We start from the raw sequence: 57,671 nt of genomic DNA on the forward strand, positions 1-57,671 counted from the left end.
ATGTGCCATATCTACCATAAACAATGCACCAACGCTATCGGCAATTTCGCGCATACGTTTGTAGTCCCATTCGCGACTGTAGGCCGATGCACCACCAATAATCAGTTTTGGTTTGTGCTCGTTTGCCAGCGCTTCCATTTCTTCGTAATCAACCATTCCGGTATCTTCCTTCACCTTGTAGGCAACAGGCTTGTATAAAATACCCGACGAGTTTACATGCGAACCATGCGAAAGGTGGCCTCCATGCGACAAATCAAGCCCCAGAAAAGTATCACCCGGTTTTAGTATTACGCTTAACACCGCCGCGTTGGCCTGCGCACCCGAGTGTGGCTGCACATTAGCCCAAACAGCCCCGTATAATTCTTTAATACGGTCGATGGCCAATTGCTCGGTCATGTCAACAAACTGGCAACCACCATAATAACGTTTTCCGGGGTAACCTTCAGCATATTTATTGGTCATTACCGAACCCATTGCTTCCATAACCTGTTCGCTCACAAAGTTTTCCGAAGCAATCAATTCAATTCCGCCCAACTGGCGCTGGTGTTCTTTCTTGATAATATCAAAAACCAAAGTATCTCTCTTCATCGTGTAACTGAATTTATTTTAAATATGAATGCCAAAGTTAATACATTTTAATTCAGCGCCTTGTTCATTAAATATAGTTTTCAGGAGAATTTTAAAAGAATTAAGATAAAACGGTTTGGCTGGCTAACGGGCTTTCCGCTTAAGTTGCCAAACAGTTTGCGGTTCTGCCAACGCCACGCAGGTAGCTCTCCTGGTTCGCTCCTGTCCGTCGGGCATCACGTGCAAACTGTTTTTTGGCAAGCTGTCGCTGCAATCCCTGCCAGTCTGTAGCGAGGTTTTTAATTCTAAAAAAACTTTTACAGCCCATTAAACCTTTAGGGTAAAAAGCAATCCATTGGTAATAAAGTTAACTTGTAACAACAAAAAAATTAATTAGCAGATGAAGAAGTTTATATTTCCATTGATGTTAGCATTAATTACCTTGCTAAGCGCCTGTAAACAAGGCAATAACAATAACTCATCGGCACCACAGGGCCCCGGAAATTTTAACCCGGAAGAAATGGTAAACCGCCAATTAGAGGAGTTAAACAAAATACTTGTATTTATCGACGATCAGGAAGAAAAAATGCGCGAGGTACTTTCGGCAGGCATGAAAAACATGATGGATATGCGCGAAGAGATGCGCAACGGTGATGGCGACCGTGAGAGTATGCGCGAAGCAATGATGCAGGCCCGTGAAGAACAAAATGCAAAAGTGAAGGAAATTTTGTCGGATGAACAGTGGGAGAAATACCAAGCTTTTGAAGCAGAAAGGCGTTCGCGTCGCGGGCAAGGTGGTGGCCCCGGTGGACGACCACAATAAATCAAAAAAAAATGCCATCTGAATTATTTCAGATGGCATTTTTTTGAGGACTTTAAATTCCTAACAAAAGCTCGCCGGCATCTTTTCCGCCGGTAAACATCCGTTCCGGATTTTCAATCAACTCCTTCACTTTAACTAAAAATCCTACCGAATCTTTTCCATCAATAATACGGTGGTCGTATGATAATGCCACATACATCATCGGGCGAATTACCACCTGACCGTTAATCGCCACAGGGCGTTCAACAATATTGTGCATACCCAAAATACCTGATTGCGGAGGATTAATAATCGGCGTTGACAACAAGCTGCCAAATACACCTCCGTTGGTAATGGTAAAAGTACCACCGCTTAATTCTTCAACCGTAATTTTTTTATTTCGTGCTTTTTCGGCCAGTTGTTTGATTTCCAACTCTATTGCGGCAACCGATTTACTTTCGGCATTGCGCACTATTGGCACCATCAAACCTTTTGGTGTTGATACAGCAATACCTACATCAACAAACTTCGGCATTACAATTTCATCACCATCAATTTGCGCATTTACCATTGGGTGATAATCCATGGCAATGGCAACGGCTTTGGTAAAAAACGACATAAAGCCTACTTTAAACCCGTGTGCTTCAACAAATTTATTCTGATATTTTTTACGTAATTCCATTACGTAACTCATATCAATTTCGTTAAAAGTAGTAAGCATTGCTGTCTCGTTTTTCACCGAAACAAGGCGCGCACTTAACTTCCTTCTCAGGCTCGACATACGCTGACGTTCTTCGTCGCGTGTGGCTTCTTTTTGCGGTATAGCAGGCGATATAGCTTGCGGTGCATTAACCACGGCCTCCACTTCTTTTTTCCCGAGGCGCTTCAGACCATTAATCACATCATCAACCGATAAGCCATGCTCTTTCATTACCTCTTTGGCCACCGAGGTAACCTTTACCTTGTCGTGCTCAACCGACACCGACACCGCCGGTTTCTCTTCAGTTTTTGCTGCTGTGCTTTCCGGCTTCGCTTCTTCTTCAGCAGGCGCAGTTTTTGGTGCGGCAGCAGGGGCCTCAACGCTGGTATCTATGATACACACCACGGCACCCACTTCAACGGCTTCGCCTTCGGCCGCTTTAATTTCAATTTTTCCACCTTCGCTGGCAACGATGGTAAGTGTGGCTTTATCCGATTCTACTTCAGCTATTTCCTGATCTTTGGCAACTACAGCTCCATCTTCAACAAGCCAATTGCCAATTTCAACTTCGGTTATCGATTCTCCCGGACTGGGAACTTTGATTTCAATAAACATACTTTGGTTTTTTATGACGCTACAACTTCTTTTTCTTCAAATACTGATTGCAAAATCAGGTCGAGGCCCTTTTTGTGTTTATCCATCAGACCAACTGCAGGGCTGGCACTTTCAGGGCGAGCAACTACCCTAAATCCAACACAATCCAGTTTACGGTTAATAAATGGCCATGCCCCCATGTTTTCAGGTTCGTCTTGCGCCCAAATTAATTCTTTTGCATTCGAATATTTTTTCTGTATCGCTGCAATCTGTTTATTTGGGATCGGATATAACTGTTCCATTCGAACAATGGCTGCATTGTTTATTCCATTTTCGTTTTTGTGTTTTAACAAATCGTAGTACAACCTTCCGGAGGTAAAAACAATTTTCTCAATCAGTTCCGGCTCTGCCACCGGGTCATCAATAACTTCCTGGAAATACCCTTCAGCAAACTCCTCAATTTTTGAGGTAACCATAGGGTGGCGCAATAAACTCTTGGGTGTAAACACCACCAATGGCAGGCGCATTTTCATTTTTACCTGACGACGCAACAAATGGAACATATTAGCCGGCGTTGTTGGCAATACGATTTGAATATTGTTGTTGGCAGCCAATTCGAGGAAACGTTCAAGGCGAGCCGATGAATGTTCGGGCCCCTGCCCCTCGAAACCATGTGGCAAAAATAACACCAGGCCATTCATCAGTCCCCATTTCTCGAATGCAGAAGTTAGGTATTGATCGATAATTACCTGTGCCACATTGTGGAAATCACCGAACTGAGCCTCCCAAATCGTTAAACCATTAGGCTCTGATAACGCATAACCGTATTCAAACCCCATAACGGCATACTCCGATAAAGGAGAATTGTACACCTTAAACCTGGCCTGATTTTCAGCAATATGCTTCAACGGAAAGTATTTGTCTTCAGTTCCTTCAATAATAAAGGCGGCATGGCGGTGAGCAAAAGTTCCGCGCTCGCTGTCTTGCCCGCTTAAACGTACCGGGTGCCCCTCCGCAACCAATGTTCCGTAGGCGAGCAATTCGCCCATTGCCCAGTCCAAACGGTTGTCGTGCAGCATCATTTTCCGGTCGGAAATTATGCGATTTACCTTTTTGAAAAATGGCAGATCGTTAGGCAAAGTGTTTATTTTTTCGGCAATGCTTAAAATGGTTTCTTCACCAACACCTGTTTCAACAGGTTCGTTAAAAATGGCTTTTGACGGCATTTCATAATTTTCGAAATCTTTTACCAGGAACTTCCGAATCTGCAACTTTTCAATTTTCTCCGACTCCTTGTATTTTCCTTCCAAAAACTGATCAAATTCCCGAACTTTCTCCCTCGATTCTTCATGCGACTGAATTCCCATCTCGTTGAGCTTATCGGCATAAATGTCGCGTGGATTTTTATGGCGGGCAATGGCTTTGTATAACATGGGTTGGGTAAAACGCGGTTCGTCTCCTTCGTTGTGTCCGTATTTACGATAGCACAATATATCCACAAATACATCCGATTGAAATTTCTGACGAAACTCCATTGCCAGTTTTATGGTCCAGATCAAAGCCTCCACATCGTCGCCATTTACATGGAATACGGGCGAGCGTGTTACTTTTGCCACATCGGTGCAGTAAGTACTCGACCGTGCCTCAAGGTATGGCGTTGTAAATCCTACCTGGTTGTTAATAACAAGGTGAATGGTACCACCGGTTTTATAGCCCGGCAGCTGCGCCATTTGAACGGTTTCGTATACCACTCCCTGCGTGGCAATTGCAGCGTCGCCATGAATTACAATGGCCGCAGCTTTGCTGTAATCGCGCTGGTATTCGTATTCGATTTGCGAACGTACCATTCCCTGCACAATCGGGGCAACTGTTTCAAGATGCGATGGATTGGGCAATAATTTCAATTTTACTTTTTTGCCAAAATCGGTTACCACCTCATTCTCGTAGCCCAGGTGGTATTTTACATCACCCTGTGCAATATCATCCTCGTATTCGGTAGCATAAAATTCCTTAAAAATATTTTGGTAAGGTTTTTCAAGAATATTGGCAAGGACATTTAATCGGCCACGATGTGCCATTCCCAAAATAAACTCTTCCATTCCCAGTTCGGCACCGCGTTCAATAACCGCATCAAGTGCCGGAATTAGTGCTTCGGCTCCTTCAAGCGAGAAACGTTTCTGCCCCACAAACTTTTTATGGATAAAGTTCTCGAATCCAACCGCAAGTTTCAGGTGGTAATAAAAATGCTTGCGTTTTTCATCAGAGTAGGGTTCCGAATTTTTTGTACTTTCCATTCGCTCGCGCAACCACTTTACCACTTCGGGCTTTCGCATGTACACATACTCAACACCAACCGATCGGCAATAGGTATCTTCTAAATGAGCAACAATATCTTTTAATTTTGCAGGTCCGATGCCAATCTCATTACCTGCCTGAAAAGTCTTTTCCAGATCTGCTTTTTCCAATCCAAAGTTCTCAATATCCAGTGTTGGCGTATAAGTACGTCGAGCCCTAACAGGGTTTGTACGCGTAAACAAGTGTCCGCGCTGACGATAACCGTGAATAAGATTTAAAATGGCAAATTCCTTATCGATATTGTCTAATTTTACCCCTGTTGGTTTTTCGGGGTAATGTTTTCGGGCCAGTTCAAAACCCGAGAAAAACTGTTGCCAGCTCTTGTCTACCGATTCAGGATCATGAAGATAAGACTGGTAAAGGTTTTCGATCGCCTCGAGTTCCTGGTTTCCCACAGACGAAAATTTATCCATAGTTGATTTTTAATTAACTTTTATATGATACAGAAGAAACAATGCATTATTTTTATTGTTTAGCAGTATCACTGTTTTTTACAACCAAATTTAGTCTTTCCTGACGATTTTTAACCATCACTAAAGGATTTGATTTTGAGAAATAGTTGGATTGGCTATTTTTGCTGAAAATTTAAAACAATGATTCAACGAATACAGACTTTGTTTATTCTGGTTGCCGGTATGCTTATCGGCTCGCTATATGTTCAAAAATTTGCCGACATTATCGTTAACGACGAACTGCATATTTTTAATGCATTTGGCATTTTTAAAGACGAAGAATTGCTTCACAGCGGTTTACCTCTAATGATTCTGATTGGAATTATTGCAGTACTTCACCTGGTGGCACTGTTCTTATTCAAAAAGCGTATCCTTCAAATTCGAATTATAGGATTCAGCATGCTGCTAATGTTAGGGCTTTCCGGTCTGTTTTTTTACTTTACTTATGCCAGTTTTGAAGAAGCAAAAGTTGCTTTTAAAGTTGCAGTTGCACTGCCTGTTGTTGCCATAATTTTAGACTGGCTTGCCATTCGCGCCATTGGTAAAGATGAAGCCTTGGTGCGCAGCCTGGATCGAATAAGATAATTTCTATTATACACTGAGCTGGTGACTTCAGACTACCAGCTTAGTATTTTCAATACAAAATCAGTTGAAATGCAAGCAATGATTTTCGCCGCCGGGTTGGGAACACGTTTACAGCAAGAAACGGCTGGAAAACCAAAAGCTCTGGTTAATATTGGTGGAAAAACGTTGTTGCAAAGGGCTATTGAAAAACTTCAACACGAGGGAGTGAGCAAAATTGTTGTTAATGTTCACCATTTTGCCCCACAGGTAATCGCTTTTATTGAAAGTAAAGACTGGGGGATTCCGGTATTAATTTCAGACGAAAGCGAAAAACTACTGGAAACCGGTGGCGGATTAAAAAAGGCAGCGCCATTGTTTTCAAAAAATCAGCCCATATTAATTTATAACGTTGACATACTAAGCAACCTTGATTTAAATATTCTAAAGGCAGAGCATCAAGCATCTGGGGCATTGGCAACATTGGTTGTTCGAAAACGCGAAACACAACGGTATTTCAAATTCGACAAGCAAAAAAACCTGGTTGGCTGGTTTAATAAAAAAACCGGCGAAAGCAAGATATCAAGGTCTGAACATTTTAATGAAGCAACAGAAATGGCTTTCAGCGGCATACATATTGTTCAGCCTGAAATTTTTGATATGATGCCGGCCACTGATCGTTTTTCTATCGTTCAGGTGTACCTTGAAGCAGCAAAAACGCATCAAATAAAAGGTTTTTTTGATAAGTCGGCAATGTGGATGGATGTGGGCAAGCCGGCACAATTGGAGGACGCGAGGAAATTATTCAGCTAAAGCAATGATATCGGCATCTACCCAATTTAAAAAGGGCATAAACACCACCACAATCACCTCAACATCTTATAGTTACGATATTCAAACAAACGCATACCAAAAAGTTTTTCGAACCGATAGAGCAAACGGTATTTTAATTTCATGTTTATTTTGGTGGTATCGATATCGAGCTTCCAGTTTAAACGTTGAATACGCTTACGCATTACCATTGGATGCGTACCTTCAAATTTGGCCAGGGCATCGTATTCAGCATGGTAATTAAATTCATCTGCAGCTGCTTTTTCTTGCGCTTCATCCTCTGAGATGTCATCGTAAAAGGCTTTTACTGCATTTATTTTTTCCTGCATAAACTGGGGGTGGCGTACCCAACCATAGTGATAAATTTCTGCTTCTGCCGGTACAACTGTTAATTTCTGTCCGTTTTTGCGAAAGCCCTGGGCATCTTTATACGAGCGAATAGCTTTGTTATTTCGAATAATCCTGATTTCATTTCGGTACCAGTGCCTGCAATCGCCCACATAATCGTAGGTTCCGTAAAAATGTTGATAACCAAACAAAAAACCGTCAACCGCTTCATTTTTAAGATTGGCCTCCATCGCCTTTTTTACCCCCGACAAATATTTTTCGTGCAGCACCTCATCGCCCTGAATGTAAAAACACCAATCGTAAAAGCTGGGGATAGCATCAAAAGCCTTGTTGGTTTCGTCGGCATAGATAAAGCCTCCCTTTTGCAGTTGTTCGTTCCAAACCGTATCAACAATCGTAATTTTATCGGGCGCTATTTCTTCAATAATTTTTCGGGTATGATCATCCGAGTTACCAACGGCAACAACAAAATGATCGCAAATGGGTAAAACCGACGTAATTGCTTCAACAATTGGGAAGTCGAATTTCTCAGCATTTCTGATAAAGGTAAAACCACAAACTTTCATGCTTTTCTTTTTTCGATATAAAAATACAGCAGCAGTTCAATGGCTGAAATCAGCATTAGTGTATTTCCCATTAATTCAAGACCCTCTTCGGTTGCAGCTTTGGCCAGGCGGTAACTTTCGTCGTGATATAAGAGGCGCCAAAACTTCGAACGCCCCATCAGGCGACTAAAAACAAGGGTAACCGTAAAGCCGGCTAAAAACCAGTGGGCCGGTGGCAAGGAAAAAAAAGCGATGCTTGATTGTTTTATTTTTTTGAAGTCACGGATAACTAACCAAACCAAAAAAGCAAAAACGACCAACACGGGGTAAATCCAGCTTTCCAGCAGAAAATTAAATTCGCGAATAAAAGCCATCAGAAAAAACAAAGCAATAAAGTTAGCTACCGTTCGTATTTGCTTCCATTTAAACGCCATAAACAGGTAAAAAACAAACAGCACAAATAAAATTAGCTCCTGCCCTATTTCGGTAAGAGTAATTTCGCCAAAATAACCATCTTCCATCGGGTGTGCCGCATCAAAAAAAATGGCTTCGGCAATACCAAACATAATCAGTGCGTAAATAATAACACGTAGTATTACAAACAGTGGCGAGTAGATTTTCATCCCGTAATCGTTTTTTAATGGATGGCGCTAATTTAAGATAATAATACCTGTACTGAAAATGCAAAGGCATCATTTTCGTTGCTGGGCACTACCGGGTATTTCCCTTTTATTTCGTTGGGCGAGTTTTCTGTTAAAAACGAATGCATGGTATATTCCAGTAAATCAAAATCGTTATAATCGTTACCCAGCCCCATGGTTTCGTTTTTTAATATACCCAGCTGTTTACAAATTTTATTTACGCCGTTACCTTTTGATACAGAATGATGAAAAACTTCAATCCAAATAAAGCCGGGTGTAATTGGCGACGAAGCCCTAATTACCCTGATTTCAGGACACAAAGCCTCAATTTCCGATTTCATAAAAGCAAACCGTTCCTCGTTTTGCCTTATGATGATTAAAAACTGGCATAATTCGCCCTGAGGGAAAGCAGTTTTCTGCAGTGGTTCTGCATGTGCTGCATTAAAATTAAAGTAACGCTCAAACTCTTCGCAATCATTTGCACCTCGGTAATAAAAGTGTTTATGATTTTCGGGTACCGGATAAAAAGCATGAAAATTTATATCGTTGGATGTAAAATAACGAAGCAGCTTTTGGGCCGACGTCTTTTTTATGTTCTGGCTGGCCATGTGTGTTTTTTCTTGCCAGTTGTAAACACCGGCTCCCGACGAAAAAACCACATAATCAAAAGGTAAATCGGGATATAATACCTCCTTAACTTTCTTTAAATTACGACCTGTTGCTGCAACCCGCACTATGTTTTTTTCACCTAAACGGTGTAAGGCATCAATATTGGCCTGGCTAATGGTGCGGTCGTTTTTTAAAAAAGTTCCGTCTAAATCGGTTGCTACTAATCGTATATTCTTCATCATTACTAATCCGTTTCAAAGCTAAAATTAGATAAAATAAACATCACAGCATATTTGCGCCTTTAAATTTCTATTAATCATGTTTAACCTTAAGTTGACAGAGTTCATCGAAATTATTATATGTTTAAAACTACTATGGCTACATTTGAGTATTGTTTTATATTTGTGCCTTGTTTTAAGAATCTGAGGTCGTGAGCAAAATACTTACGCCCCACAAAAGGAAGATACAAAATGAAGATAGCACTAATTGGCTATGGGAGAATGGGCAGGGAAATTGAAAAAATTGCCTTGTCGCGCGGACACGAGATAGGTTTAACAATCGACCTCGACAACCAGAATGATTTAACTGCAGAAAATCTAAAAAAATGCGACGTTGCCATTGAATTTACCATTCCGGCATCGGCCGTTAATAACTACAAATTATGTTTTGAGGCCGGTATTCCGGTGGTTAGCGGAACAACGGGCTGGCTCGATAAAAAAGAGGAAGTATACCAGGCCTGTGCCGCAAACGATGGAACTTTTTTTTACGGAAGTAATTTTTCGGTTGGGGTAAACCTGTTTTTCGAATTAAACAAAAAGCTGGCAGAACTTATGGCGCCCCGTGCCGAATACGCTGTGGAGATGACTGAAGTGCACCATACCAAAAAACTTGATGCGCCAAGCGGCACTGCCATTAGCCTTGCCGAAGACATTATTGAGAACCTGCCGAAGACAAACAATTGGGTAAACGACCAAACTCCTGCCGAGTCAGAAATGAATATAAAATCGGAACGCGTAGGACAAGTACCGGGAATACATACGGTTAAATACGAATCGGATATAGATTTTATTGAAATTACCCACAGCGCAAAAAGCCGTACAGGTTTTGCATCAGGAGCTGTACTTGCGGCAGAATATTGCCTGGAAAACAAAGGCATTTTAACAATGAAAGACTTATTAAAATTATAAAATACAAATTAATGATACGTTCAATCCTTACCAATAAGTGGTTTAAGTTCATTACTATAGGAACACTGTACTCGTTATGGGTAATCTGGCTCGGAAGCTACCTGTGGTTCCTTGGTCTGGCCATAATTTTCGACATTTATATAACCGAGAAAGTACACTGGGCTTTCTGGAAAAAGAAAAATCCACCCAACGGAAAACAAACCAAAGTGGTGGAGTGGGTTGATGCTATCATTTTTGCCGTTATTGCGGCTACTTTTATTCGTATGTTTTTTATTGAAGCCTACACCATCCCCACCTCTTCAATGGAAAAATCGATGCTGGTTGGCGATTACCTTTTTGTAAGCAAAACAGCCTACGGGCCCAAAACACCAAATACTCCGCTATCGTTTCCTTTTGTACACAACACCATGCCTGTTGTTGGCGGAAAATCGTATTCTGAAGCCATTACCCGGCCTTACAAAAGATTAAAAGGATTTACCACCATTAAAAATAACGACGTAGTAGTATTTCATTTCCCGGAAGGCGATACCGTTGCTTTAGGAATTCCGAACCAAAGCTATTACCAGCTTACACGTACTTACGGGAAAAACAGGGTTTGGAGCGAGAAGCGGAATTTTGGCGAAATTATTGCCCGTCCGGTGGATAAACGAGAAAATTACATTAAACGTTGTGTGGGTATACCCGGCGATAAAATAGAAATAAAAAAAGGGCAGCTTTTTGTAAACGACCAGCCACAAGAGAAATATGATGGCATGCAGTTCGATTACCTGGTAAAAACCAACGGTACTGCTATTAATCCAAAAGCACTCGATAAACTTCATATTGCCGAAGACGACCGCAATACCTACTCAAGCCAGCAATACCTGTTTCCGTTAACACAAGACGCTGCTGAAAAAATTGAAGATTTTGCTAACGTTACTGCCGTTGAAAAACTGCTGGAAGAACCTGGAAACTGGGAACGTAACATTTTTCCAGCAGATAGCCGTTACCCTTGGAATGTAGACAATTTTGGACCTCTTACCATACCTGCCAAAGGAGAAACAGTTAGCCTTACCATCGACAACCTGCCGCTATACCGAAGAATAATTGATATTTATGAGGAAAACGACCTTGAGGTAAGCGGAAATGAAATAAAAATTAATGGCGAAGTGGCTACTTCGTACACCTTTAAAATGGATTATTACTGGATGATGGGTGATAACCGCCACAATTCTGCCGACTCGCGCTACTGGGGATTTGTACCGGAAGACCACGTGGTTGGAAAAGCTAAATTTATATGGCTTTCGCTTGACAAAGACAAAAGCTTTCCGGCAAATATCAGGTTTAAACGATTGTTTACCAGAGTTCGCTAAAAAAACAACTTGTGGGCAACTTTAATAAGAAGCACTAATCTTCTTTTTGTTCCACAATGTAAAAAGAAAATATTCGTTTAAGGATAATAGGTAACTGTTATCCTTTTTTTATAATTTAGGATTACATTTTGTAAATCACATCGTATGCAATTAGTTATTGTAATTCTTCTGATTCTGGCAGTACTCCTGGTAATTTTCACCTTACAAAACTCGATTGAAATAACCTTGAGTATCTTTTTCTGGGAAATAAAAGATGCCCCTTTGGTATTGGTACTCATCAGCTGCCTTTTTTTGGGCTACCTGTTAGCTGCTTTCTACTTTTATCCGAGGTTATGGAAACTGAAGCGCGAAAACAGGCAAATGCTTAAATTTCATACCGAATTGCAGGAACTGAAAAAAATGGAAGAAGACAGAAAAGCAGCTGAAGTAACAGACCCCGAAGGTATTGCCCTGGACGAAGATGATGATTCGGATGACACCTTTTTTAACGATTGACAATGGACAACAGCGCATTACTTTTAAGTACAGCTTATTTTGCACCTGTACATTTCTATTCGCGATACTTAAACCACAACAAGGTTTTTATTGAACAGCACGAAAACTTTTGCAAACAAACCTACCGTAACCGCTGCCAGATTCTTGCGGCAAATGGCCCCATCGCCTTGGTTATTCCGGTAGTAAAAGGCCGCGGCCCAAAAATCGTAATAAAAGACCTGCAAATTTCGTACGACGAGCAATGGCAGCGTAATCATTGGCAAACCATAGTTTCAGCTTACAATTCGTCGCCCTATTTTGAATTTTACCAGGATGAGTTGCTTCCTTTCTTCGAGAAAAAAACGAAGTACCTGTTTGACCATAACCTAAAAATTCATGAAACAATTTGCGATTTTTTTGAACTGGAGAACAAATTAATATGCACCCAGGATTTTGAGCAAATTCCGGCAGCTACACTTAACCTGCGCGATGCCATTTCGCCCAAACTAAAAAACAGTACAGACAAGGCATTTGTCCCACAGGAATACACGCAGGTTTTTACCGAAAAATATGGTTTTATTCCTAATCTCAGCATTCTCGATTTGTTATTTAATGAGGGGCCTAACGCTTATACCATTCTTCACAAGAGCATTAACTACTTATCTTAAAAAATGAGCTCCACCTGCTGCAAATGCAGATAAAAAGCATACAATTTTTTTCAATCATATATCTTCTTATTTTTACCAACTAAACCTAAAACCATTGAGATGAAAAAATTTGGCCTAATTAGTTTAATCGTATTTTTTTTATTTAACCTTTCCTGTGCACAACAAAACGAACAAGAGCAGGATCCTTTGCATATTCTTGTTTTTAGTAAAACTGCCGGTTTCCGACACAGCTCAATTTCATCGGGACTAAAAATGCTGTTTGACCAAAGTAAAAAGCAAAACTGGGTAATTACCGCTACAGAAGATGCCTCAATTCTTCGCAACGATTTGCTTTCGAAAATCGACGTAGCAGTATTTTTGAACCCGACCGGAGATGCAATATGTGACGAAGGTCAGGAAGCTTTTGAGCATTTTATGGCAAACGGAAAAGGTTTTGTTGGAATACACGCGGCTGCCGATTGCGAATATGCCTGGCCATTTTACGGGCAGCTTGTTGGTGCCTACTTCCTCACCCATCCGCCGGCACAAAAGGCAACCGTACTTTTCGAGAATTTCGATCATCCGGCAATGAAACCATTTGAAGGGATGAAAAGCTATACCACAACTGATGAGTGGTACTCGTTTAAAGAAAACCCAAGAGCCAGTGTTAATGTACTGGCAAGGTTAGACGAAACAAGCATTACCAAATCGAAAAACGACAAGTGGAGAATGAATGACCACCCGCTAATCTGGTGGAACGATGATGACGGCATTCGGTCATTTTATACCGTTTTTGGGCACACTCACGAAGCTTTTCAGGATAAACTAATAATAGAACACATTACCAACGCCATAAACTGGGCAGGTAAAAGAATTGATTAACAAAACAATAAGTTGTATGTGTTGTTCTTTTTTTCATGAAAAGAAAGAATGGAAAAATTAAACTTGGAATATTTTTAATGCTATTCTCAGGTGTTTTTTTTGCGGCAACTTTGGTTATTCCTTTTTTTGATTTACCCACAAAAACAAAAGTAGCAGCTTCAACCACAAGCTTTGTTTTAATGGAAGTTGTTTTTTGGGCCGGTGGATTATTGGTTGGAAAAGAATTGTTTACGAAATATAAAAAACAATTAAATCCGCTTAATTGGTTCAAAAAAAGCGAATTAAAATAAAAAAGGCTTTAAACAAAATTCAAAGCCTTTTTAACCTCTTTATTATAAAATTTTAAACCCTAGTGTAAGCATAAAAGTGGTTGACTTACCACTTATTAAATCAGGATCGTCATAAATTTTACTGGTATGTTCCACTCTTGCATCAAGGGTTAGAAATAACACATCAACCCCCAAACCGTATTGCACACCACATAAATGATTATTAAAAAAATCATCTTTCAAAAACTCATTCAGTTCATCCGGGTAATTCGAATCGGTAACAAAATTAAAAACGGGGCCGCCCATAATGTGTAGGTCTAAAACAGAGCTTTTTACAATTTTATAGCCTAAAAGTAGTGGCACATCAATGGTTTTATAATCGAATCCTCCGGTTAAAGTTATTATATCAAAAGGGTCGTCGTACGATAAATCACCACCCTTTTTACTAAAATACACTTCGGGCTGAATGTACAAGCGGTCAAATCCAACACGGCCAAATGCCCCCCAATGTAGTTTTGTAATTGCATCTGAGTTAAGGTCGAATTCCCCATCCAGACTCATATTTGAATAATTCACACCGGCTTTTAGTCCCAGGTCGAAAACAGGTTGGGCAAATCCAACTGTTGAAAATAGAATAAACAGAGACGCAAAAAAAAGACGTTTCATAACTTTAGTGTTTTTGTATTGTGTTTTGTTTAATAACGTTAAAATTCTATTTCAAGTATACGGAGATTTAATGAATGAACACGAACCTTTCCGCTGAAAATTCAGGCATGAAAATTGTTTGGTGTACACAAGAAAACAAAAACGCCATGAGAAAAAATCGAACTTTCCTGCTGATTATTTGCACAACACTTTTAATCACAGCCTGTTCCACTCCTGAATATATTCACGATACCTCAAGCTATGAACGCCAGAAAGAACTGCACAACAGTCGCGGTGGAAATGTTTTTGTTGATGTAATGTCTGGCATAGGATCTGTATTTGTTGCGGCCATGCTCGATTGCGAGGTCGATTATGTACCTTCCGATCAGGAATTTAAAAAGCTAAAACTGATAAATCCGACCAGCGATACTCTTTACGTAAATATGCTTACTGACCTGGTTTGGGACAATGAAAATTATTGCGATTTTATGGATATTCGAATTCCACCCAAATTGCATTGTAAAGTAGTGGTGCCTATGCATGCAGCCTATCATTTATATTTCAGTAATACGCCACAAAGCGATGATGACGAAATGATACAAATTTATACTACCGATGTAAAACGATTCACGCTTTATCCGGGAATGACACAATCTGCCGAGAACTAATTTCTTTTATAAAAAATATCAGGGACATAAATTTAATCATTGACATTGAAATTCCCTTTTTGTAAATTGTTGTATAAAAAAAGGGTAAGATGAAAAGAAGGAAGTATAGTATTTGGGCAGTCACAAGTGTGATTATTGTTTTAACTGCAACTGTTCTGCTCTTCCCCGTGGCATCAAATAATCATAAACTTTATAGCATTGTTCTGTACGCGTCTATAAGCATAGTAGTGTTTATGCTCCTATTTCTAATTTGGTTAAATATTTTCGCAACATCCAATAATAAAAAGCCTGTTCAAAAGTAGAGGGCTATTAATGTAAAGCTTAGCCCAGGTATTTTTTAAACTCACTTACATCTTTAACCACCTTAAAATTGCGCGGTAATTTGGGTTCCAGTTCACGCACCTGCCAACCGGTAATAAAAACTTTTTGCTGTTGATAAACATTTTTCAGTTTGGCCAGGTATTGTTCCAACTCCTCTTTTGGCAAAGGGCTTATAAAAGCTGTAAAAACAAAGTCAATTTTTACGTGCAACTGCATTTTTTCCAAATCGTTAAACGGCACAAACTGACCTAAATAAATAACGTTATAACCGGCTTTTCCGGCCAAATACGAGTAAAACAACAGGCTTAACTCATGCAATTCATTATCGGGCAAATAAAACAACATATTCTTGCCTTTGTGCATGGTAACTTCAAGCGAATCAATTGCTGCAATTAATTTCTGCCGGATCAAATGTGTTACATAATGCTCCTGTGCCGGAAAAATTGATCCAACCTGCCAGTAGGTACCAATGCGTTCAAATAGTCCGAAAAATATTTTTTGCATGGCATCTTCCAATCCATATTTTTCCAGAATTTCCTGAACTAAAGAATAAAAGTTAACATTGTCAAAATTTACCATGTAAAGCAACAGGCGGTCAACGTACGATGCATCGGTATTTTTCGATTGAGCAACATCCAGCACTGTTTCCTTAATAGTATCCTCTTCCCAAACGGCAACTTTCGATATTTTATAACCGTTGCGAACCAAAAGCGATATGTTTAACATTCGTTTTAAATCATTGTCGGTGTAATACCTTATGTTGGTATCCGTTCGTTCGGGTTTTAATAAATCGTATCTTTTCTCCCATATCCGTATGGTATGAGCTTTAATGCCTGATAACGTTTCCAGGTCTTTTATTGAATATCCCTCTGTTTTCATCTTAAAAATATTTTTGTCATTAATGGCGTTAATTATTGTGTTAACAACTGCAGGCTTTATTTTGTTTAACCTTGAAACTACAAATAATAAACAAAAATAAACAAAATGCTTTATTAAAATTAATTTTGAAAGATTATGGTCTCAATTCAGTAAGGTTCTGTTTTTTCTTTCATTTTTGTATTAAAATTTCATTTATGAAAAAACGAATATTGTTTTTTGTGGCACTGTTACTCGTTTTTATTCTGCCGGCGCACGGAAAGGAATATGCCATTGTTATTCATGGCGGTGCAGGAGTAATGGCTAAGGATAAAATGAATGAAGAAAGTAGATTGAGGTATAAAGAAAAACTTAATGAAGCGCTGATGCTAGGCGAAAAATTATTAAAAGAGGGGAAATCGGCTACTGACGTGGTGGTACAGGTGATTAATGTTTTAGAAGATTCGCCCTTGTTTAATGCCGGAAAAGGTGCAGTTTTCACACATGATGGTTTTAACGAACTTGACGCCTCAATTATGGAAGGAAAAACATTAAATGCCGGAGCCATTGCCGGTGTTCGCGATGTTAAAAATCCGATAAATGCAGCACGCGAAGTAATGCAAAACTCAGAACATGTGATGTTAAGCGGCGAGGGAGCTTCAGCATTTGCCCGGCAACAAGGGCTGGAGCTGGTTCCCAATAGCTATTTTTACACCGAACGGCGCTATAAATCGTTACAACAGATACTTAAACACGAGCGCCAGAATACACCAAATGATAAAACCGGCACGGTTGGCTGCGTTATTCTCGACAGCTATGGGAATTTATGTGCCGGAACTTCAACAGGTGGAATGACCAACAAAAAATATGGCCGAATTGGCGACTCTCCCATTATCGGAGCCGGTACCTATGCCAATAATAAAACATGTGCTGTATCCTGCACCGGACATGGCGAATACTACATTCGGCTGGGTTTTGCACGCGACATATCGGCCATGATGGAATACCAAAACCTTAGCGTTGGCGAAGCCTGTAAAAAGGAAATTGAAAAATTAAGCGAACTGAATGGTACCGGAGGTGTTATTGCTGTTGACGCTTACGGCAACGTGGCCATGGAGTTTAACACCAGCGGAATGTTTCGTGGATTTATTAAATCATCAGGCGAAAAAGAAATTGCTATTTTTAACGACGAAAATTAATAAAGCCCGTTAACCATTAGAAGGGGCAGACAGAACTGACATGAAATTTTTATACCCTACATTTTTATTCGCCTTACTGGCCATTGCCATTCCGGTAATCATTCATCTGTTTAGCTTTAAACGCTACAAAACGGTGTACTTTAGTAATGTTAGTTTTTTAAAAGACATTAAAAAAGAATCGAAAAAAAAATCGAGACTGAAACAATTGCTCATACTGGCCGCACGTATTCTTACCATTATTTTTTTAGTGTTTGCCTTTGCCCAGCCCTTTATTCCGGCTAATCGCGATTCGCAAAAAAGCAATCAGCAACTGGTAGCCGTTTATATTGACAATTCATTTTCGATGAATGCCCTGTCGGAGCATGGGCAATTGCTTGAGGTCGCGCGTAACAAGGCCCTGGAGATTTGTATGGCCTACCCTCCCGGCACCAAATTTCGGTTATTTACCAACGACTTGAATCCTAAGCACCAGCATATTTTTAACAAAGAGCAGTTTATCCAACAGGTTTCAGGCATTCAGTCCAGTCCAACGGTTGTTCCCTTATCGTTAATTTACAATCGTTTTGCCAACGAAATAGAAAACGGTGCAGATAAAAACCTATACCTGATTTCCGATTTTCAGCGCAGTATTTCCGACATTCATAATTTTTCCACTGCCGATATTTTTAGTTACTACCTGCCACTTGTGCCAAACGAGGTCGCGAACCTTTACATCGATTCATGCTGGGTTGAAATTCCATCGCACCGCCTGGGACAGGAAGAAAATATGTTTGTACGGATTAAAAATGTATCGAAGCAAAATTACCAGAATTTACCGCTTAAATTATTTCTAAACGACTCGATAAAATCGATTACCAACTTTTCGGTTGAAGCACAAAACGAAGTGGTTACAAACCTGAAATACAACAACACCAGCAGCGGCATTCAGTTAGGAAAAATTGAAATTACAGATTACCCTTTTACCCACGACAACAATTGGTACATTAGCTACTTTGTTGAACCCCGTTTAAAAGCACTTGCACTATACGATAACAATACGGAATCGAAAGAAGGATTAAGCTACCTAAAGGCACTTTTTGCTAACGACGAATATGTTCAGCTTGATGAAATGAACCGTCAAAACCTTCAGGTTAATAAACTTGGCGAGTACAATACTATTTTTCTGCTAAACATCGATAACTTTTCGAGCGGACTGTTAAACCAGCTCGAAACTGTTGTTTCCAACGGTACCTCAGTTACACTTTTCCCGGTTATGTTGAGGAACCCGGAGCCAATCAATAATTTTCTGTCCATTTTTAAAGCCAACCAAATCGTAAGTATCGATTCAACAAAACAGGATATCGCATCCATTGATTTTGAGAATAAATTTTACGCTGAAGTATTTAAAAAACGGGAGAAGAATCCTGTGCTTCCAAAAATTAACGGGCACTATAGGTTTGCCGGAAGCACACAATCTGATGAACAAACTTTACTGGCATTTCAGAATGGAGACAAAGCCCTGTCGCAAATTAATTATGGCGATGGAAAGGTTTGGGTTTTTGCCTTCCCCTTAGCTAAAACAAACGAATTGTTTGCGCGCGACATACTTTTTGTTCCTACCCTTTACAATATTGTTTTAAACAGTTTGGCAAAACAGGAAATTGCATTTACTGTAGGTAAAAACACTTTTTACACTATCCCAAGAAACCGGCAAATTGATTTAAATGCCACACTTGAAATTGCCCATTCTTCTTCTGAAGAAAACTTTATACCTGCTAAAAGTAACTTCGGCAGAACTGTTCGTTTAGAGTTCGACGATAAAATAAAAACCGATGGCCATTACCTGGTAAAAAATGGCATGCAAACCATTGCCTCTTTAGCGTTCAACTTTAACCGTTTAGAGTCGGATTTACGCTATTTTAACGCCACCGAACTTGAAAACCGTTTACAAGACGCGCAATTAACCAATGCCACACTTATTCGGGAGGTTCAGCGAAATTTTACCGAAATATTTGACGATTTGCAAAATGGAAAACAGTTGTGGAAATGGTGTATTTTGCTGGCCCTGCTGTTTATTGTTGCCGAAGTACTACTTTCGCGGTTTTGGAAATAAAGTAACTGTCATAAAATTATTGGGTTTTACCCATAAACCGGAAAATTAGATTCCGGCAGCCGGCTTCCCCTGTTCTTCAAAAAACTGACATTTCTCACTGCTATTTAACACCAGTATTTGAGTTGCTTTTTCAATTCAAAAGTCGTATTTCTGCATTAAAATTAAACAAGAGAACATGACTAAAATGACAACGGCAGATTACATGGCCAAAGAAGATAAATTTGGCGCACACAACTACCATCCGCTTCCGGTTGTACTTTCAAAAGGAGAAGGAGTATTTGTTTGGGATGTTGAAGGAAAAAAATATTTCGACTTTTTAGCTGCTTACTCAGCTGTAAACCAGGGACATTGTCACCCAAAAATTATTGATGCACTTACGCAGCAGGCCAAAACACTGGCATTAACATCGCGGGCATTTTACAACGATGTATTGGGCGAATGGGAAGAGTACATGACCAGGTTGTTTGGCTACGACAAAATGCTTCCGATGAACTCGGGTGCCGAAGCCGATGAAACAGCGCTGAAACTGGTAAGAAAATGGGCCTATAAGGTAAAAGGCATACCTGCTAACGAGGCAAAAATTGTGGTTTGCGATGGTAATTTCCACGGACGTACCATCACCATCATTTCCATGTCAAGCGATCCGGATGCTTACACCCATTACGGACCTTACACGCCAGGCTTTGTGAACATACCTTATAACGACATTGAACGACTGGAGAAAGAATTGCAAGACCCAAATGTAGCCGGATTTTTAGTGGAACCCATACAAGCTGAGGCCGGAGTTTATGTTCCGGAAGATGGCTACCTGAAAAAAGCCAGGGAGCTTTGTAAAAAATACAATGTTTTATTTGTTGCAGACGAAGTACAAACCGGACTGGCACGTACCGGTAAAATGTTGGCATGCGACCACGAAAATGTACGCCCGGATATCCTGGTACTTGGAAAAGCAGTTTCAGGTGGAATTTATCCGGTGTCGTGCGTACTTGCCGACGATGAAATTATGCTGACCATAAAACCGGGCGAGCACGGCAGCACCTACGGGGGCAACCCTATTGCCGGAAAAGTGGCCATGGCCGCTATTGATGTTATAAAAGATGAAGGCCTGGTAGAAAACGCTGAACGTCTTGGCGAAATTTTCAGAAAAGAAATGAAGTCAATCGACTCGCCACTTATTGAAGTGGTTCGCGGAAAAGGCTTACTAAATGCGGTTGCAATTAAACCAACCAACGGCAAAACGGCCTGGGATGTGTGCCTGGCATTAAAAGAAAACGGCTTAATAGCCAAACCAACGCACGAACACATTATCCGTTTTACGCCACCACTGGTTATTACCGAAGAACAAATGATGGAAGCCATTGCCATCATTAAAAAAACGATAAAACAATTTGAGGTTTAAAACACCTGCTAAATATTAAAAATGCCGCATGAAACAATTCATGCGGCATTTTTTTAAAAGTTGTTTTGTTTACAAACGTATGGTAAACTTTTTTAAACGTTCGTTTAGCATCCCCTCCGGAATAATTGTTTTAAATGCTTCCCCCACAATATTTAACAGTCGCTCTTTTACAAAGTTTTTATGAATAACAATTGAAACCTCGCGAATGGCCGGCGGATTATTAATCTCTCTAACATTTTGCCGTTGCCCTTCAGTTAGCAGGGGCAAGTGTAACTCCGGAATCAGTGTGTAACCGCCATTGATGTCAACAATGCGCACCAGTGTTTCAATACTGCCTGCTTCAAAAACATGAGTGTACGGAATACTAGCCGAACAGAAATTAAATACCTGGTCGCGTAAACAATGGCCTTCTTCCAATACCCACAATTTTTCCTGAGGCATATTTTCGGGGTGTAAAGGAACATCTTTAAGCGGATGATCTGCAGAAAAATAAGCATAGAAGCGCTCGTAAAAAAGCGGAATCTCCAAAAAATCGGGTTGATCGAGTGGAGTTGCCGCAATAAACATATCAACCGAATCTTTTTTTAATGCTTCAATCAACGTGGCTGTATTCATTTCCGACATGGTAAGCTTTACGGAGTCACACTTCTCTGAAAAAACCTGAATAAACCGGGGTACCAAATATGTCGCTAATGTTGGTATAACGCCAATATGCAACGAACCACTTAAGGTATCGGTCTCATTCAAAACAATTTCTCCTATTTTTCGAATCTCTGTCAGTGCGCGCTCAGCCTGTTCAATAATTTTTTCACCAATTGAGGTAGGAGCAACGGGATGTTTCGACCGATCGAAAATCTCAATATTCAATTCCGATTCCAGTTTCTGAATCATGGTACTAAGTGTTGGTTGCGTAACCCCGCATTTTTTTGAGGCTGTTACAAAATGCCGGTATTTATTAAGGGCCAGTATGTACTCTAATTGCTGCAGTGTCATAATATTGATTCTATCAATACAAATATACATTTTATCTGTTTGATTAATACGAAAACACACATTATGTTTGCAACAGAAATTATTGAAAAAGACAAATAATCAATTAAAAATTAAAATTAGAAACTATGTCACAAATTGGAAAACAAGTAGTAGATTTTGAGGTACAAGCGTTTGTAAATAACGATTTTAAAACCGTAAAAAAAGAAGACGTTCTGGGAAAATGGTCGGTATTTTTCTTTTATCCGGCGGATTTCACCTTCGTTTGCCCCACCGAATTAGAAGACCTGGCAAACAAATACGACGAATTTAAAGCTACCGGCGCTGAAATTTATTCGGTTTCAACCGATACTCATTTTGTTCATAAAGCATGGCACGACACTTCAGAAACCATCAAAAAAATCAACTACCCCATGTTGGCCGACCCAACGGGTGTTTTAACACGCGGATTTGATGTAATGATTGAAGAAGCAGGTTTGGCTGAGCGTGGAACCTTTATTGTAAATCCACAAGGCGAAATTGTTGCGTATGAAGTGGTTGCAGGCAACGTAGGAAGAAATGCCGACGAACTGCTTCGCCGCTTAAAAGCACTGCAGTTTGTTGCCGAACATCCGTCGGAAGTTTGTCCGGCAAAATGGGAAGAAGGCCAAAAAACATTAGAACCCAGCATTGATCTTGTTGGAGTGATTTAATCATACGCCATTTAAAGAAATCGAAAAAACCAGGAGCAGCATTTTCGGCTGCTCCTTCAAAAAACCAAAGTCATGTTACAACAAGCCATAAAAGATAAATTACAAGAAGTTTTCAGCCCGCTAAAAAACAATTACACCTTTCAGGTTGCAGTTGCTAACACTCATCCTGACAAAGCCCAGTTAACAGGTTTGTTGGAAGATGTAGCTGCTACCTCCGAAAAATTAACTGTAACTGTTGAAGACAAAGCAGGACTGGAATTCACCATTTTAAAAAATGGGCAAGCCACCAATATTGTATTTCGTGCGGTGCCCAACGGACACGAATTTCCATCCTTACTAACCGCAATTTTAAACCTCGATGGTATTGGCAAGAACCTGCCGGACGAAGCAGTTGCCAACCAAATAAAAGGGCTAAAAGGCGAGATTGTACTTAAAAGCTACATTTCGCTTACCTGTACCAATTGTCCGGAAGTGGTTCAGGCACTGAATGTTTTAACAATCATAAACCCAAATGTTCGTCATGAAATTATTGACGGGCAAATTAACAAGCAGGAAGTTGAAGCAATGGGAATACAGGCCGTTCCGACTGTTTATGCCAATGGCGAGCAGTTGCACGTTGGCCGATCTTCAATTGGAGAATTGCTGACAAAACTGGAAAAGCAAGTTGGCTCCGAGCCTGTTGAAAGTACTCCCGTTGAAAAAGAATATGATGTTGTAGTTGTTGGTGGAGGGCCTGCGGGTGTTTCTGCAGCTGTTTACTCCGCTCGAAAAGGTTTTTCGGTGGCTTTGGTGGCCGAGAAAGTTGGTGGCCAATTAAACGAAACCGTTTCAATTGAAAACATGATTTCGATTCCACAAACAACCGGAACAAAACTTTCGGCCGATTTAATGAATCACCTGCAAGACTACCCAATAGATGTGCTTGAAAACCGACGGGTGGAAAATGTGTCGTTAAAAAATGGATGGAAAGAAGTTAAAACTTCGCTGAACGAAACATTTACAACACCTGCCCTAATAATTGCAACGGGTGCCAGCTGGAGACGTTTGGGTGTTCCGGGCGAAAATGAATACATCGGTTCGGGGGTTGCGTTCTGTACCCATTGCGACGGACCATTTTACAAAGGGAAAAAAGTAGTTGTAGTTGGGGGTGGAAACTCTGGCCTGGAAGCCGCTATCGACCTTTCATCAATTGCATCGGAAGTTACCGTGCTTGAGTTTATGGACGAGCTTAAAGGCGACCAGGTTTTACAAGACAAATTAAAAACATTAACGAATGTAAAAATTTATACCAGTGCACAAACAACAGCAGTTATTGGCAATGGCAGCAAAGTTACCGCGCTGGAATATAAAAACAGAGAATCAGAAAAAACGGAAACGATAGCTACTGATGGCGTTTTTGTTCAGATTGGCTTACAAGCCAACAGCAAAGTATTTTCGGAAATGGTGGAAACCAATCGCATGGGCGAAATTGAAATTGATGCCCATTGCCGTACTAAACAAGCCGGTGTTTATGCTGCCGGAGATGTTTCGGTGGTTCCATACAAACAAATTGTAATTGCAATGGGCGAAGGATCAAAAGCTGCGCTCTCCGCCTTTGAAGACAAGATTAAAAACAAGTTGGTTCAGAATTAATAATCATACATTTTTCGTCTTTAATTTATCCCGGCCTTTTGGTCGGGATTTGTTTTTTATTTTGGTTCCAACAGCTTTAATCTTCTGTTAATTATCGCGTCTGAACGATTTTAAATTCAAAAAACATTTAGTTTTGCAGCATGTTGATTTTAGACTTTCTGAAGGGTATTTTAATTGGATTCTTAGCCTCAGCACCGCTGGGAGCAGTGGGGATTTTTATCATCCAGCGTACGATAAACCGGGGACGTAGTGTTGGTTTTTTGTCGGGGCTTGGAGCTGCACTTTCCGACAGCATTTATGCCGGTATTTCAGGCTTAAGTGTGGCTCTGGTTTTACCAGTGGTGCGCGAATACGAATTGGCTTTACGTATTTTTGGCTCCGTTTTATTGATAGCACTCGGCCTTTTTGTTTTTTTATCGCACCCTGAACGTTACGCCGGAGGAAACCCGGAACTAACAAATGCGCCTGCCAAAAATATCTTGCATACTTTTTTAATTGCCGCCAGTAATCCGCTTATTATGTTTCTGCACCTTGGATTATTCTCTGCATTTGGCGTTGTGCTTCAATTTGGCAAACTAACCGAAGCCATGCTTTTTTTACTTGGTTTTTTTGGCGGAGCCGCTACCTGGTGGTTTGTATTAACCTGGTTGATAAATTTATTTAGACACCGCTTTTCGTTAAAAATTTGTTTGGTTTTTAACCGGCTTGCCGGAACAGCAATAATAGCTTTTGTGTTGATTTTACTGGCTGGCTGGATGTTTTAATTCACCCACATAAGTAAATTATTTCAGCGGCGAATCGGGTTCGTTTTTAAAAACCACGTAAAGGATTTGGTCAACCAGCCATGCCCATAATTTAGCCACTAAAACAATTACTTTACCATCCCAAAAAGAAACGATCATTTTTCTTCGGCGGTTTTTTATGGCCCGATACATTATTGATGCACATCGCTCGGCCGACATCATTTTATTTTCGTTGCGTGGTGTTTTTCCCTGGTGACTACCATCGGCAACAAGTGCTGTTTCCCGAATTTCTGAGGCTGTAAAACCGGGAGCAACCACCAGCACATGCAGTCCGGAGCGTAAATTCTCTACCCTTAATGTATCAAGAAAACCCCGTACAGCAAATTTCGACGAGGAATAACCCGTACGGCCCGGTAAGCCAATATATCCGCCCGTTGAGATTACCCCAACAACTGATCCTTTTTGTTTTAAAATATGTGGTAAAGCATATTTGGTGCAATAAACAGTGCCCCAATAATTTACGTCCATTACTTTTCGCAACACCTCGGTTTCAACATCTTCAAGCACTGCACGCATTGATATGCCGGCATTATTTATCAAAATATCAATTCGCCCGAAGCGATCAATGGCAGCATTTATAAGTTGTTTGCAATCTTCTTCAACCGAAACATCAGTTTTTACAGGCAACACCTCAACCCCACCGAGCTTATTTTTTAAGGCTTCCAGTCTGTCTATTCTTCGGGCTGCCAACACCAGGTTATGTCCTTCTGCGGCGTATTTTTCGGCCAGCGCTTTGCCAATTCCTGATGAAGCACCGGTTATTACAACTACTTTGTTTGCCATTTATAGGTCAATTGATAATGCTGTCTAGTGACTAAGTTACTATTGAAACGGCAAAATACGCATTTTTCCGTTTTTATAAGGAGTATGTGTTAATAATCTGAAAAAATAATACCGAATAAAACAGACAATTATGCCCTACTTCCGTTCAGATTCTGCAGGCTCTTTTCATTTATTTAAATAATTTCTTCAGCCCTTTCCCAATTTCATCAAGCGACTTTTTTAAATCGTCTTTGGTGGCATCGGTAACGGCTTTTTGTGTAGCACTTAAATCAAGATTTACTTTTGCATCGCCTACAGGCCCTTTCAGAAGCACACCTGCCGGCAACATGGTAATCTTTTCGTTTCCGGGCAACACCGCAAGAATTTTCTGAATATCGGGGCCAAACATTTCACGCTGAACATTGAAATCCATTCGCATATCGAGCAAACTTTCGGCATTCAAACTACCGCGGATGGTAGTTTCCTGCCCAATTACCCTGGTGGTGAATGGACGCAGCAAAATACTACCATCTTCAACAGTTAAATTTGCGGTAAAATCACCGATGGTCACATTCCGAAGTTTTTCTTTTTTCAGAATCCCGCTCAGCTGGTTAAACATTGGCGAATCTTTAATCTCAACATTATTGGTACTGAAAGATCCTTTTCCGTTTGTTGTAGCTGCAATCAGCTTCAGTTGCGGACTTAGCTGTCCTTTCATTCCAAGTCTCGTGCTTAGTTTTCCGCTGCTCGTCCCCGCTCCCGGAATCAATTTCCGAAAACCGGCAACGGTATGATACATGGTTGGAATATCGAAACCGGCAATATCAAAACCAAAGTCGAATAATGGTTGGTTTTGGGTGGTATTTTCGTACGATCCGTTCAAGGTCATTTTTCCATCCAGCATATTCATGTCCAGCCCATCCAGAATCAGTTTTTTATTTACTGCCCGAACTTCCCCTTTTATATCCGTTATCGGTATCCGGTTAAATACTGCCCGATTTATGGTTGAACGGAATGTTATATCGATATTTTCAGGAACATCAAATGCAAGTGTTTCCGGTTCTTGCCCGATAACAGCTGGATCTGAACTTTGTGCAGGCTCTTCTTCCACAACCTGCAAACGAAGCAGTTCGTTTAAGTTTACAAAGTTTGAATTTAACTGCAGGTTTCCTTTCAACGTGCCGTCTTTCATCACATAATTCAGGTAATTACTTACTTTACCTGATAAACGAAAATCGCTTCCCCCAACTTTCAACAAGAAATTTCCGAGGTTTATATGCTGTGGCGAAAAATCCAGTTGACCTGATGGTATTATCACCTGCTGCGTGAGATCGGGTGAGTCGTAAACAAAATTGTTTAACAACACTACCCCATCCGATTTTATTTTATCGTAGGCCTCTGCCTCCACGTCTGAATAACGCCCTTTGGCAAATAAATTCGCATCAATAATTCCCGAGATATTTACACTGTCAATGGGTAAGGCATCTTTTAAATGATCGAGATTTATTTTGCCCACGAATGCCCCATCAAACTGCAGATCGCTAACCGGATTAGAGATCTTCAAAGTCAAGTCAACCGGGTTGTTGCGAATTTCAGCATGTGCTTTATTGATATTTATTTTCAGTAAATCAAGCGCGCCCTGAGGTTTAGCAATCAGCATTTCTGCACTTATATTTTTTATTTCTTCCGGCATATCGGCATACTTAAAATTGCCTTTAACAACTTTAACCTGCAGGTCGGTTTTCGGGTAATCCTCATCAATATAATAGCCCGAAATTCCTCCTGAGATTGTTGCCGAACCGGTAGTTGTTATGTGTTTTAAATAGGCTTCGTAATCCTTAGGTACCAGCGCCAAAAAATTCTCGAAATCCGAGGCTATTGTTTTTAGCTGCAGGTTGAGAAATGTTGTATCGTTGGGCACGCTGAAATCGCCACTTAACTCAAGTGGTAAACGGTTTACCAGCAACTCACTTTCAACAATGGAAAACAGCATCGTTTCAAAATCAACATCAAGCAGGGTTCGTAAATCCAGCGAGGTATTTGATATATAGGTAACTCCTTCCATCCGGTAAGTAAGATCGTTAACCACACCGCCAATGTTTAGCTGAGTGGTATTGCCAAACATTTCGCCCGAAATATCCAGATTTATGTCTTCCAGGTCGGCATACATTTTTGCCAACTCATCGTTGTAAATCAGTCGTGCATCGTTCACTTCAATACTTTCCAATGCCAGCTGAAACTCTTGGGCATTGGCTGTGGCGGCACTTTTCTTTTTTGCTGATCCCGAGGCCGGAGCAACATCCCAGTTTACATTTCCTGATTCGGCGATTAGTAGGTTCAGCACAGGTTTTTCCAAAATAATTTCCTCTATGCTGCGGCTGGAACTAAAAAGCGAGGATAAATTCATGGTGGCAGCAATATGCGGAACATTCAGCAATGTATCCTGTGCGAACTCACCTTTACCTTTAATCAAAACAGATTGCAGACCGACCGTAACTTTTGGAAAATTTTTAAACAAGGATAGTTTCAGGTCGGCAAATTCAACCTCGGCGTTCAATTGTTTATTGAGGGTTGTTTTTGCAGTAGTTAAAATGTTTTGTTTGAAAAAGACCGGAATTGCCAAAACGGCGCCAAAAAGCACCACAATTACAAGGAGTATGATTACAATTATTCGTTTCATATTTTTCTGTTTTCTTATTCAAAAATACATCTTTAGAACGTTTAAGAACGTTAGAAGTTGTTAAAATTTTGGAAGAAAAAAAATCTGGAGACCAAAGTCAGATGAAGCAAGTATGGAGACCAAATTTACAGCTCGCCAAGCACCATTCTTCGCAGCATTTGCAAAGCGGTTTGTCCGGAACGCACAATATTTCGGTCGCGCTGATCGCCAACAAAAGTGAACTTTTTTACTAATGTTTTCTCGGGTCCTGAAACAGCAATCCAAACTGTTCCAACCGGCTTTTCTTCGGTGCCGCCAGTTGGTCCGGCTATTCCGGTGGTGGCCACGGCATAATCAGCATTCATCACCCGTTTTACCCCTTCCACCATTTCCCTCGCAACTTGTTCGCTTACAGCTCCGTATTTTTCCAGATTCTCGCGACTTACGCCCAACAGCTGCTCCTTCATTTCGTTTGAATACGAAGTAACCGAGCCCTGGTATAAGGCAGAACTACCGGATACCGATGTTACAAGATGTGAAATATAACCACCCGTGCAACTTTCTGCAAGCGCCAGTTTTTTGTTTTGTAACACCAGCTGCCGGCCAATTACCTCGGCCAGCGTTTCGGTATTGTAACCAAAAATTGCTTCCGGAATTATTTCTTGGAGCTTTTCTATTTCGCTCTCTACATCCTTTTTTAAAGCCTCAACTTCATCTCCCATTGCTGAAAGTCGTAGTCTCACCGCCATGGGATTAGGCAAATAAGCCAGTTTTATATGCTTTGGTAATGCATCTTCCCAATCGGCAATGCGCTCGGCCAGCATCGATTCCGGCACCCCTTGTGTTAACACTGTTTTATGAAAAATAGCTTTCGTTTTACCCGTTTCCCGTAATCGTGGCAATACCTCAAATTCTACCAGGTATTTCATCTCAAAAGGCACACCTGGCATCGACACAAAAATGGTATCATTTTGCTCAAACCACATGCCCGGAGCTGTTCCCATTTTATTGTACAAAATAGTGCACGATTCGGGTAACATTGCCTGGTCACGATTCATCTTATTCATATCAATACCACGGTGTTTGAAACGCTCGTAAATTGTTTTTAAAGTGGGTTCGTGAAAAACAAGTTTGGTATTAAAATATTCGCAAAGTGTGTGTTTGGTAATGTCGTCTTTTGTGGGGCCTAACCCACCGGTTATTACCACCAAATCGGCATTTTTTTCGGCATTTTGTATGGCTTGCAAAATATGATCATGATCATCGTGCACCGAAGTAATCTGGTAAATTTCAATGCCGTTTAAATTAAATTGTTCGCCCATCCAGGCTGAATTGGTATCAACAATCTGACCAATTAGTATCTCGTCGCCAATGGTAATTATTTCTGCTTTCATTGTTTAATATTAGCTTGTTTTGCCCAGTCAGGCACTAACCTGTTTCTGCGAAACAAATTTAACATTATATACTGATGCCACAGATTTGTTGGTTTAAAAATTTAAATTGTACCCTAACATAAATCGAGAGAATCAAGCGAAACAATTACCTTTATCGGTTTAAAATTAAATTCGATGAATACCTTTAAAAATACCTTAATTCAAATCACTGAAAACGGCATGGGTGGCAACGATACACAACTGGGGCAAGTATTGGTAAAAAACTACCTGGCATTGCTTTGTGAGGAAGAAGAACGTCCACCGGTAATTACTTTTTATAACGAAGGGGTAAAGCTTATTTGTTCCGGTTCGGCTGCGCTTGAGCCATTAATACTACTCGCTAAAAAAGGGGTAAAACTGGTGGCGTGCAAAACTTGTCTGAATCATTTTGACTTATTGGACAAAGTTGAAGTTGGCATCCCCGGAACAATGGTTGATATTATGCATTTTCAAAAGGTGGCTGATAAGGTGGTGAACCTATAGGCTGATGGGTTGAAGGGTTGAAGGGTTGAAGGATTGAAGGATTGAATGCTTAAATGCGATAATCAATTAATGGGATCAATAAAACAGAATCTGCAGGTGCGCCTGCTCGTCTTAGCACCTTTGCGAGCGTTTTCTTCTTACTTTTCAAAAGATTTTAAAAATGCCAGACGCTGTAACAAAGTGGGGTGCGAATAATGAAAATACACATAGGTTTTATGTGGTGTTAAATTACTCAGATTATTAATCGAAAGCTTTTTCAAAGCCGATGCCAGCGCTTCAGGCTTGTAATTTTCAGCAGCAAAACGGTCGGCCTGGTATTCGTTTTTCCGCGAAAGGATATTCATAAAAATGCCGGTAAAAAAAGAAATGGGTGAATACAAAACGCCAAAAGCCACCATGCCAATATGAAAATTGGGCACATCAACTCCCAGCGCAGCGCTTAATACTGGGTTGTCAATCAGCAAACCAAAAACAAATAGCACAATTGCAGTTTGCACCAATCCGATGAGCAAGCCCTGAACCACATGTTTCTTTTTGTTATGCCCGATTTCGTGCGCCAATACCGCTACCAACTCTTCGGTGTTCAGGTCGTTTATCAAGGTATCGTAAAGCACAATGCGCTTTTTTGCTCCCAGACCGGTAAAATAAGCATTGGCTTTTGTTGATCGTTTCGAGCCGTCAATCACAAAAATGTTATCCAACTTAAAACCCACCTTTTTTGAAAAAGCAGATATAGCTGTTCTGAGTTCTCCTTCTTCAAGAGGTGTTTGTTTATTAAACAGCGGTACAATCAGGTTGGAATAGAACATGGCCATAAAAATGGAAAAAGCAGAAATAACAAGCCAGGCATAAATCCAGAACATGTTTCCGGTTAATTGATAAATAAAAATAACCAAAGCAAGTAATCCGCCTCCAATTAATGCGCTTATCAGTCCTCCCTTAATTTTATCGAGTACAAAAGTTTTTATGGTGGTTTTGTTAAATCCGTACTTCTCCTCAATTTTAAAGGTGTCGTATAACTCAAAGGGAATATTTATAATATCGGAAGCGAACATAATGATTCCGAAAAAGATAAGTGCTGCAACAATGCTATTTCCGCTTAGGCTCCAGGCCCAGCCATCAACCATTGCAAAACCGTAAAACAAAAACATGGATAAAGTAATTACCATGCTAAAACTGCTGGTTAAAATTCCAAACCGGTGATTTTCGCGCTGATAGGCCTGCTGCTTTTTATATTTTTCTTCGTCGTATATTCCTTTTACTTCTTCAGGAATAGTGTCGCTCATGGTAGTAGTGTTCAGGTACGACAGGTATTTCTCGAAGATAAAATCAACAACAAGAATGGCAATTATAATCCAGAAAAGTATGGTATACATAAAATTATTTCTACGGTTACGGCTGACAAATATAATCAACAACTGTTCTTCAGCCATATAAAAATTAAAAAGGCTGCCCTTTGCATAAGGTGCAGCCTTTTCAAAAAACCACAACGGAATAAATTTACTTAACTATTGCTGATTTTGTTAACATCCTGTCTCCCGATTTTATAACAGCTTTATAAAGTCCGGCCGGAAGATCGCTAACGTTAATAGTAGTATTATGCACACCGGTATTTGTATTTCCCATATTCTTAATTTTAAGAACCTGCCCCTGCTGATTTACCAATAAAATATCAATATCCAGAACTTTACTGGTAGCATAGGTCACAGTAAAGAAATCATCCGAAGGATTGGGGTACAAATTCAGAAACTCAAACATCGACGCAGACTTCTCAGTCGGAATTTCAGCTGATGTTATCACTGAATCGGGGTTGGCCAAATCAATTTCCCCATCAAATACCACATTTCCGTCTTCGCTAATAAGGGCCATTCCAATTTTTGGAAGTTCGCCTTTTATCACCAGGTTAAAAACCGGGGCCTGCATTCCTGAACCGGGTTTATAAGGACAAGTTAGCTCAAAAAAGGCGTTGTGTTTCGACATGTAACTTTCTGTTCCATCAGAAATTCCATCGTCATCTGAGTCCGGATCAGTACTACCCGGTACCGGACTTTCATCACCATCATTGCAATCTCCGGTACTACCAATGGCAAAAAATTCAGCGTCGCCATCTCCTACCTGTTCATCTGCGAAACCAAACGACACATACTTAATGCTTTCATTAATGTCTTCAGTTATTTCCGGACTTACAGAAACGGCCAACAGCTTGCCATTACCTAATTGAACAGGTTCCCAGGGGGTTACTACAATTGGTTTACCATTCCAGTTAAATTCGTAGCAACATTCTGTTCCATCGCATTTGGTAATACAAACCGTAATTACACCTTTGTAATTAAAAGCAGTTAATGTGAATAACATATCGTTTATAGCTTGCGGACTAAGTGTTCCCGAAGCAGGAATAGATGTTGAATTCCATGTTTGTGTTGACGGACTTCCATCAATAATTAATGTGCCCGTATTAAAGCTTCCTCCCGGAGAAGAACTTATCTGAACCGAACAAATTGGGTTAGACGGATCGGGATTGAAGATTTCGAAAGTACCCACATATTTGTTAAAGTATGGCCACGATCGACGAAGTTTAAAATCGACAACCGGACAACAATCAGAAGTTGGTTCCGGAGCTTTACAGTCCATTTCAATTTTCTTTTCGCACACCTCACCGTTTGCCAAATAAGCGACGTAATTAACAACTACAACTCCTGTTGAATCGGGCGTTGCACAGGTAATTAATTCTGCTGCACTTGCATTTATGTTAAAAGTGTAACTACTATTGCCAACAACTCCCGAAGAAACAGAAATACCATTAACAATGGCATTGGCGAAGGTGCCGTTGTAGATGCTCACTGCGATCGAATCGGTTTCACATTTCGAAACAAACTGCATGCAACACTCTCCGAGGTCTGCATCCTGGTATGCCTCAAGAATAATTTCCTCGCAACAATCCTTGGCAACATATTCACAATCCAACTGAACTTTCTTTTCACATTTCTCGCCATTCGACATATAAAAAACATACGACACAGTTATTACTCCTGCCTGATTTGCAGTGAAGCAATTACTCATATTTAACAGACACAAGCCTGTATTAAAAGTGTAACTACTTTGTCCAATTGCATCGTTTGGAATGGGTGTTGAACAATTCCAGCTATTGGAACTGAAAATACCATTATCCACTGTAACCATAACAGAATCAACCTCACAGTTGGTAGCCACACGCACGCAGCATTCTTGCAGGTCCTGATCTTGGTACGTTTCCAATAAAATACTATCGCAACAGTTTTGTGCGGTATATTTGCAATCCAGTTCTATCCCCTTTTCGCATTGCTCACCATTTGCAAAAAAGAAAACATAGTTTAACGACACTGTTCCACTTTGAGAGGCGGTAACACAATTCGTCATATTTAAAATACATGAAGCAGCATCAAACATAAAACTGCTTTGTCCGATTGCAGCGGCTGGTATTGTTGCTGAGCAGTTCCATGTATTTGAGCTAAATACACCGTTATTTACAGTAACCAGTACCGAATCAATTTCGCACTCGGTAAGCACGCGTACACAACATTCTTCCAAATCAGGATCCTGGTAGGCTTCCAAAACAATACTATCACAACAGTTTTTATCAACAATACCACAATCAAGCGTAATACTATCTTGGCAAATTTCGCCGTTATCAAAAGTTATTAAATAATTTACGGTTACTGCTCCGGTTTGGTCAGGAGTGAAACAATGTGTCATATCAATTTCACAACCGTTTCCGGGGAAAGTAAAGTTACTTTGTCCTGCATAACCGGTTGGCAATGCACTACAAGTTGAGTTTGCCGAACTTATTGTTCCGTTTTCAACGCTTAGCTCTACTGATTTTACAGGGCATTCAGCAGTTATTCGTACACAACAGTCTTCACCCGTTGCCGGATTCGATACCGGCTCAATGCGAATACTATCGCAACACGATGATTGAATGGCAGTATCAACAGATATACAAACCGGTGGTGCTGCAATTGGGGTTAAGGTTACTGATTGTGGCGCGCCATCGAGTAAAAAGTTGGCACTTGAAATTCCGGCAAAGTCGTTACATGCCGTTTGCTGCATGGTTGCATTGGATGGAATTGTCACATCAAACTCCTCCTGCAGTTTAGCAGTTGGTGCGAGTAACAAAGTGCTATAGTCAATAAAAATATTTCGCTCGGGTGTACTTCCGTAAGTAGGGCCGTTACAACCTACCGGCGAGTACCCAAACATGGGTAAACAGACATTTAAATCGTTTGAATACGTTGGTGTTGGCCCGGTAAAAGGCCCACCGGGAACAAGAGCAGAAGAGTGGTTATTGGCATAATCAACTCCGAAAGTGCTTCCCCTGGAAGTGTTCCTATCCAGAATCAACCAGTCGGCAGGTGCAGCATCATCAAGCGGCAACAGATCTACCAGGTTAATCGACGAAACCTGCACATTGGAAGTGTTGGTGTAGTTCAAACGATAACGTGCCGTTCCTCCGGGGCTTACTGTACCCGACGATGCAAATGTTGTACCGCCATCCGTAGAAACTTCTTTTTCAACCTCTTGCCCTAAAGACGCTACTACAAGCACATTAACATCATTTGAATTTACTGTTGAAGTTAAATTACCTCCGCTGATATCAAAGTTATTCACAGTAACGCCCGGTAGTGCAAAGTCATCTACCTGTACATCAAACTCTATAAAATAATAGGGTAACGAGTATGTTCCGTAAGTTCCACAATACGAGGAATAAAACAACTGACAATCGGCCGGCACATCAGGAATTACCCAACTGAGATTATTGCCTGAATGTGTTGGATTGACCCCGGTCCACGCCGTTGTTCCTGAAGGAAGTCCTCCACCCGAAGAACATGGCGGACTGTAAGTGCTGGCCACGTAATAGGTTTCGTTACCGACATAGGAGAAATTACTGTGTAAAATATCCTGAATAATCGCTCCGGATAAATCGGCACTACCAATGTTTTGAACTCTCAGACGAAAACGAACGATTTCTCCCGGGTCATAATCGCTCTGTGGCGAACATATATCCTTTACAATGCAAGGTCGCGGCTCGCCCTCTTCAACCGTAAAACTTACGCAGGCATCGTTCAAACTAAGTGAATTGGCCAGGCCATCAAACGATGCACAATTGGTTACTACAGTTCCTGTTGGGTTGGGGTTAACGGTAAAATAAACATACATATAAACACAATCTCCAACGGGTAAGCTTCCAGTCATCTGCAATTGAATGTCGTTAACAGTTGTTCCCAATGTTCCGGTGGTATAGGTGCTGGTAATTCCACTTGCATAGGAAGAGCCATTTATATTCAAATCAACCGTGGTAGTGGCATTTGCGTTGTAAATATTAATCTTATCCACACTAACGCCTGAAGGAATAACATCATCAATATTAAATGCTGAAAGCGGCACATTTCCGTTATTGCAAAATATAATCTGGTATAATCCGGTACAACCGGGCACCCGATTGGCAAGCGAAATATATTTCTGAAAATTTGCATTCGGATTTGGGGTATAATCTACCACCTCAACGCAAGTTTGGTTACTTGTGTGTGTAACCGGCTGGTTACAACTATTACCTGAGAGAGTAAGCTCATTATTTATAATAGAGCCTGCCGGGAAACTACCCACCGGATATTGCACTTCAATTTCGCAATAATAATAGGCATATGGCGTTGTTGCATCAAGTAATCCGGAATTAACATTCCAGGTTAAAGTACCGGTAGAGCCAACCGGAATTCCACTGCAAGTGCTGGCTGTTACCACTGCCCCGGCAGGCAAAACATCTGTAACAGTTGCACCAGTCATATTCATTTGTCCACTTACGTTTCCATAATACGGACTATTTTTCATTACATACAAGCGATAGGTAACCGTTCCATCGGGAGCAATCATGTATCCACAACTTCCACCTGAAGGATTTACAACAGCTCCACCAACAATTGTTTTAGCCACTTTCCATGGGTCTACTGCAGTTGCTGTTGTGCTCACAAACGGTGTGTAATTCCATTTGTCTCCAATGAAAATCCCGGCCCTGTTTCTAACTGTTGTTCCGTCGCAGGTTACGCCCTCCGGAAATTTCACCACAATGGTGAATGACCCTGATGAAGCAGAACCTGCAGGCAAACCTGTTAATGAGTAGCTTACAACTTCGTTAACACCTGGCGTACCGGTAACCGACACAGTGGGAGGTATTCCGTTAACAACCGAAGGAGTGGGAACACTAACCACTTCAATATCCGCCGGAATCTCATCGGTTATAGTAATATTAGTCGCCCCGGCAGGAGCTGAAAACATTATGGTGTAACTAAAATTTACGCCACTGGCAATGCTCGTATTACTTACAATCTTCTTTAATGCATAACCATCTCCTACCCATTCGGCTTCGTTCGGATTTGGCCCCTGTGCATAAAGGTTATGTTGAAAGAAAAAGCTCGAAAAAATGAGTAGCCACACTACAACATAACTCCTCTTAAATCTCAGAAAACTCCATTCACTTTTCTCTTTGTTTGAAGCAAGGTGCCTTAAATGCAAACTGCCATAATTCAAAAAACGTTCAATTTTCATCTTATATTTTTTAGGTTACTTTCGAATGTCTAAGCGCAAGTTAAGGTAAACAGAATAGCTTTAAAAGATTTTTTAGTCTTTTTTTCTTTTTTGCTTGATTGAATTGATATAATTGCTTGAAGCAATCGACAAGCTCCTTAACAGATAGTAAAGTCCAAATGAATTTTCACTTATATTGTAGCGATATTATTTTTTTTCCCACTTTTGCACCCTTGCAACATATAAACTATGGAGAAATATATCGAACTGTTAAAAAAACTGATTTCTACACAGTCGTTTAGTAAAGAAGAAGAAAATGCAGCGGCAGTTATGCGCGATTTTTTGAGTAAGGCAGGCATTGTTTTTAAAACCAATGAGAATAATACCTGGGCCTTTTGCAAAAATTTTTCTGCTGAAAAACCCACCATCCTGCTCGATTCGCATATTGATACAGTTCGTCCTGCAAAGGGCTACACCAAAGATCCGTTTTCGCCCATTGAAGAAGGAGACAAATTGTTTGGCCTGGGCAGCAACGATGCAGGAGGGCCGCTGGTAGCACTTTTAGCCACCTTTATTCATTTTTACGAGCGCAACGACCTGCCATTTAACCTGGTTTATGCAGCAACTGCTGAAGAAGAAATTTCCGGAAGACGGGGCCTGGAAATTGTTTTACCAGAAGTTGCCCCAATTACATTTGCAATAATTGGCGAACCTACCAAAATGGAATTAGCCATCGCCGAAAAAGGCTTGCTGGTATTGGACTGTTACGCCCACGGAAAATCGGGACATGCAGCACGCGAAGAAGGTGAAAATGCATTGTACAAAGCTATTGATGACATTGACAAACTTCGGAATTTTGAGTTTGAAAAAGTATCGGATGTTCTGGGAAAAGTAAAACTTTCGGTAACTCAGATTGAAGCAGGAACCCAACACAATGTAGTACCCGACAATTGCCATTTTGTAGTTGATGTGCGCACCAATGAACATTATACCAACAAGGAAGCAGCTGAAATAATCGACCAGCTTATTGAGGCAGAAGTAAAACCACGTTCGGTTCGATTAAATTCTTCAGGCATATCGGCGCATCACCCTTTTGCCCGGCTTGTAAAATCAAAAGGTATAACCATTTATGGTTCGCCAACCACCTCCGACCAGGCCATTATTTCATGCATGTCGGTTAAAATGGGCCCCGGCGATTCGGCACGTTCACATACTGCCGATGAGTTTATCTATAAAACGGAGATTATTGAAGGCATAAAAAGATACATTGAACTATTGGAAGAATTAAAAATCTGACATCACAAATCCTTTTTTTTGCCTAAAGCAAAACAATAATTCCCAATACTCTATACCTTTGCGGCCATGCTTAGGGAAATTTCAATAAATGAATATTTAAATAAAGCCGCAGAGGTACCATTGGTTGATGTACGATCGCCGGGCGAATACCAAAAAGGACACATTCCGGGGGCTTCAAATATTCCATTATTCTCGAATGAAGAACGGGCTGCCGTAGGTACAGTTTACGTTCAGCAGTCAAAAGAAAAAGCCATTGAACTGGGTTATAAATACGTAACTCCAAAACTGGATTGGTTTATTTCCGAATCAAAAAAGCGATCCCGGCAGAACAGCATTGCCGTGCATTGCTGGCGCGGAGGCATGCGCTCAAAATCGTTTGCGCAACACCTTTCCGAAAATGGATTTGCTGATGTTTTTGTAATTCGAGGCGGTTACAAAGCTTTCAGAAAGCATGCCCTCGAGGCTTTTAAAACCAAAGCCGAAATTTGTATTCTTGGCGGTTATACCGGCAGCGGAAAAACCTATATTTTAAAGGAACTAAAGAATAAAGGCGCACAAATTATCGATTTGGAGGGCTTGGCCAATCATAAAGGTTCTGCTTTTGGGCGTGTAGGTTCGGGCGAACAACCTACAATCGAGCAATTTGAAAACAACCTGTTCTGGCAGTGGAAAGATCTTGACTTGCAAAAGCCCATCTGGGTTGAAGACGAGAGCCACCGTATTGGTTTGGTAAATATTCCCATGAATTTTTATAATAACATGCGGCAGCAACCGGTTATTTTTCTCGATATTCCGCGTCAAGAACGTGCCCAACACCTGGTTAACGAGTATGCATCGGTTAACAAAGCAATACTGGAAGATTCCATTCGTCGGATTTCAAAACGTTTGGGAGGCTTAAACACCCAAAAAGCTCTTGATCATTTAGAAAAAAATGAATTCTTTGAAGTGGCAATGATTACACTCGTTTATTACGACAAATATTACTGGCGCGGACTGAAAAACCGCGAACACAACCATATTTATCCTGTTGAGATAAAACATATTGATCACTCAACAAATGCACAGCAAATTTTAAACTACCATGAATCAATCAGAGTTCAAGAGCATTAAGCTCACCCAATACAGTCACGGAGCAGGCTGCGGATGCAAAATATCGCCAAAAGTATTAAGTACCATACTTGAAACAAAACTGGATATGGGTTTACAACCGAACCTACTGGTTGGCAACGATAGCCGCGATGATGCTGCCGTGCTTGATTTGGAAAATGGCACTGCAATTATTAGTACCACCGACTTTTTTATGCCAATTGTTGACGACCCGTTTACCTTTGGACGCATTGCAGCAACCAATGCCATTAGCGATGTGTTTGCCATGGGCGGAAAACCTATTCTGGCTATTGCCATTCTGGGTTGGCCGGTGAATAAACTGCCACCTGAAATTGCCCGTGAGGTGGTTGAAGGGGGCCGACAGGTTTGCAAGGAAGTAGGCATTAGTTTGGCTGGCGGACACAGTATCGACAGTCCGGAACCAATTTTTGGACTGGCGGTAACCGGGCAGGTCGATCTAAAAAACATAAAACAAAACGACACCGCTACAAAGGGCTGCAAGCTTCTGCTTACCAAACCTCTGGGAGTTGGCATTTTAACTACTGCACAAAAAAAAGGAATTCTAAGCCTGGAGCATGCTGAAATTGCGCCGCAACTGATGTGCCAGCTAAACACTCCGGGTTACGAGTTGGCAAAAATTCGCGGTGTAAAAGCAATGACCGATGTAACCGGATTTGGCCTACTGGGGCACCTCACCGAAATGTGCGAAGGCAGCGGTTTGTCGGCACAAATTGAATATAAAAAAATACCATGTTTGCCAATTCTCGAACCTTACCTGCAACAAAACTGTATTCCGGGAGGAACACATCGGAACTGGGAAAGCTACGGGCACAATGTTGCATTAAAGCAAGAAAGCTACAAAAACATTCTTTGCGACCCGCAAACCAGTGGAGGACTGCTATTGGCTGTTGAACCACAGGCTTTGGAAGAGGTGAAAGATTGCCTCAAAAATTTTGGTATTGAAGCCGAACCATTTGGCCAGTTAAGCGAAAAACAAAACGGCCAACTAATTTCGGTGCATTAAGGGCCAATTACAGTTCAATGTACCGGAATGTTCGAATTTAAAAAGCTGAACCCATGAGTAAAGAACAAGCAAACAATCCCTTGCACGGCAAAACCCTCGAAGCAATTATGGTATACCTGGTTAGCTACTATGGTTTCGAAGAATTAGGAGACAGAATCAGAATAAACTGTTTCCGAAAGGATCCAAGCATAAAATCAAGTTTAAAATTCTTACGACGAACTCCATGGGCCCGCGAAAAAGTTGAAAATCTTTACCTTGAAACCCTGAAAAAGTAGAGTCAAATAAAAGAATAGAAACCCTTAGTTTTAAAATACCGCAACCAGATTTCAGGTGAACAGGATGTTAACAGGAACATTTCATTAAACTTATAACCAACTGTTGCGTTATTGTGCTAAATTCAATAGTTAAGTTCTACCGAGTAATAATTCAGAAAATAGAAAATGAGCAAAGTATTTCAATTTGGTGAAAATGTGCAGGGCTACAGTATTCCTGTATTAAACGAGCGAGAAATAAGAGCAGCAGCAGGCATACTTTTTATGCTGATGTTTATATCCATTCAACAGGCAGCAGCAGGCGATTTTACCCTGCTAAAATATGCCATTATAGCTTTTTTAAGCGATATGCTGATACGTGTTTTCGTGAGTCCCCGATTTGCGCCAACATTAATAATTGGGCGCTGGATTGTTCGCAATCAAACACCGGAATACGTTGGTGCACGCCAGAAAAAATTTGCGTGGAAAATAGGAGTGGCACTGGCGCTAATTATGTTGGTCCTGGTGGTAATTGTCAACTCTTTCAGCCCCATATCGGGGATTATTTGCATGGTATGTTTACTATTTCTCTTTTTCGAAGCCGCCTTTGGCATTTGCCTGGGTTGTAAATTTTACCCGCTTTTTTTCAAAGATAAAGTACAATATTGCCCCGGCGAGGTTTGCGATATTAAATCGAGACACGAAATTCAGAAAACAAATTGGACACATTTACTGATTGTACTGGGTTTTGCCGCATTTATTGCAGTAAACTATCTTTTGTTTCACAGATTTTTTACTGAAGCACCGTTCGATCTTTTTGGAATTACAAGCTAAAACGCATCCCACTTGCCTACCCATCCCAACCCACAAACCCTTGAACTACTGTCAATTAAACTTTCAATTTTCGCTTTAACTATGAAAACTTTGCACCTGTTACCGGAAATAACAACAGGGCCAAAGAAAAAAAACTGTTGTAAATCATAATAAAAACCAACTCCGTTAACGCACACGGTTAATAATATTTTATAGTTTTGCTATCAAATTAAATATCTAAATCAAAATTTATGATTCTTGGATTATTAAAGGAACACGGTATTGAAACACGTGTCGCTTTACTTCCGGAAACTGTTAAAGCATTTACCGATTTAAAAGTAGAGGTATTGGTTGAACAGGGAGCTGGTGAAACAGCTTTTGCTTCAGATGCTGATTACGAAGCAGTTGGTGGCAAACCGGTTAGTCGCGATGAAGTGTTTGAAAAAGCGAATGTTCTCCTGCAGATTCAGCCACCGGCTGAAGGAGACACCGGGAGAATTAAGGACTCTCAGGTTTGGATAAGTGCTTTCAATCCCTTATGGGACAAAGCCCTGGTAAAAACATTCCTCGAAAAAGGGATTACAACTTTTAGCCTCGACCTGATTCCGCGAACAACGCGCGCACAGGCCATGGACATTTTATCGTCGATGGCAACGGTATCGGGCTATATGGCAGTGTTGGAGGCAGCATCAAAGCTTCCTACCTTTTTCCCGATGTTTATGACTGCAGCCGGTACAATTCGCCCGGCAAGTGTGCTGATTTTGGGAGCCGGCGTAGCTGGTTTGCAAGCCATTGCAACCTCAAGAAAACTTGGTGCACAGGTGCAGGTATTCGACGTGCGCTCGGCAGTTAAAGAAGAGGTAATGAGCCTCGGCGGTAAATTTGTTGAAGTTGAAGGCGCCACCGAAGACAAAGCTGCCGGAGGTTATGCTGTTGAACAAACTGAAGATTTTAAAAAGAAACAACAGCAGGCTATTAACGACGTAGCTGCAAAATCGAATGTGGTTATTTGTACCGCACAAATTCCCGGCCGAACAGCTCCTCTGCTTATTCCTAAAGAAGCAGTTGAAGGCATGAAACCCGGCTCGGTAATTATCGACCTGGCTGCATCAACGGGCGGGAACTGCGAACTTACAAAAGACAACGAAACAGTTGTTTACAAAGGGGTTACCATCGTTGGACAATCGAATTACCCGGCTCAAAAACCTATCGACGCCAGCCGCATGTTTGGGAAAAATGTGCTTAACTTCATGAAACTGATGATTGAAGAAGATGGCGCACTTAACCTGAATTTTGAAGACGATATTGTAAAAGGAACCTGCATTACACATGCAAAAGAACTTTACAACGAGCGAGTAAAATCAATAATTGAAAACGCATAAAACTACAGGTATGGAACAATTTTTAACCTTTTTCTTTGAGTACAAAGAAGCAATTTTCATCATTGCCCTATCTGTATTTGTGGGTATTGAAGTAATTTCCAATGTGCCGGCAGTTTTGCATACGCCGCTCATGTCAGGAGCCAACGCCATTAGTGGTGTTATTATTATTGGTGGTATTATTCTGGTTGGCCATGCCGACCTTACAAAATTTTCACTTGACCTGGTACTGGGTATTCTAGCCCTTATTTTTGGTACCCTTAACGTGGTAGGTGGTTTTGCGGTTACCGACAGAATGCTTGAAATGTTTAAAAAGAAAAAAAAGTAGGCAGTTATGGATAAAGTATTAGGAACAATAAACGGATTTGAATTTACTGTTGGCGATACTTTGCTCGAACTGAGCTACCTGATTGCCGCACTATTATTTGTTTTTGGATTGAAACTACTTTCGCACCCTGAAACCGCTCGCCGCGGTAACTTATGGGCTGCCGGAGGTATGGGACTGGCCATGATAACCACCCTGCTTTTGCATAAAAACTCTGCAGGCGAAGGTATTTCGCTTACCAATATTTGGATAATTTTATGTGCCATAGGTGTTGGCGCTGCCATTGGTTGGATGGTGGCCCGTAAAGTAAAAATGACAGCCATGCCGCAGCTGGTGTCGTTGTACAATGCAACCGGAGGTGGAGCATCAATGCTGGTAGCTCTGCTGGAATACCCTGCAGCTGCCGCCGGAGACGTTCAATCGATTTTGGTTACCGTGTTAGGTCTTATTATCGGTGCAGTTGCTTTCAGCGGAAGTTTAATTGCCTTTGGTAAACTCGATGGACGCGTAGGCGATATAATGAAACCATTTATGACCTACCTTAACCTGGTATTGCTAATTGCAACCGTGATAATGGGTGTATACATCATTATTTCGCCAAATCAACCCGCAGAGATGATGTGGGCTATTTATGCGCTTACCGCGCTAGCACTGGTTTACGGTGTTATGTTTGTTATGCCAATTGGAGGAGCCGATATGCCGGTAGTTATTTCGCTGCTGAACTCGTTTACAGGTATTGCTGCAGCTATGGCCGGTTTTATCTACAACAACCAGGCAATGATTCTTGGTGGTATTCTGGTTGGAGCTGCAGGTATGATTCTTACCGTGCTAATGTGTAAAGCAATGAACCGTTCGTTGCTGAATGTTATTATCGGAGCATTTGGTGGTGGAGGCGCTGCTCTCGACCGCGAACAGGGCAGTATAAAAGAAATTACGTTAAGCGATGCCGCAGTTTTGCTAAGCTACTCGCAAAAAGTTGTAGTTATTCCGGGGTACGGATTAGCAGTAGCTCAGGCACAGCATATTGCACACGAACTGGATGCCTTGCTCGAAAGTAAGGGCGTTGAAGTAAAATACGCTATTCACCCGGTAGCAGGACGAATGCCCGGCCACATGAATGTTTTATTAGCCGAAGCTGATGTTCCTTACGAACAACTGGTTGAAATGGATGATATTAACCCGGATATGCCAAACGTTGATGTTGCCATTGTTGTGGGCGCCAACGATGTGGTGAATCCGGCAGCATACGACGACCCAAGCAGTCCGATTTACGGTATGCCGATTATTGATGCACACCTGGCTAAAAATATTATTATCATGAAACGTGGTATGGGTAAAGGCTATGCAGGTATCGAAAACTTCCTGTTCTTTAACGACAAAACACGCATGTTGTTTGGCGACGCTAAAAAATCAATTTCAAGTTTGGTTAGCGAAATTAAAAACATGTAAATAAAGAATAACGATAATTTAGAATGCCATCTCTTTCTTTGAAGAGGTGGCATTTTTTATTTACTTTACTTCTGCATAAAAAGCAAACTGATGAGAAACAACCTATTTAGCAGTGTTTTTATGAGGCTAATTTTAACTGCAACAATACTGTTTGTGCTGTTTGGTTGCAGACAAACAAAACAACAAGGAGCAGTGGTATTTTCGTTTGACGACCAATACATTGACGAGTGGTACAGCCAGCGCCATTTGTTTAACCGTTACAACATAAAAGCCACATTTTTTATTAGTCGTCCTCAACTGTTAAGCGCTGCCCAGATTGAAAAACTCAAACAGCTGCAAGCCGATGGACATGAAATTGGCTGCCATGGGTTAAATCATTTAAACGTGGTTGATTATAAAGATTCTGTTGATGTGCTTGTTAAAAAAGAGATTAAACCGGCAATAAAAATCCTTACCGAAATGGGTTTTCCTCCCAGCTCTTTTGCTCATCCGTTTGGAAAATCGCTTCCGGAAATTGATGACGTGCTTTTGCAACATTTCAAATACCTGAGAAAAGCAACGTACAATATAAACGATACCACCATCGACTTTTATGATGAAATTTATGCTACTCCCAACCATTACAAGGTAACCAATTCAATGGGTATTGATACCAATTACAACATTTCTGAAGAGAATTTTGAAACCGGTCTGCTTCGTGCTGTTGATAGAAATGAAGTTCTCATTCTGCATGCTCATAAAACCGATAGCAGTCTGGCCAATTATACCGTTAGTCCCGCGTACCTGGAGTCTGCTTTTAAACTATGCAGGCAACACCACCTAAAATCACTAAGAATATCCGACCTTGAAAACTACTTTTCAGGGCATTAAGCAAGGAATTAAAGCTTTTATCAAAATCAAAATCAATAAATTATTAAACCCTTCCAAAAACAACATTTACAGGAGATAACTTTTGTTTGAAGTTCTATTTTCGCAGGCTCAAATTTCAACTATTTAAACATTAAAAAATGAGTACTCAAAAAATTGGTAATCCGGCGGTTGTAGGTTTGGCCGGTTTCGGACTGACAACCCTGCTGCTGCAAATTCATAACATCGGTTTATTAGGCATTGGCCCTGTTTTAGCCATGGGCTTTATTTTTGGTGGACTGGCGCAAATGATTGCCGGATTTATGGAACAAAAAGTTGGTAACAACTTTGGCTTTAGTGCCTTCGTTGCTTATGGTTCTTTTTGGATTGGGCTTGGAATCATCTGGCTGCTTAACCACTTTAATATTTATGCAGCATCGCATACCGATGTGGGCTGGTACCTGGTAGCATGGGCGCTTTACACCTGTATTTTGCTTTTTGCATCGTTTTATGTTCACAAGGCAATGGCCATTACCTTTATTTTACTCGAACTGGGTTTTATCCTCTTGATTATCGGTCATTTTGGTTTCCCAAAAATGAATGTGGTAGCCGGTTTTGAACTCATTTTCTGTGCACTTTCCGCCTGGTATATGATGGCAGCTATAATAATTAACGATCTTGCCGGAAAAACCGTACTTCCCTTGGGAACTGCATGGGCTAAGAAAGCAAGCTAATAAGTATAACAAAACATATTTTTAAGGGCTGATCAATAAGTGATTCAGCCCTTTTTTTTCGCAGAAAATGCTGTTTCGTAAAAAAACACTTAGCAAAAATCAGCAATATTAACCTTAAAATCAGCCACAAAGCATTGACTTTATTCAGCGGTAGCCTTACATTTATCTCGCAAACCATTTAATTGAAAGGACGTACCCATGTTTGAAGATTTTACCCTAACGAGCTACGCTCCGGCAATGCGCTATACAAACGGGCAGCTTGAAAGTCAATCCAAATTAATCCTCGATAATAAGCAGTTGGTAAGTTTTGTTGAGTCCATCTCTCAAATGGTACTCATATTAAATAAACACCGGCAAGTTGTTTATGCCAATAAAAGCTATAAAGATTTTTGTAAAACACTGAACCAGGATCCAATAATTGGAAAACGTCCGGGCGAGACTTTTAATTGCGCCAATGCATTTAAATCGGCTGGAGGTTGCGGTACATCAAGCGCCTGTAAATCATGCGGAGCAGTAAATGCCATTTTAGAGTCGCAAAAAGGAAGACGTTCGACCAAAGAATGTCAGATACTAACCACAACAAACGATGCACTGGATCTTAAGGTTACAGCAACCCCCATGGAATTAGCCGGGGAAGCCTTAACCATTTTTTCGGTTATTGATATAAGCGCCGATAAAAGAAGAAAATCGCTTGAACGTGTTTTTATTCATGATATTCTTAACAGTGCAGGAGCAATATCCGGACTCTCTTCAATTATTAAAGAAATTAACAACCCTGACGAAATAAAAGAATTGGCGCAGACTATTGAAGATGCCTCACGCAGCCTCATCGATGAAATTCAATCTCAACGAGAACTTGGAGCAGCGGAACGTGGAGAATTACAGCCACTAATAGCTGAAATGGATAGTGCACCTATACTTAGCCAGTTACAAAAGGCTTATGCCAAGCACGAGTTAAACTTTGGAAAACCGGTGGTTATAGACCAAAAATCAGTGAACTGTACCATTGCAACCGACCGCGTTTTGTTAAAACGAATCCTGGGCAACATGATTAAAAATGCCATAGAAATTAATTTACCCAATGATACCATTACGCTTTGTTGCCAAAACCAAGAAGATTGTACGATGATATCTGTTCATAACAATAGCTTTATCCCTATTAAAATTCAGAATCAGCTGTTTAAACGTTTTTATTCAACCAAAGGCAAGGGACGTGGTTTAGGCACTTATAGTATGAAACTTTTGGGCGAACGCTACCTTAACGGCAAGGTTAATTTTACCAGTACGGAAGAAGACGGCACCACTTTTTATATCAAACTTCCAAAATAATTACTGCCCGCCCTTTACTTAACAAACGAGCTTTTTATCTTTGGTTGTTTATTCTGAAATGACCAAAGAAAAGTTATATCATAAAATTATGGCCATAATCGATGAGCGAATCGAAAGGGCACAATTGGCCATTGCTTCAGCAAAAGAATCGCGCGATGGCGAAACCAAAAGCAGTGTTGGCGACAAGTACGAAACAGGCCGCACTTTAATGCAACAGGAAGTTGAAAAAAACCGTGTTCAATTAAACCAGGCCGAACGTTTGAAAACCGAACTGGGGAACATAAACCTTCGGAAAAAACATAGTTGTGTTGAATTTGGAAGCCTCGTAAACTGTAAACAAAATACCTATTTCATTTCTGCGGCATTGGGCCAAATTGAAGTAGATGGGAGAACTTGTTTTTGCATCTCGCTGGCCTCGCCAGTTGGCCAGGCACTGCGTCACAAAAAAGTTGGCGACACCGTTAATTTCAGGGGAAAATCGATTACCATACTTACAATAGAATAACCTTCGGGAGAATAGACTAGAATAAGAACCTCTGTTGGCAGTACAGGTAAAATGTTTGAATTTGAAAAACGCAAAATGAAATACATAACCGATACCGATTTTAAAAATAAAAATTACGCATCAGCCGGGCTGGAAGCAGCAGATTATGAAAGCTGTTGTTTTACGGATTGTAACTTCTCGGATACCGATTTGAGCGAAATTAGTTTTGAAGATTGCCGGTTTGAGAACTGTAATTTTAGCAACACAAAAATTAGCAATACTGCTTTTAAAAACATAAGCTTTAAAAGCTGCAAACTTATCGGATTACAATTCGACGAATGCAATCCGTTTTTGCTGGAGTTTAATTTTGAAGGCTGTGTGCTTAACTATTCCTCATTTTATCAGCTAAAAATAAAAGGCACACGCTTTATCCGGTGTTCTTTGCTCGAAGTTGACTTTAGTGAAACAGTCCTTACAAAAGCCCTATTTTCAGAATGCGACCTTGCCGGAGCAATTTTTAGTTATACCCAACTGCAGAAAACCGATTTGCGAAATTCGGTAAACCTGATACTTGACCCCGAGCAAAACCAACTGGCCGGAGCCCGCTTTTCACACGATATGCTTCCCGGGCTACTCGGGAAATATAACATTAAGATAGATTAATCCGTTTATATTGCTTTACACCATGGACTTATCAACCTGAGTTCGACTTTAAAATATTTTCACAGAAAGTCATAATTGCGTTAGATTTACATTTATAATTCTGTAGGAATAACGGGTTATTTCAAAGAATTCTAAATGTAAAGATGGCGTGAGAAGGACTTTCCTATTAGGCTTTGCCCTTTTTGCCATAAACTTCCCCCAATTTTCTTGTATTATCCCGATAGTACTTCAAAAACCGGTGAAAGTTTCTGACTAAAAATTGCTAAAGCTGTGAATCATTTTCAAGTCGAACTCAGGTTATTACTTTGCTTTGATTACATCGGGACTTTTGTATTTGCCATTAGCGGGGTATTAACGGCAGCCGACAAACGCCTCGATTTTTTTGGCGTTACCGTTATTGGCTTTGTTACTGCTGTTGGTGGCGGCACACTGCGCGACCTTTTGCTGGGCGATACGCCGGTAGCCTGGATGCAAACCAACAACTATTTCTGGGTGATAATTGCAGCCGTAGCAGTAACTATAATTTTTCGCAGGCATGTAATGAAATTAAAACGTACACTGTTTTTATTTGATACGATTGGTATTGCAACCTTTACTCTATTGGGCCTCAAAAAAGCCTTGCTCTATCAAATCGATCCCTCAATGGCGGTGTTAATGGGTTTATCGTCGGCAGTGGTTGGCGGAGTAATACGCGATATTCTTTGTAATGAAGTACCTTTAATTTTTCATCGCGAGATTTATGCCACAGCCTGTATTGCAGGAGCTCTGGTTTATTTGCTGTTAAGTAACATTGGTATTGCAGAAATAATCAGCGAAACGGCAACGGTAGTTTCCATTATCACTATTCGAATTTTGGCTATTCGTTTTAACATTGCTTTACCGCGCCTGATAAATAATTAACGCCGCATTTTACCAACATGCCCGCGGTATTTTAATCAATACTTAAAAGGTTAGCACATCTACCATTCAACCAACGAGAAACCTAAACCAACAACCGTTTGCCGATGATTGTAATCGATCATACTTTCGCCATACCCCGAAAATACCTGTGCCCTAACTTTTAAATTTCCATAAACACGCACGGCATAGGCTATTTTCAGGCTTCCCCGGTTATTCTCACCAAAACGCAAACTATGGCGGGCAGTACAGTTGAAATGATAAATTCCTTTTTGCCAGGCAAAAACGGCCTCGCTGCGTCCCATATAATTTTCTATTCCCGGATTATCATCTTCATCAATACTTTCAGGTAAACGCCACCATGGTTTAACCACAAGCGAAGAATATTCGCCCTGCAAAGCCACCTGGGCAATAATGCGGTTCCAGCTGCGCGACAAGGGGTTTGACCTGCCATTGCTTTGGTGATTAAGGCCGATGCCAACAAAAACGCCTTCCATTCCAAACAAGCGATAATTTACCGGAAGAATAAACATCAACTCGGGTTCGTAGTTGGTTTCGCGAAAGGGGCGCGACAGGTCGGTATTAAAAACCTGCCAAAACGAAGCCTGGGTATACCCTACCCACACATCGCCTCCGCGCCTGGCCCCAAATAAATTATTAAAGACCTTGGTTTTCAGGCTCAACTGAAAAAGCTGCTCTGTTTTGTTAAGCGGTATGGGCTCGGTAATATTTCTGTCGGGATTATCGCTGTAAGGCAAACGATTTACATTATTCGACACTTTACCGGCCAAAAGATAAACCGGCTTGTAGGTATGTATTACAAATAAATCGGCATTGGTTTTTGCGTTTTCACCCAGATCCCAGTGGTCGGCTAAGGTTTTTTCTTCCTTGCCAAACAGTTCCTGCGATAGTGCCACTTTTGTAAGCAAAAGCAACATTGTGGTGAGTAATGCTAGTTGTAATCGCATGCCTTAGCTCTTATTTACGAATATAGTTATTCGCCTATTCCCTTCAACAGGTATTGTATAATTAGCTAACATGTTTTAACACTTTATGCTTGCGCTCGGCCCTTTTACTTTGCCTTAAGCAAAGAAAAATATGGAGGAGGCGAAAAAATACGGGGAAGATTGCTGCCATTAAAAATATTGGCAACTACATTTTACTTACTGTCAGCACAGGTTTTAGCGAATAGCTTCCATTTCCTTTTTCCACCACCGATTTTTCGGCATCAAAGTCAAGCAGCATATTAAATGTTTCACCATCGGCAATTGAATCGTGTACATTTACTTTCAGGCCGGATTGTTGGGCAGAAGGTGTATCCAATTCGAGGGTATCCCCATCAATTACGATTTGATTATTCTCTCCCAAAACCATTCGAATTTGCGTTAAATATCCTGCCGTAATTTCGTCGTCAGACAACTGAATGCTATTGCCATCGGTAAACATAAGCAAATCAATTTGGCCCATTGTATCCAGTTCCAGGTCTACCCACTCGCCTTCTGTGGTATCAGCATCATTTATGTTTATGCGCAATTCCTGCACATCAACCAACACCGCATCATAATCCCCCGGAGCATCGGTTAAATTTACGATTATGGTTCCATTTCCCGACTTATCTGTATCAACATCGCTACAGGCAACAATAAAAACGGATATAATAATAAAGGCTGCTACTAATCTTTTCATATCATTTATGTGTTACTAATGCAAATATAACGCAATGGAACAAAAAATGTTATTTGGTAAATTTTCATTTCAGTGTAATATATCTTAACTTATTGGTACTAAAACAAAAAGAAAACAACCACTCCGTTTCCGATGCATAACGCAATAATTCAACAACAAAAAAATAAATTTACATGAAGAAACTGCTTTTACTCAGTAGTGCACTGTTTCTATTACTTAGTGCACAAGCTCAAATTAGCGCAAAACTAATGCGCTACACCGATGTCTCGAACGAGCAAATTGCTTTTGTTTACGGGGGAGACATATGGCTGGTTGCCAAAGAAGGGGGAACAGCCATTCAGCTCACCAATTCTCCGGGAGAAGAATCGTGGCCGAAATTTTCGCCCGATGGTTCAGAAATTGCATTTACCGCCAGTTACAATGGAAATTCTGATGTGTATGTAATTCCGGTTACGGGAGGCATACCAACCCGCGTAACTTATAATTCATTCTCCGATAGGTTGGTCGACTGGCATCCAGGTGGCAATAAGCTACTGTTTGCTTCAGCACGCGAAAACGGCATTGGTCGTTTAAACCAGTTTTTTATGGTAGATAAAGAAGGTGGCTTCCCCGAAAAACTAAAAATCCCTTACGGAGAGCTGGCCAGCTTTTCGCCGGATGGAAATCAACTGGCGTACATCACAAAAATTACGGAAAACTACCCGTTTAAACGCTACCGCGGCGGATTAACTTCAGACATCATTTTGTTTGATTTTGCGACCGAAAAAACCACACGCATTACCACCGACGAGGCGAACGACGGGAAACCAGGCTGGGCCGGCAATAAGGTCTACTTTTTATCCGACCGTGGCGAAAACATGCGTTTAAACATTTGGGAATACAACACACAAAATCAAAACATCAGCCAGGTTACTTTTTATAAAGATTTTGATATTTCCTTTCTGTCGGCCGGACCTGAAGAGTTGGTTTACGAGATGGGAGGAGACCTGTACCTTATGGATTTGAACAGCCAGCAATCGCGAATAGTAGAAGTTAAGGTTATCAGCGATCTTTCGGTAGAAATGCCAAGCAAACAAGATGTTAAAGGAAATATCTCGAACATGACTGCAGCGCCGGAAGGCAAACGTATTGTTTTTGAAGCCCGCGGCGAATTATTTAATGTACCGGTTAAAGAAGGTTTCTCGATTAACCTTACCCGTTCGAGCGGTGCTTTTGATCAGAATCCGGCATGGTCGCCCGATGGCAAAACAATTGCTTACTGGAGCGATCGCTCGGGAGAATACGAAATATGGCTGCAAGACAGCCAGAGCAAAAATGCGCCAAAACAACTAACAAAAAGAGGAAAAGGCTTTGGCTATCGATTATTTTGGTCGCCCGACAGTAAAAAAATTGCCTTTATCGACGAAACCAACACCATTTCAATAATTGATACGGAAAATGGAGCGACAACAGTAGCCGGCAATTACAACTGGAATATTGGGCACGGAGGCCGTTTTGGATTTCCAATATCGTGGTCGCCCGATTCGAAATGGATTACCTTTAGCCAGGGACTCGACAATGCCAACGGCTGCATTGTTGTTTTTAACCTGGAAGAAAAGAAGCTGACACAGCTTACCAGCGGATTTTATGATGATGGCTACCCCGTTTTCAGCACCGATGGCAAATACCTGTTCTACCTCACTAACCGCACCTTTAACGCAGCCTACTCTTCGTTAAGCGACGGCACATGGATTTATCCGAACTCCACACAAATTGCATCCATCGGACTGAAAGCCGATACCCCGTCATTGCTTGCGCCAAAGAACGACGAAGTGACAATAAAGGAAGAAAAGAAAGACAAGGAAAAAGAAGCAGACAAAGAGGATAAGAAGGAAGAGGCTAAAAACGATGACAAAAAGGAAAAAGAAGAGGATGGTGTAAAAGTAGAGATTGATTTTACTGACATAGAGAGTCGCCTTGTTTTATTACCGCCCAAAGCAGGCAATATCTCTGCCCTGCTCCCATTCGAGGGCAAATTGGTGTACCTGCGCCGCCCCAACACCGGATCGGGCGAACGCGCTTCGGCTTTACACTTTTTCGACATGAAAGAACGCGAAGAAAAAGAAGTAATGAGTGATGTTAGCCGGGTGGTGCCTACTGCCGATGGCAAACAAATGCTGGTGAGCTCAAAAGGAAAATATGGCATTATTAAGGCTGCTGCCGGACAAAAAATAGACAAGCCCATCCCAACCGATGGTTTAGTGATGGATTTGGTGCGGAAAGAAGAGTGGAAACAAGTGTTTATGGATACCTGGCGTCGCCACCGCGATTTCTTTTACGACCCCAACATGCAGGGAGTTGACTGGGAAGCCATGCGCGACCGCTACGCCAAATTGGTAAACGATGCCCGCACACGTTTGGATATCACCAATATTCAGTTAAACCTGGTTGCCGAATTAAGTGCCGGCCACACCTACGCAGGTGGTGGCGATGTGGAACGGGCTCCTTCGCGGGGTGGCGGATTTCTTGGCATCAACTGGGCAATGGATGGTAATGGTTACAAAATTGGTAAAATTCTGAAACCAGCTGCCTGGGATACTCAAACCCGTTCTCCGTTTAATCAACCCGGAATTGATGTTAACGAAGGCGATTATATCCTTTCAGTTAACGGAATTGGCCTTGCCACAGACAAAGATCCGTATGCGGCGTTTGAAGGTCTTTCGGGAAAAACCGTGGCACTTCAGGTTTCATCCACCGGAAAAACCGAGGATGCAAAAGAAGTAATAGTTGAACTGCTTAGTGCCCAACAGGAAAATAATTTGCGCTATTTAAACCATTTAGAGAATAACCGCAAACTGGTAGAAGATCTGTCGGATGGGCAGTTGGGCTATATTTATATGTCCAACACTGCCGGGCAGGGCCAACTGGAACTGGTAAAAATGTTCTACGGACAGCTGGATAAAAAAGGATTTATCCTTGACGAGCGTTTTAACGGAGGCGGACAATTGGCCGATCGTTTTCTGGAACTGTTGCAGCGCCCGGTTACCTACAACCTGCATTGGCGCCACGGAAAAGACCATACCAACCCGGTTAAAACAAATACCGGGCCGGTGGGTATGCTTATTAACGGCTGGGCCGGATCAGGCGGCGATGGCTTACCCTGGGCATTTCAGGAATTGGAAGCAGGGCCTATTGTTGGCGAACGCACGCTGGGCATTTTGGTTGGACCTGCAACCGGTCATCGTTTGATTGACGGAGGTTCGATAACCGTTCCCGGAGCTCGTTTATACGATAACGACGGACATTGGTTTTGGGAAGGCGAAGGCGTACGCCCTGACTTTAAAGTGTGGGACGACCCCAATATGCTGATGCAGGGACGCGACCCGCAAATGGAAAAAGTAGTAGAAGAAGTAATGAAACTGGTGAAAGAAAACAAACACCTGATGACCCCGGCGCCGCCATTGGAAGACCGTTCGGCAAAAGGATTGAAAAATTAAATAAACACCAAAATTACATGGAATAAGAAAGGAGATGACTGCATGCAGACATCTCCTTTTTTAAAATAGTGCTGGAAAAGACATGATTTCGTTCTCCAGTCCATCTCCACCCAATCAAACAACATTTAAAGCTTTACAATCCACTGCCTTACCAGCCCTAAAAACTGTTCATGATTGGACAACATTGCAGGATGTCCTCCTTTTTCAAAGAGGTAAATTTTAAGCCGTCTATTTTTCTTCTGAAGGTCAAGATAGATATCCTCAAGATAATCGCAATATTCATCTTCCCTGCTTCCGGTAAGCCATGTCGGGACAGAAAGTTCAGCGATTGGTTTATGAAAAAATGAATGGCCTCTTTCTGCAAAGCGAAGAAGCATATCGGTATCCAAATCAACAATTTTTTCCCAATCCTCGCCATGGTTATGTTGCCAGAAAGCCACTGCATCGCTGTTTCTTTTGGCTTCTTCTCTGTCTGTCTTCAGGTCATTAATAAAGGTGTTTAACGGATACGCTCCTTCAAAACTATCGGCCACAATGGCTTTAATTCGTGCAGGAGCTTCGAGTCCCATATTTAGTGCCACCAGCGCACCTCCGCTAGTTCCAATTACTGTTACTTTTTCGGTATTCGTTTCATCAAGAAGCGCCAGACAAACCATGGCATTGTAGTACCAAAAATCTGTTTCAAACTGCTCCAGTCTGTCTGATTTGCCATGCCCGGGAAAATCTATGGTAATCACTTTAAAGTTGTTGGCATATTCTTCTATTACCGGGGCAAACATACCCGACGAGGCAGTATTTCCCTGAAGGAGCAGAACAGGTTCTCCTTCCCCTTTAATATCGTAATTCACTGTTAATCCGCGAAATTGAAAAGACGACATGACGATGCTAATTTTATGGTTTTACAATTAGTCAGACTTAAAGTTATTCTGTTACAAAGCTGTTATAGTTTCATGGTTAATAGTTTTAATGGTTAGCAATTAAATCAGCTATTACCGGACGTGTTTTTTCAATTCTTTCCAGGTCGAGCGCCAGACCCAGTGGTTCGTATACCTTTGCAAAATATTCATAAATTCCTTTTACCATTTCAAAAGGTGCCTGTACCGATTGTACAGCGGTAGCGCCTGAATTATTTACTACGGAAACAGGAATGCCTTGTTTTAACAGCATTGTAACTATTTCTGTGCGGCAGAAAAAAGCAGCAGTATGCAGAGCGGTTGAACCGTCGTTATTGGTAACATCCAGCCGGGCACCAGCCTGAATCAACTCCCGGGCAATTTCCGTTTTTCCGAACACACAAGCTGTCATTAAAGGGCTCGATCCGCCGGCAGGTTCTTTTTCATTTAAATCAGCTCCGGATGCGATTAGAGCCTTTACTGTCTGTAAATCGCCTGCAATCACCGCCGCATGAATACTATTTCCGCTTTGAGGCAAAGCTTCTGTTTCTGTTGTTTTCTGATCTTCATTGTTTTCTGTTGTTCCCGGATAAGCATTAAAAGCAGCAAATATAATTACTAACGAAAGTACACCGGTGGCCACCGTTTTGGCAGTAATCTGGCCATTACGAACGTTTCGCCACGAGCTGATAAGGAAATTCGACAAGCCAAAAGTAAGTAAGTACACCATTACAAATTTAAGCATTGAGGGAATTGGCAATCCTACCAGCGACAAGGCAACCACACCAAGAACAATAGTATGAATAATATAAACCGAGTAAGAATTGCGGTTAAGTTCATCCATAAGCGCATACCTTTTATTAAAACTGTGACGAAAACTGTACAGAAATATGTACAATAGTGTAAGTTGCGAGAGCAGCCCAAAAGCATAGTAAGCTACACGGTCGGCAAATTGCGAAATGAAATAATAATTTCGCTGCGGATCGATGATATTAAAAAAGGTGTTTAATGCAACCGCGGTAAACAAGCCAAGTGCTAGCGTAAGCACAACATTGGCAACAATATAAAGTCGCTTGTTCTTTTTATTTGATTCGAATACTTTTAATTTGTAACACAGTGACCCCAGTAAAAACGACATAAAATAAACGAGCAGTCGTTCGCGTTGAAAGTGAAAAACAGCCGAATCATACCATCCGTTTAAGCCGAACTGAGCTATACTTACGCTGTACACCACACCAAGCACAAACATGACAACAACAGCAGCTTTAAGGTTAATTCTTAAGGAGAGTACTTTTGATTTTGCCAACACCAGGTAAATCACCTGGAACATAAACAATACAGGTAAAAACCACAACCAGTTTTGAGCCGGGTTATTGGCATAAAAACTCAGGTCGCTGCCTGCCCTTTCAAAAAAGTGAAAGTACGTAAACCACTCTTCCTGAGGCAATCCTCTTGAATACAGGAAAATAAACTTGTAAGCCGGAATTAAAGTAAATACGGCAATTACCCAAGGTATTAAAATCCGCTTAACTTTCGATTTAATAAACTCAACTGATGTTTTCGCCTTTAACGACATCGGAATTAAATATCCGGAGATAAAAAAAATGATAAACATGATAAATAAATCAAGATAAAGACGAATCAAACCAATTGAATTGGCTTTTACCGGATCTACAACAATCCAGGAGTTTTGCAATACATGTTCATAAACCAATCCGGCGTGTAAAACCACTACCAGAAAAATCATAACTGTTCTTAAATGGTCGAGAAAAAAAATACGTGTTTTCATTTGTTTAAAATTTTTTGATTTCTGAATGTTCAAAATCCCGATACATCGGGACAGGAACTCACATAAATTTTGATCATTCTTTTTTGTGAATTTAGAATGAGGAAAATTCATGTTCGTTTCATAATTTGTTTTTTTGTGGAAATCGTTAGCGCGATGTCCGTTGTTTTTATTGATGTAAAGGTCGGGCGAAGCGTGATGCAGGTCTAATGAACTATGCAGCGAAGTA

General features: G+C 41.0%; 51 protein-coding genes (1 of these 51 running past the window's edge). 32 read left to right on the forward strand and 19 right to left on the reverse strand.

Features of this window, described 5'->3' with window-relative positions; translation table 11 throughout:
- Positions 1–588: the start of a serine hydroxymethyltransferase gene (gene glyA, locus QZ574_RS05910; RefSeq protein ID WP_297087778.1), read on the reverse strand. Its footprint begins 693 nt before the window's first position; the window shows 588 of its 1,281 coding nt (coding positions 1–588); its start codon is at positions 586–588; its stop codon lies off the left edge, out of view.
- Between the two features lie 139 nt (positions 589–727).
- The gene (locus tag QZ574_RS05915; RefSeq protein ID WP_297087780.1) at positions 728–895 is read right to left on the reverse strand and encodes a hypothetical protein; all 168 of its coding nucleotides are present in this window, start codon (positions 893–895) and stop codon (positions 728–730) included.
- Positions 896–967: 72 nt separating this feature from the next.
- Here QZ574_RS05915 and QZ574_RS05920 point away from each other — a divergent pair, with 72 nt between their 5' ends.
- Complete coding sequence (locus QZ574_RS05920) at positions 968–1,390, forward strand: hypothetical protein (protein WP_297087782.1); 423 nt, start codon at positions 968–970, stop codon at positions 1,388–1,390.
- 52 nt (positions 1,391–1,442) lie between these two features.
- Here QZ574_RS05920 and odhB read toward each other — a convergent pair whose 3' ends face one another.
- On the reverse strand, positions 1,443–2,684 hold the full coding sequence (gene odhB, locus QZ574_RS05925; protein WP_297087784.1) for a 2-oxoglutarate dehydrogenase complex dihydrolipoyllysine-residue succinyltransferase: 1,242 nt from the start codon (positions 2,682–2,684) through the stop codon (positions 1,443–1,445).
- 11 nt (positions 2,685–2,695) lie between these two features.
- The gene (locus QZ574_RS05930) at positions 2,696–5,431 is read right to left on the reverse strand and encodes a 2-oxoglutarate dehydrogenase E1 component (protein WP_297087786.1); all 2,736 of its coding nucleotides are present in this window, start codon (positions 5,429–5,431) and stop codon (positions 2,696–2,698) included.
- A gap of 180 nt (positions 5,432–5,611) precedes the next feature.
- Here QZ574_RS05930 and QZ574_RS05935 point away from each other — a divergent pair, with 180 nt between their 5' ends.
- Both QZ574_RS05935 and QZ574_RS05940 read left to right on the forward strand, forming a co-directional pair.
- On the forward strand, positions 5,612–6,055 hold the full coding sequence (locus tag QZ574_RS05935) for a DUF4293 domain-containing protein (protein WP_297087788.1): 444 nt from the start codon (positions 5,612–5,614) through the stop codon (positions 6,053–6,055).
- A 69-nt stretch (positions 6,056–6,124) separates the two neighbouring features.
- Positions 6,125–6,844 carry a nucleotidyltransferase family protein gene (locus QZ574_RS05940; protein ID WP_297087792.1) on the forward strand — a complete coding sequence of 240 codons (720 nt, stop codon included), beginning with the start codon at positions 6,125–6,127 and terminating at the stop codon, positions 6,842–6,844.
- 53 nt (positions 6,845–6,897) lie between these two features.
- Here QZ574_RS05940 and QZ574_RS05945 read toward each other — a convergent pair whose 3' ends face one another.
- From QZ574_RS05945 to QZ574_RS05955, 3 genes are read right to left on the reverse strand one after another with little or no spacing between them, the layout of a single operon-like run.
- Entirely contained in the window at positions 6,898–7,776 is an 879-nt protein-coding gene (locus tag QZ574_RS05945) for a hypothetical protein (protein WP_297087794.1), read from the reverse strand.
- Positions 7,773–8,378 carry a hypothetical protein gene (locus tag QZ574_RS05950; protein ID WP_297087796.1) on the reverse strand — a complete coding sequence of 202 codons (606 nt, stop codon included), beginning with the start codon at positions 8,376–8,378 and terminating at the stop codon, positions 7,773–7,775. The genes QZ574_RS05945 and QZ574_RS05950 overlap by 4 nt, the downstream gene beginning before the upstream one ends.
- Before the next feature lie 32 nt (positions 8,379–8,410).
- Complete coding sequence (locus QZ574_RS05955) at positions 8,411–9,247, reverse strand: HAD family hydrolase (protein WP_297087798.1); 837 nt, start codon at positions 9,245–9,247, stop codon at positions 8,411–8,413.
- A gap of 228 nt (positions 9,248–9,475) precedes the next feature.
- Between QZ574_RS05955 and dapB the strand changes: the two genes are divergently transcribed.
- The 6 genes from dapB (at position 9,476) to QZ574_RS05985 (ending at position 13,837) form a co-directional block, all read left to right on the forward strand.
- The gene (gene dapB / locus QZ574_RS05960; protein ID WP_297087799.1) at positions 9,476–10,192 is read left to right on the forward strand and encodes a 4-hydroxy-tetrahydrodipicolinate reductase; all 717 of its coding nucleotides are present in this window, start codon (positions 9,476–9,478) and stop codon (positions 10,190–10,192) included.
- An 11-nt stretch (positions 10,193–10,203) separates the two neighbouring features.
- Positions 10,204–11,544, forward strand: coding sequence for a signal peptidase I (gene lepB / locus QZ574_RS05965; protein ID WP_297087801.1), 1,341 nt, complete (start codon positions 10,204–10,206; stop codon positions 11,542–11,544).
- Positions 11,545–11,688: 144 nt separating this feature from the next.
- Positions 11,689–12,039 (forward strand): LapA family protein, encoded by a 351-nt coding sequence (locus tag QZ574_RS05970; RefSeq protein ID WP_297087803.1) that lies wholly within the window; start codon positions 11,689–11,691, stop codon positions 12,037–12,039.
- Between the two features lie 2 nt (positions 12,040–12,041).
- Positions 12,042–12,686: a WbqC family protein gene (locus QZ574_RS05975; RefSeq protein ID WP_297087805.1), complete on the forward strand. Its 645-nt coding sequence runs from the start codon at positions 12,042–12,044 to the stop codon at positions 12,684–12,686.
- A 99-nt stretch (positions 12,687–12,785) separates the two neighbouring features.
- Positions 12,786–13,547: a ThuA domain-containing protein gene (locus QZ574_RS05980; protein WP_297087807.1), complete on the forward strand. Its 762-nt coding sequence runs from the start codon at positions 12,786–12,788 to the stop codon at positions 13,545–13,547.
- Between the two features lie 35 nt (positions 13,548–13,582).
- A complete protein-coding gene (locus tag QZ574_RS05985) occupies positions 13,583–13,837 on the forward strand; it encodes a transporter suffix domain-containing protein (protein WP_297087809.1) in 255 nt (84 codons plus the stop codon).
- 42 nt (positions 13,838–13,879) lie between these two features.
- On the opposite strand, the gene QZ574_RS05990 is transcribed toward QZ574_RS05985, so the two are convergent.
- Positions 13,880–14,482 (reverse strand): porin family protein, encoded by a 603-nt coding sequence (locus QZ574_RS05990; protein WP_297087811.1) that lies wholly within the window; start codon positions 14,480–14,482, stop codon positions 13,880–13,882.
- A gap of 146 nt (positions 14,483–14,628) precedes the next feature.
- Between QZ574_RS05990 and QZ574_RS05995 the strand changes: the two genes are divergently transcribed.
- Complete coding sequence (locus QZ574_RS05995; protein WP_297087813.1) at positions 14,629–15,129, forward strand: hypothetical protein; 501 nt, start codon at positions 14,629–14,631, stop codon at positions 15,127–15,129.
- Positions 15,130–15,450: 321 nt separating this feature from the next.
- On the opposite strand, the gene QZ574_RS06000 is transcribed toward QZ574_RS05995, so the two are convergent.
- Positions 15,451–16,329: a MerR family transcriptional regulator gene (locus QZ574_RS06000; protein ID WP_297087816.1), complete on the reverse strand. Its 879-nt coding sequence runs from the start codon at positions 16,327–16,329 to the stop codon at positions 15,451–15,453.
- A 194-nt stretch (positions 16,330–16,523) separates the two neighbouring features.
- Between QZ574_RS06000 and QZ574_RS06005 the strand changes: the two genes are divergently transcribed.
- The 3 genes from QZ574_RS06005 (at position 16,524) to rocD (ending at position 20,995) form a co-directional block, all read left to right on the forward strand.
- On the forward strand, positions 16,524–17,504 hold the full coding sequence (locus QZ574_RS06005) for an isoaspartyl peptidase/L-asparaginase (RefSeq protein ID WP_297087819.1): 981 nt from the start codon (positions 16,524–16,526) through the stop codon (positions 17,502–17,504).
- A gap of 40 nt (positions 17,505–17,544) precedes the next feature.
- Positions 17,545–19,596: a BatA domain-containing protein gene (locus QZ574_RS06010; RefSeq protein ID WP_297087821.1), complete on the forward strand. Its 2,052-nt coding sequence runs from the start codon at positions 17,545–17,547 to the stop codon at positions 19,594–19,596.
- 175 nt (positions 19,597–19,771) lie between these two features.
- Positions 19,772–20,995: an ornithine--oxo-acid transaminase gene (gene rocD / locus QZ574_RS06015; protein ID WP_297087823.1), complete on the forward strand. Its 1,224-nt coding sequence runs from the start codon at positions 19,772–19,774 to the stop codon at positions 20,993–20,995.
- A gap of 69 nt (positions 20,996–21,064) precedes the next feature.
- Here the strand turns inward: rocD and QZ574_RS06020 are convergent, their stop codons facing one another.
- Complete coding sequence (locus QZ574_RS06020; protein WP_297087825.1) at positions 21,065–21,988, reverse strand: hydrogen peroxide-inducible genes activator; 924 nt, start codon at positions 21,986–21,988, stop codon at positions 21,065–21,067.
- Between the two features lie 125 nt (positions 21,989–22,113).
- Between QZ574_RS06020 and ahpC the strand changes: the two genes are divergently transcribed.
- From ahpC to QZ574_RS06035, 3 genes are all read left to right on the forward strand, one after another.
- The gene (gene ahpC, locus QZ574_RS06025; protein ID WP_297087827.1) at positions 22,114–22,677 is read left to right on the forward strand and encodes an alkyl hydroperoxide reductase subunit C; all 564 of its coding nucleotides are present in this window, start codon (positions 22,114–22,116) and stop codon (positions 22,675–22,677) included.
- Positions 22,678–22,749: 72 nt separating this feature from the next.
- Positions 22,750–24,309: an alkyl hydroperoxide reductase subunit F gene (gene ahpF / locus QZ574_RS06030; RefSeq protein ID WP_297087829.1), complete on the forward strand. Its 1,560-nt coding sequence runs from the start codon at positions 22,750–22,752 to the stop codon at positions 24,307–24,309.
- Between the two features lie 140 nt (positions 24,310–24,449).
- Positions 24,450–25,073, forward strand: coding sequence for a LysE family transporter (locus tag QZ574_RS06035; RefSeq protein WP_297087832.1), 624 nt, complete (start codon positions 24,450–24,452; stop codon positions 25,071–25,073).
- Positions 25,074–25,091: 18 nt separating this feature from the next.
- Here the strand turns inward: QZ574_RS06035 and QZ574_RS06040 are convergent, their stop codons facing one another.
- From QZ574_RS06040 to QZ574_RS06050, 3 genes are all read right to left on the reverse strand, one after another.
- On the reverse strand, positions 25,092–25,895 hold the full coding sequence (locus tag QZ574_RS06040) for an SDR family oxidoreductase (RefSeq protein WP_297087834.1): 804 nt from the start codon (positions 25,893–25,895) through the stop codon (positions 25,092–25,094).
- 169 nt (positions 25,896–26,064) lie between these two features.
- Positions 26,065–28,554, reverse strand: coding sequence for an AsmA family protein (locus tag QZ574_RS06045; RefSeq protein WP_297087836.1), 2,490 nt, complete (start codon positions 28,552–28,554; stop codon positions 26,065–26,067).
- 125 nt (positions 28,555–28,679) lie between these two features.
- Positions 28,680–29,927 carry a competence/damage-inducible protein A gene (locus tag QZ574_RS06050; protein ID WP_297087838.1) on the reverse strand — a complete coding sequence of 416 codons (1,248 nt, stop codon included), beginning with the start codon at positions 29,925–29,927 and terminating at the stop codon, positions 28,680–28,682.
- A gap of 174 nt (positions 29,928–30,101) precedes the next feature.
- Between QZ574_RS06050 and QZ574_RS06055 the strand changes: the two genes are divergently transcribed.
- The gene (locus tag QZ574_RS06055) at positions 30,102–30,449 is read left to right on the forward strand and encodes a DsrE family protein (RefSeq protein ID WP_297087840.1); all 348 of its coding nucleotides are present in this window, start codon (positions 30,102–30,104) and stop codon (positions 30,447–30,449) included.
- A gap of 137 nt (positions 30,450–30,586) precedes the next feature.
- Here QZ574_RS06055 and QZ574_RS06060 read toward each other — a convergent pair whose 3' ends face one another.
- Together QZ574_RS06060 and QZ574_RS06065 are read right to left on the reverse strand one after the other, a co-directional pair.
- Entirely contained in the window at positions 30,587–31,825 is a 1,239-nt protein-coding gene (locus QZ574_RS06060; RefSeq protein ID WP_297087842.1) for a M48 family metallopeptidase, read from the reverse strand.
- 124 nt (positions 31,826–31,949) lie between these two features.
- Positions 31,950–37,025 carry a T9SS type A sorting domain-containing protein gene (locus QZ574_RS06065; RefSeq protein ID WP_297087844.1) on the reverse strand — a complete coding sequence of 1,692 codons (5,076 nt, stop codon included), beginning with the start codon at positions 37,023–37,025 and terminating at the stop codon, positions 31,950–31,952.
- A 228-nt stretch (positions 37,026–37,253) separates the two neighbouring features.
- Here QZ574_RS06065 and QZ574_RS06070 point away from each other — a divergent pair, with 228 nt between their 5' ends.
- The 14 genes from QZ574_RS06070 (at position 37,254) to QZ574_RS06135 (ending at position 49,604) form a co-directional block, all read left to right on the forward strand.
- A complete protein-coding gene (locus QZ574_RS06070; RefSeq protein ID WP_297087845.1) occupies positions 37,254–38,300 on the forward strand; it encodes a M20 family metallo-hydrolase in 1,047 nt (348 codons plus the stop codon).
- Between the two features lie 66 nt (positions 38,301–38,366).
- Complete coding sequence (gene mnmH, locus QZ574_RS06075; RefSeq protein WP_297087847.1) at positions 38,367–39,410, forward strand: tRNA 2-selenouridine(34) synthase MnmH; 1,044 nt, start codon at positions 38,367–38,369, stop codon at positions 39,408–39,410.
- Positions 39,382–40,431, forward strand: a complete 1,050-nt coding sequence (gene selD / locus QZ574_RS06080) for a selenide, water dikinase SelD (RefSeq protein WP_297087849.1) — start codon at positions 39,382–39,384, stop codon at positions 40,429–40,431. Before mnmH ends, selD begins: the two co-directional genes overlap by 29 nt.
- A gap of 53 nt (positions 40,432–40,484) precedes the next feature.
- Positions 40,485–40,706, forward strand: coding sequence for a VF530 family protein (locus tag QZ574_RS06085; RefSeq protein WP_297087851.1), 222 nt, complete (start codon positions 40,485–40,487; stop codon positions 40,704–40,706).
- A 165-nt stretch (positions 40,707–40,871) separates the two neighbouring features.
- Positions 40,872–41,516 (forward strand): DUF4395 domain-containing protein, encoded by a 645-nt coding sequence (locus QZ574_RS06090; protein WP_297087852.1) that lies wholly within the window; start codon positions 40,872–40,874, stop codon positions 41,514–41,516.
- 230 nt (positions 41,517–41,746) lie between these two features.
- Complete coding sequence (locus tag QZ574_RS06095; protein WP_297087854.1) at positions 41,747–42,877, forward strand: NAD(P) transhydrogenase subunit alpha; 1,131 nt, start codon at positions 41,747–41,749, stop codon at positions 42,875–42,877.
- 10 nt (positions 42,878–42,887) lie between these two features.
- Positions 42,888–43,202, forward strand: coding sequence for an NAD(P) transhydrogenase subunit alpha (locus tag QZ574_RS06100; RefSeq protein WP_297087856.1), 315 nt, complete (start codon positions 42,888–42,890; stop codon positions 43,200–43,202).
- 6 nt (positions 43,203–43,208) lie between these two features.
- A complete protein-coding gene (locus tag QZ574_RS06105) occupies positions 43,209–44,648 on the forward strand; it encodes an NAD(P)(+) transhydrogenase (Re/Si-specific) subunit beta (RefSeq protein ID WP_297087858.1) in 1,440 nt (479 codons plus the stop codon).
- 90 nt (positions 44,649–44,738) lie between these two features.
- Positions 44,739–45,518, forward strand: a complete 780-nt coding sequence (locus QZ574_RS06110) for a polysaccharide deacetylase family protein (RefSeq protein WP_297087860.1) — start codon at positions 44,739–44,741, stop codon at positions 45,516–45,518.
- 137 nt (positions 45,519–45,655) lie between these two features.
- Positions 45,656–46,228: an acetate uptake transporter gene (locus tag QZ574_RS06115; protein WP_297087863.1), complete on the forward strand. Its 573-nt coding sequence runs from the start codon at positions 45,656–45,658 to the stop codon at positions 46,226–46,228.
- 198 nt (positions 46,229–46,426) lie between these two features.
- Positions 46,427–47,557: a HAMP domain-containing sensor histidine kinase gene (locus QZ574_RS06120; protein ID WP_297087864.1), complete on the forward strand. Its 1,131-nt coding sequence runs from the start codon at positions 46,427–46,429 to the stop codon at positions 47,555–47,557.
- Positions 47,558–47,645: 88 nt separating this feature from the next.
- Positions 47,646–48,062 carry a GreA/GreB family elongation factor gene (locus QZ574_RS06125; RefSeq protein WP_297087865.1) on the forward strand — a complete coding sequence of 139 codons (417 nt, stop codon included), beginning with the start codon at positions 47,646–47,648 and terminating at the stop codon, positions 48,060–48,062.
- Positions 48,063–48,137: 75 nt separating this feature from the next.
- Positions 48,138–48,704 (forward strand): pentapeptide repeat-containing protein, encoded by a 567-nt coding sequence (locus tag QZ574_RS06130; protein WP_297087867.1) that lies wholly within the window; start codon positions 48,138–48,140, stop codon positions 48,702–48,704.
- A gap of 270 nt (positions 48,705–48,974) precedes the next feature.
- Positions 48,975–49,604: a trimeric intracellular cation channel family protein gene (locus QZ574_RS06135; protein ID WP_297087869.1), complete on the forward strand. Its 630-nt coding sequence runs from the start codon at positions 48,975–48,977 to the stop codon at positions 49,602–49,604.
- 59 nt (positions 49,605–49,663) lie between these two features.
- On the opposite strand, the gene QZ574_RS06140 is transcribed toward QZ574_RS06135, so the two are convergent.
- Positions 49,664–50,569, reverse strand: a complete 906-nt coding sequence (locus tag QZ574_RS06140; protein WP_297087871.1) for a phospholipase A — start codon at positions 50,567–50,569, stop codon at positions 49,664–49,666.
- Between the two features lie 184 nt (positions 50,570–50,753).
- Entirely contained in the window at positions 50,754–51,287 is a 534-nt protein-coding gene (locus QZ574_RS06145) for a DUF4382 domain-containing protein (protein WP_297087873.1), read from the reverse strand.
- A 173-nt stretch (positions 51,288–51,460) separates the two neighbouring features.
- On the opposite strand from QZ574_RS06145, the gene QZ574_RS06150 reads away from it, so the two are divergent.
- Positions 51,461–54,763 carry a S41 family peptidase gene (locus tag QZ574_RS06150; protein WP_297087875.1) on the forward strand — a complete coding sequence of 1,101 codons (3,303 nt, stop codon included), beginning with the start codon at positions 51,461–51,463 and terminating at the stop codon, positions 54,761–54,763.
- A 125-nt stretch (positions 54,764–54,888) separates the two neighbouring features.
- Here QZ574_RS06150 and QZ574_RS06155 read toward each other — a convergent pair whose 3' ends face one another.
- Together QZ574_RS06155 and QZ574_RS06160 are read right to left on the reverse strand one after the other, a co-directional pair.
- The gene (locus QZ574_RS06155; RefSeq protein WP_297087878.1) at positions 54,889–55,641 is read right to left on the reverse strand and encodes an alpha/beta hydrolase; all 753 of its coding nucleotides are present in this window, start codon (positions 55,639–55,641) and stop codon (positions 54,889–54,891) included.
- 85 nt (positions 55,642–55,726) lie between these two features.
- Positions 55,727–57,445, reverse strand: coding sequence for an acyltransferase family protein (locus QZ574_RS06160; RefSeq protein ID WP_297087880.1), 1,719 nt, complete (start codon positions 57,443–57,445; stop codon positions 55,727–55,729).
- Positions 57,446–57,671: the final 226 nt, after the last annotated feature.

Origin of the sequence: uncultured Draconibacterium sp. (genome assembly GCF_913063105.1) — a bacterium.
Classification (GTDB): domain Bacteria; phylum Bacteroidota; class Bacteroidia; order Bacteroidales; family Prolixibacteraceae; genus Draconibacterium.

Coding starts and splice junctions, on each gene's coding strand:
- QZ574_RS06140 (WP_297087871.1), bottom strand. CDS start 50,569: ATGCGATTACAACTAGCATTACTCACCACAATGTTGCTTTTGCTTACA.
- QZ574_RS05985 (WP_297087809.1), top strand. CDS start 13,583: ATGAAAAGAAAGAATGGAAAAATTAAACTTGGAATATTTTTAATGCTA.
- QZ574_RS06060 (WP_297087842.1), bottom strand. CDS start 31,825: ATGTATACCATACTTTTCTGGATTATAATTGCCATTCTTGTTGTTGAT.
- QZ574_RS05940 (WP_297087792.1), top strand. CDS start 6,125: ATGCAAGCAATGATTTTCGCCGCCGGGTTGGGAACACGTTTACAGCAA.
- selD (WP_297087849.1), top strand. CDS start 39,382: ATGAATCAATCAGAGTTCAAGAGCATTAAGCTCACCCAATACAGTCAC.
- QZ574_RS05990 (WP_297087811.1), bottom strand. CDS start 14,482: ATGAAACGTCTTTTTTTTGCGTCTCTGTTTATTCTATTTTCAACAGTT.
- QZ574_RS06085 (WP_297087851.1), top strand. CDS start 40,485: ATGAGTAAAGAACAAGCAAACAATCCCTTGCACGGCAAAACCCTCGAA.
- QZ574_RS06115 (WP_297087863.1), top strand. CDS start 45,656: ATGAGTACTCAAAAAATTGGTAATCCGGCGGTTGTAGGTTTGGCCGGT.
- QZ574_RS06065 (WP_297087844.1), bottom strand. CDS start 37,025: ATGAAAATTGAACGTTTTTTGAATTATGGCAGTTTGCATTTAAGGCAC.
- QZ574_RS06120 (WP_297087864.1), top strand. CDS start 46,427: ATGTTTGAAGATTTTACCCTAACGAGCTACGCTCCGGCAATGCGCTAT.
- QZ574_RS06000 (WP_297087816.1), bottom strand. CDS start 16,329: ATGAAAACAGAGGGATATTCAATAAAAGACCTGGAAACGTTATCAGGC.
- QZ574_RS06160 (WP_297087880.1), bottom strand. CDS start 57,445: ATGAAAACACGTATTTTTTTTCTCGACCATTTAAGAACAGTTATGATT.
- QZ574_RS06100 (WP_297087856.1), top strand. CDS start 42,888: ATGGAACAATTTTTAACCTTTTTCTTTGAGTACAAAGAAGCAATTTTC.
- QZ574_RS06130 (WP_297087867.1), top strand. CDS start 48,138: ATGAAATACATAACCGATACCGATTTTAAAAATAAAAATTACGCATCA.
- QZ574_RS05995 (WP_297087813.1), top strand. CDS start 14,629: ATGAGAAAAAATCGAACTTTCCTGCTGATTATTTGCACAACACTTTTA.
- QZ574_RS06040 (WP_297087834.1), bottom strand. CDS start 25,895: ATGGCAAACAAAGTAGTTGTAATAACCGGTGCTTCATCAGGAATTGGC.
- rocD (WP_297087823.1), top strand. CDS start 19,772: ATGACTAAAATGACAACGGCAGATTACATGGCCAAAGAAGATAAATTT.
- QZ574_RS05970 (WP_297087803.1), top strand. CDS start 11,689: ATGCAATTAGTTATTGTAATTCTTCTGATTCTGGCAGTACTCCTGGTA.
- QZ574_RS06125 (WP_297087865.1), top strand. CDS start 47,646: ATGGCCATAATCGATGAGCGAATCGAAAGGGCACAATTGGCCATTGCT.
- QZ574_RS06020 (WP_297087825.1), bottom strand. CDS start 21,988: ATGACACTGCAGCAATTAGAGTACATACTGGCCCTTAATAAATACCGG.
- QZ574_RS05945 (WP_297087794.1), bottom strand. CDS start 7,776: ATGAAAGTTTGTGGTTTTACCTTTATCAGAAATGCTGAGAAATTCGAC.
- QZ574_RS06110 (WP_297087860.1), top strand. CDS start 44,739: ATGAGAAACAACCTATTTAGCAGTGTTTTTATGAGGCTAATTTTAACT.
- QZ574_RS05955 (WP_297087798.1), bottom strand. CDS start 9,247: ATGATGAAGAATATACGATTAGTAGCAACCGATTTAGACGGAACTTTT.
- mnmH (WP_297087847.1), top strand. CDS start 38,367: ATGCTTAGGGAAATTTCAATAAATGAATATTTAAATAAAGCCGCAGAG.
- QZ574_RS05980 (WP_297087807.1), top strand. CDS start 12,786: ATGAAAAAATTTGGCCTAATTAGTTTAATCGTATTTTTTTTATTTAAC.
- QZ574_RS06050 (WP_297087838.1), bottom strand. CDS start 29,927: ATGAAAGCAGAAATAATTACCATTGGCGACGAGATACTAATTGGTCAG.
- odhB (WP_297087784.1), bottom strand. CDS start 2,684: ATGTTTATTGAAATCAAAGTTCCCAGTCCGGGAGAATCGATAACCGAA.
- QZ574_RS06005 (WP_297087819.1), top strand. CDS start 16,524: ATGAAAAAACGAATATTGTTTTTTGTGGCACTGTTACTCGTTTTTATT.
- ahpF (WP_297087829.1), top strand. CDS start 22,750: ATGTTACAACAAGCCATAAAAGATAAATTACAAGAAGTTTTCAGCCCG.
- QZ574_RS06095 (WP_297087854.1), top strand. CDS start 41,747: ATGATTCTTGGATTATTAAAGGAACACGGTATTGAAACACGTGTCGCT.
- ahpC (WP_297087827.1), top strand. CDS start 22,114: ATGTCACAAATTGGAAAACAAGTAGTAGATTTTGAGGTACAAGCGTTT.
- QZ574_RS06035 (WP_297087832.1), top strand. CDS start 24,450: ATGTTGATTTTAGACTTTCTGAAGGGTATTTTAATTGGATTCTTAGCC.
- QZ574_RS05930 (WP_297087786.1), bottom strand. CDS start 5,431: ATGGATAAATTTTCGTCTGTGGGAAACCAGGAACTCGAGGCGATCGAA.
- QZ574_RS05920 (WP_297087782.1), top strand. CDS start 968: ATGAAGAAGTTTATATTTCCATTGATGTTAGCATTAATTACCTTGCTA.
- QZ574_RS06045 (WP_297087836.1), bottom strand. CDS start 28,554: ATGAAACGAATAATTGTAATCATACTCCTTGTAATTGTGGTGCTTTTT.
- QZ574_RS06055 (WP_297087840.1), top strand. CDS start 30,102: ATGAATACCTTTAAAAATACCTTAATTCAAATCACTGAAAACGGCATG.
- QZ574_RS05975 (WP_297087805.1), top strand. CDS start 12,042: ATGGACAACAGCGCATTACTTTTAAGTACAGCTTATTTTGCACCTGTA.
- QZ574_RS06155 (WP_297087878.1), bottom strand. CDS start 55,641: ATGTCGTCTTTTCAATTTCGCGGATTAACAGTGAATTACGATATTAAA.
- QZ574_RS06145 (WP_297087873.1), bottom strand. CDS start 51,287: ATGAAAAGATTAGTAGCAGCCTTTATTATTATATCCGTTTTTATTGTT.
- QZ574_RS05950 (WP_297087796.1), bottom strand. CDS start 8,378: ATGAAAATCTACTCGCCACTGTTTGTAATACTACGTGTTATTATTTAC.
- lepB (WP_297087801.1), top strand. CDS start 10,204: ATGATACGTTCAATCCTTACCAATAAGTGGTTTAAGTTCATTACTATA.
- dapB (WP_297087799.1), top strand. CDS start 9,476: ATGAAGATAGCACTAATTGGCTATGGGAGAATGGGCAGGGAAATTGAA.
- QZ574_RS06090 (WP_297087852.1), top strand. CDS start 40,872: ATGAGCAAAGTATTTCAATTTGGTGAAAATGTGCAGGGCTACAGTATT.
- QZ574_RS05915 (WP_297087780.1), bottom strand. CDS start 895: ATGGGCTGTAAAAGTTTTTTTAGAATTAAAAACCTCGCTACAGACTGG.
- QZ574_RS06010 (WP_297087821.1), top strand. CDS start 17,545: ATGAAATTTTTATACCCTACATTTTTATTCGCCTTACTGGCCATTGCC.
- QZ574_RS05935 (WP_297087788.1), top strand. CDS start 5,612: ATGATTCAACGAATACAGACTTTGTTTATTCTGGTTGCCGGTATGCTT.
- QZ574_RS06150 (WP_297087875.1), top strand. CDS start 51,461: ATGAAGAAACTGCTTTTACTCAGTAGTGCACTGTTTCTATTACTTAGT.
- QZ574_RS06070 (WP_297087845.1), top strand. CDS start 37,254: ATGGAGAAATATATCGAACTGTTAAAAAAACTGATTTCTACACAGTCG.
- QZ574_RS06105 (WP_297087858.1), top strand. CDS start 43,209: ATGGATAAAGTATTAGGAACAATAAACGGATTTGAATTTACTGTTGGC.